At 64.0% G+C, this 57671-nt stretch carries 53 protein-coding genes and 2 pseudogenes (2 of these 55 cut by a window edge); 39 read left to right on the forward strand and 16 right to left on the reverse strand.

The window, feature by feature from the left end:
• Positions 1–869, reverse strand: partial view of an AMP-binding protein gene (locus CHB96_RS14005; protein WP_089247151.1) — the 5' portion only. 622 nt of this gene lie to the left of the window's left edge; the window shows 869 of its 1491 coding nt (coding positions 1–869); its start codon is at positions 867–869; its stop codon lies off the left edge, out of view.
• Between the two features lie 147 nt (positions 870–1016).
• On the opposite strand from CHB96_RS14005, the gene CHB96_RS14010 reads away from it, so the two are divergent.
• The 8 genes from CHB96_RS14010 (at position 1017) to CHB96_RS14045 (ending at position 10797) form a co-directional block, all read left to right on the forward strand.
• Complete coding sequence (locus tag CHB96_RS14010) at positions 1017–2219, forward strand: cytochrome P450 (RefSeq protein WP_089247153.1); 1203 nt, start codon at positions 1017–1019, stop codon at positions 2217–2219.
• Positions 2212–3609: an aldehyde dehydrogenase family protein gene (locus CHB96_RS14015; protein WP_089247155.1), complete on the forward strand. Its 1398-nt coding sequence runs from the start codon at positions 2212–2214 to the stop codon at positions 3607–3609. Before CHB96_RS14010 ends, CHB96_RS14015 begins: the two co-directional genes overlap by 8 nt.
• Positions 3606–4385, forward strand: a complete 780-nt coding sequence (locus CHB96_RS14020) for an SDR family oxidoreductase (RefSeq protein WP_089247157.1) — start codon at positions 3606–3608, stop codon at positions 4383–4385. The genes CHB96_RS14015 and CHB96_RS14020 overlap by 4 nt, the downstream gene beginning before the upstream one ends.
• Positions 4382–5842 (forward strand): pyruvate, phosphate dikinase, encoded by a 1461-nt coding sequence (locus CHB96_RS14025; protein ID WP_089247159.1) that lies wholly within the window; start codon positions 4382–4384, stop codon positions 5840–5842. The genes CHB96_RS14020 and CHB96_RS14025 overlap by 4 nt, the downstream gene beginning before the upstream one ends.
• A gap of 4 nt (positions 5843–5846) precedes the next feature.
• Positions 5847–6539 (forward strand): TetR/AcrR family transcriptional regulator, encoded by a 693-nt coding sequence (locus CHB96_RS14030; protein WP_089247161.1) that lies wholly within the window; start codon positions 5847–5849, stop codon positions 6537–6539.
• The gene (locus tag CHB96_RS14035; protein WP_089247162.1) at positions 6536–7549 is read left to right on the forward strand and encodes a ferredoxin--NADP reductase; all 1014 of its coding nucleotides are present in this window, start codon (positions 6536–6538) and stop codon (positions 7547–7549) included. The genes CHB96_RS14030 and CHB96_RS14035 overlap by 4 nt, the downstream gene beginning before the upstream one ends.
• 90 nt (positions 7550–7639) lie before the next feature.
• Positions 7640–9907, forward strand: a complete 2268-nt coding sequence (locus CHB96_RS14040) for an ATP-binding cassette domain-containing protein (RefSeq protein ID WP_089247164.1) — start codon at positions 7640–7642, stop codon at positions 9905–9907.
• A gap of 26 nt (positions 9908–9933) precedes the next feature.
• Complete coding sequence (locus CHB96_RS14045) at positions 9934–10797, forward strand: SCO6745 family protein (RefSeq protein ID WP_089247166.1); 864 nt, start codon at positions 9934–9936, stop codon at positions 10795–10797.
• 63 nt (positions 10798–10860) lie between these two features.
• Here CHB96_RS14045 and lhgD read toward each other — a convergent pair whose 3' ends face one another.
• Positions 10861–12054, reverse strand: coding sequence for an L-2-hydroxyglutarate dehydrogenase (gene lhgD, locus CHB96_RS14050; RefSeq protein ID WP_089247342.1), 1194 nt, complete (start codon positions 12052–12054; stop codon positions 10861–10863).
• Positions 12055–12203: 149 nt separating this feature from the next.
• On the opposite strand from lhgD, the gene CHB96_RS14055 reads away from it, so the two are divergent.
• The 3 genes from CHB96_RS14055 (at position 12204) to CHB96_RS14065 (ending at position 15939) form a co-directional block, all read left to right on the forward strand.
• Positions 12204–14597: an ATP-dependent Clp protease ATP-binding subunit gene (locus tag CHB96_RS14055; RefSeq protein ID WP_089247168.1), complete on the forward strand. Its 2394-nt coding sequence runs from the start codon at positions 12204–12206 to the stop codon at positions 14595–14597.
• Between the two features lie 56 nt (positions 14598–14653).
• A complete protein-coding gene (locus CHB96_RS14060; RefSeq protein ID WP_089247170.1) occupies positions 14654–14941 on the forward strand; it encodes an antibiotic biosynthesis monooxygenase family protein in 288 nt (95 codons plus the stop codon).
• Positions 14942–15081: 140 nt separating this feature from the next.
• A complete protein-coding gene (locus CHB96_RS14065) occupies positions 15082–15939 on the forward strand; it encodes an alpha/beta fold hydrolase (RefSeq protein ID WP_245865652.1) in 858 nt (285 codons plus the stop codon).
• Here CHB96_RS14065 and CHB96_RS14070 read toward each other — a convergent pair.
• A complete protein-coding gene (locus CHB96_RS14070; RefSeq protein WP_089247174.1) occupies positions 15908–17284 on the reverse strand; it encodes a cytochrome P450 in 1377 nt (458 codons plus the stop codon). The genes CHB96_RS14065 and CHB96_RS14070 overlap by 32 nt on opposite strands.
• Before the next feature lie 84 nt (positions 17285–17368).
• Between CHB96_RS14070 and CHB96_RS14075 the strand changes: the two genes are divergently transcribed.
• The 3 genes and pseudogenes from CHB96_RS14075 to CHB96_RS14080 all read left to right on the forward strand — a co-directional run bounded on the left by CHB96_RS14075 (position 17369) and on the right by CHB96_RS14080 (position 18381).
• Positions 17369–17986 carry a TetR/AcrR family transcriptional regulator gene (locus CHB96_RS14075; protein WP_176444293.1) on the forward strand — a complete coding sequence of 206 codons (618 nt, stop codon included), beginning with the start codon at positions 17369–17371 and terminating at the stop codon, positions 17984–17986.
• A pseudogene (locus CHB96_RS30295) lies at positions 17902–18111 on the forward strand (DUF2256 domain-containing protein); the annotation flags it as partial. The gene CHB96_RS14075 and the pseudogene CHB96_RS30295, both read left to right, overlap by 85 nt.
• Before the next feature lie 15 nt (positions 18112–18126).
• The gene (locus tag CHB96_RS14080) at positions 18127–18381 is read left to right on the forward strand and encodes a DUF3253 domain-containing protein (protein WP_245865686.1); all 255 of its coding nucleotides are present in this window, start codon (positions 18127–18129) and stop codon (positions 18379–18381) included.
• On the opposite strand, the gene CHB96_RS14085 is transcribed toward CHB96_RS14080, so the two are convergent.
• Positions 18376–18984: a TetR/AcrR family transcriptional regulator gene (locus tag CHB96_RS14085; protein WP_089247180.1), complete on the reverse strand. Its 609-nt coding sequence runs from the start codon at positions 18982–18984 to the stop codon at positions 18376–18378. The two genes, CHB96_RS14080 and CHB96_RS14085, sit on opposite strands and share 6 nt — an antisense overlap.
• A gap of 127 nt (positions 18985–19111) precedes the next feature.
• Between CHB96_RS14085 and CHB96_RS14090 the strand changes: the two genes are divergently transcribed.
• Entirely contained in the window at positions 19112–21322 is a 2211-nt protein-coding gene (locus tag CHB96_RS14090) for an MMPL family transporter (RefSeq protein ID WP_089247182.1), read from the forward strand.
• A gap of 57 nt (positions 21323–21379) precedes the next feature.
• Here CHB96_RS14090 and CHB96_RS14095 read toward each other — a convergent pair whose 3' ends face one another.
• Positions 21380–22873: an acyl-CoA synthetase gene (locus CHB96_RS14095; RefSeq protein WP_089247184.1), complete on the reverse strand. Its 1494-nt coding sequence runs from the start codon at positions 22871–22873 to the stop codon at positions 21380–21382.
• A gap of 120 nt (positions 22874–22993) precedes the next feature.
• Between CHB96_RS14095 and CHB96_RS14100 the strand changes: the two genes are divergently transcribed.
• From CHB96_RS14100 to CHB96_RS14125, 6 genes are all read left to right on the forward strand, one after another.
• On the forward strand, positions 22994–23782 hold the full coding sequence (locus CHB96_RS14100) for a helix-turn-helix transcriptional regulator (RefSeq protein ID WP_089247186.1): 789 nt from the start codon (positions 22994–22996) through the stop codon (positions 23780–23782).
• 86 nt (positions 23783–23868) lie between these two features.
• Positions 23869–25038 (forward strand): LLM class flavin-dependent oxidoreductase, encoded by a 1170-nt coding sequence (locus CHB96_RS14105; protein ID WP_089247344.1) that lies wholly within the window; start codon positions 23869–23871, stop codon positions 25036–25038.
• A 1-nt stretch (position 25039) separates the two neighbouring features.
• Entirely contained in the window at positions 25040–25456 is a 417-nt protein-coding gene (locus CHB96_RS14110) for an SRPBCC family protein (protein WP_089247188.1), read from the forward strand.
• Complete coding sequence (locus CHB96_RS14115) at positions 25453–25785, forward strand: hypothetical protein (protein WP_089247190.1); 333 nt, start codon at positions 25453–25455, stop codon at positions 25783–25785. Before CHB96_RS14110 ends, CHB96_RS14115 begins: the two co-directional genes overlap by 4 nt.
• A 109-nt stretch (positions 25786–25894) precedes the next feature.
• On the forward strand, positions 25895–27058 hold the full coding sequence (locus tag CHB96_RS14120) for a thiolase family protein (RefSeq protein WP_089247192.1): 1164 nt from the start codon (positions 25895–25897) through the stop codon (positions 27056–27058).
• An 11-nt stretch (positions 27059–27069) separates the two neighbouring features.
• Complete coding sequence (locus CHB96_RS14125) at positions 27070–27900, forward strand: SDR family oxidoreductase (RefSeq protein WP_089247194.1); 831 nt, start codon at positions 27070–27072, stop codon at positions 27898–27900.
• A 2-nt stretch (positions 27901–27902) separates the two neighbouring features.
• On the opposite strand, the gene CHB96_RS14130 is transcribed toward CHB96_RS14125, so the two are convergent.
• Positions 27903–28769: a TetR-type transcription factor C-terminal domain-containing protein gene (locus tag CHB96_RS14130; protein WP_089247196.1), complete on the reverse strand. Its 867-nt coding sequence runs from the start codon at positions 28767–28769 to the stop codon at positions 27903–27905.
• A 68-nt stretch (positions 28770–28837) separates the two neighbouring features.
• On the opposite strand from CHB96_RS14130, the gene CHB96_RS14135 reads away from it, so the two are divergent.
• Together CHB96_RS14135 and CHB96_RS14140 are read left to right on the forward strand one after the other, a co-directional pair.
• Positions 28838–29599 (forward strand): 3-hydroxyacyl-CoA dehydrogenase, encoded by a 762-nt coding sequence (locus CHB96_RS14135; RefSeq protein ID WP_089247198.1) that lies wholly within the window; start codon positions 28838–28840, stop codon positions 29597–29599.
• On the forward strand, positions 29596–30354 hold the full coding sequence (locus CHB96_RS14140; protein WP_089247200.1) for an enoyl-CoA hydratase/isomerase family protein: 759 nt from the start codon (positions 29596–29598) through the stop codon (positions 30352–30354). The genes CHB96_RS14135 and CHB96_RS14140 overlap by 4 nt, the downstream gene beginning before the upstream one ends.
• Here CHB96_RS14140 and CHB96_RS14145 read toward each other — a convergent pair.
• Positions 30351–31604: a glycoside hydrolase family 183 protein gene (locus tag CHB96_RS14145; protein WP_245865654.1), complete on the reverse strand. Its 1254-nt coding sequence runs from the start codon at positions 31602–31604 to the stop codon at positions 30351–30353. The two genes, CHB96_RS14140 and CHB96_RS14145, sit on opposite strands and share 4 nt — an antisense overlap.
• Positions 31605–31756: 152 nt before the next feature.
• Between CHB96_RS14145 and CHB96_RS14150 the strand changes: the two genes are divergently transcribed.
• Together CHB96_RS14150 and CHB96_RS14155 are read left to right on the forward strand one after the other, a co-directional pair.
• A complete protein-coding gene (locus CHB96_RS14150; RefSeq protein ID WP_245865657.1) occupies positions 31757–32599 on the forward strand; it encodes an ABC transporter substrate-binding protein in 843 nt (280 codons plus the stop codon).
• Positions 32600–32664: 65 nt separating this feature from the next.
• The gene (locus tag CHB96_RS14155) at positions 32665–33996 is read left to right on the forward strand and encodes a diacylglycerol/lipid kinase family protein (protein ID WP_089247204.1); all 1332 of its coding nucleotides are present in this window, start codon (positions 32665–32667) and stop codon (positions 33994–33996) included.
• Here the strand turns inward: CHB96_RS14155 and CHB96_RS14160 are convergent.
• The 8 genes and pseudogenes from CHB96_RS14160 to CHB96_RS14195 all read right to left on the reverse strand — a co-directional run bounded on the left by CHB96_RS14160 (position 33971) and on the right by CHB96_RS14195 (position 43986).
• A complete protein-coding gene (locus CHB96_RS14160; protein WP_089247206.1) occupies positions 33971–35659 on the reverse strand; it encodes a SulP family inorganic anion transporter in 1689 nt (562 codons plus the stop codon). The genes CHB96_RS14155 and CHB96_RS14160 overlap by 26 nt on opposite strands.
• Positions 35660–35675: 16 nt before the next feature.
• Positions 35676–38428, reverse strand: a pseudogene (locus CHB96_RS14165) (cation-translocating P-type ATPase).
• 6 nt (positions 38429–38434) lie between these two features.
• Positions 38435–39253, reverse strand: a complete 819-nt coding sequence (gene ppk2, locus CHB96_RS14170; RefSeq protein ID WP_089247208.1) for a polyphosphate kinase 2 — start codon at positions 39251–39253, stop codon at positions 38435–38437.
• Entirely contained in the window at positions 39177–40619 is a 1443-nt protein-coding gene (locus tag CHB96_RS14175; protein ID WP_245865660.1) for a hypothetical protein, read from the reverse strand. The genes ppk2 and CHB96_RS14175 overlap by 77 nt, the downstream gene beginning before the upstream one ends.
• Positions 40620–40775: 156 nt before the next feature.
• The gene (locus CHB96_RS14180) at positions 40776–40985 is read right to left on the reverse strand and encodes a three-helix bundle dimerization domain-containing protein (protein WP_089247210.1); all 210 of its coding nucleotides are present in this window, start codon (positions 40983–40985) and stop codon (positions 40776–40778) included.
• A 57-nt stretch (positions 40986–41042) separates the two neighbouring features.
• Entirely contained in the window at positions 41043–42125 is a 1083-nt protein-coding gene (locus CHB96_RS14185; RefSeq protein WP_089247212.1) for a galactokinase, read from the reverse strand.
• On the reverse strand, positions 42122–43207 hold the full coding sequence (gene galT / locus CHB96_RS14190; protein ID WP_089247214.1) for a galactose-1-phosphate uridylyltransferase: 1086 nt from the start codon (positions 43205–43207) through the stop codon (positions 42122–42124). Before galT ends, CHB96_RS14185 begins: the two co-directional genes overlap by 4 nt.
• Entirely contained in the window at positions 43204–43986 is a 783-nt protein-coding gene (locus CHB96_RS14195; RefSeq protein WP_089247216.1) for a DeoR/GlpR family DNA-binding transcription regulator, read from the reverse strand. The genes galT and CHB96_RS14195 overlap by 4 nt, the downstream gene beginning before the upstream one ends.
• Positions 43987–44142: 156 nt before the next feature.
• On the opposite strand from CHB96_RS14195, the gene CHB96_RS14200 reads away from it, so the two are divergent.
• Together CHB96_RS14200 and CHB96_RS14205 are read left to right on the forward strand one after the other, a co-directional pair.
• On the forward strand, positions 44143–45849 hold the full coding sequence (locus CHB96_RS14200) for a sodium:solute symporter family protein (protein ID WP_245865663.1): 1707 nt from the start codon (positions 44143–44145) through the stop codon (positions 45847–45849).
• Positions 45850–45861: 12 nt separating this feature from the next.
• Positions 45862–46146, forward strand: coding sequence for a hypothetical protein (locus CHB96_RS14205; RefSeq protein WP_089247218.1), 285 nt, complete (start codon positions 45862–45864; stop codon positions 46144–46146).
• Between the two features lie 62 nt (positions 46147–46208).
• Here the strand turns inward: CHB96_RS14205 and CHB96_RS14210 are convergent, their stop codons facing one another.
• Entirely contained in the window at positions 46209–46778 is a 570-nt protein-coding gene (locus tag CHB96_RS14210; protein ID WP_089247220.1) for a DUF4352 domain-containing protein, read from the reverse strand.
• A 195-nt stretch (positions 46779–46973) separates the two neighbouring features.
• On the opposite strand from CHB96_RS14210, the gene CHB96_RS14215 reads away from it, so the two are divergent.
• The 12 genes from CHB96_RS14215 to CHB96_RS14270 form a co-directional block, all read left to right on the forward strand.
• Complete coding sequence (locus CHB96_RS14215) at positions 46974–48140, forward strand: sensor histidine kinase (RefSeq protein WP_245865664.1); 1167 nt, start codon at positions 46974–46976, stop codon at positions 48138–48140.
• 36 nt (positions 48141–48176) lie between these two features.
• Positions 48177–48830 (forward strand): response regulator, encoded by a 654-nt coding sequence (locus CHB96_RS14220; protein ID WP_089247222.1) that lies wholly within the window; start codon positions 48177–48179, stop codon positions 48828–48830.
• A gap of 55 nt (positions 48831–48885) precedes the next feature.
• Positions 48886–49500, forward strand: coding sequence for a hypothetical protein (locus tag CHB96_RS14225; protein WP_089247224.1), 615 nt, complete (start codon positions 48886–48888; stop codon positions 49498–49500).
• Positions 49501–49580: 80 nt separating this feature from the next.
• Positions 49581–49835 (forward strand): BatC protein, encoded by a 255-nt coding sequence (locus CHB96_RS14230; protein ID WP_089247226.1) that lies wholly within the window; start codon positions 49581–49583, stop codon positions 49833–49835.
• A complete protein-coding gene (locus tag CHB96_RS14235) occupies positions 49832–51091 on the forward strand; it encodes a cupin domain-containing protein (protein ID WP_089247228.1) in 1260 nt (419 codons plus the stop codon). Before CHB96_RS14230 ends, CHB96_RS14235 begins: the two co-directional genes overlap by 4 nt.
• A complete protein-coding gene (locus CHB96_RS14240; protein WP_089247230.1) occupies positions 51088–51975 on the forward strand; it encodes a ferredoxin family protein in 888 nt (295 codons plus the stop codon). The genes CHB96_RS14235 and CHB96_RS14240 overlap by 4 nt, the downstream gene beginning before the upstream one ends.
• Positions 51976–52034: 59 nt before the next feature.
• A complete protein-coding gene (locus CHB96_RS14245) occupies positions 52035–53096 on the forward strand; it encodes a YbfB/YjiJ family MFS transporter (RefSeq protein WP_371829013.1) in 1062 nt (353 codons plus the stop codon).
• Positions 53097–53263: 167 nt separating this feature from the next.
• On the forward strand, positions 53264–54229 hold the full coding sequence (locus CHB96_RS14250; protein WP_089247234.1) for a tripartite tricarboxylate transporter substrate binding protein: 966 nt from the start codon (positions 53264–53266) through the stop codon (positions 54227–54229).
• A complete protein-coding gene (locus tag CHB96_RS14255) occupies positions 54226–54735 on the forward strand; it encodes a tripartite tricarboxylate transporter TctB family protein (RefSeq protein ID WP_089247236.1) in 510 nt (169 codons plus the stop codon). The genes CHB96_RS14250 and CHB96_RS14255 overlap by 4 nt, the downstream gene beginning before the upstream one ends.
• Positions 54732–56237: a tripartite tricarboxylate transporter permease gene (locus tag CHB96_RS14260; protein WP_089247238.1), complete on the forward strand. Its 1506-nt coding sequence runs from the start codon at positions 54732–54734 to the stop codon at positions 56235–56237. The genes CHB96_RS14255 and CHB96_RS14260 overlap by 4 nt, the downstream gene beginning before the upstream one ends.
• Positions 56230–57141 (forward strand): sugar kinase, encoded by a 912-nt coding sequence (locus CHB96_RS14265; RefSeq protein WP_089247240.1) that lies wholly within the window; start codon positions 56230–56232, stop codon positions 57139–57141. Before CHB96_RS14260 ends, CHB96_RS14265 begins: the two co-directional genes overlap by 8 nt.
• Before the next feature lie 32 nt (positions 57142–57173).
• Positions 57174–57671, forward strand: partial view of an IclR family transcriptional regulator gene (locus tag CHB96_RS14270; protein ID WP_089247242.1) — the 5' portion only. It continues 246 nt past the right edge of the window; only the first 498 of its 744 coding nucleotides appear in the window; the start codon lies at positions 57174–57176; its stop codon lies off the right edge, out of view.

A 57671-nucleotide genomic window follows, 5' to 3' on the forward strand; every position in this document is an offset into this window, starting at 1 on the left:
CGATCGATCTCGTTCTTGATGTCGATCGAACACGGCGCACCGGAGGTGAAGGCAACTCTGTGCGTCGCTATTCGCCTGCGGTTCGGGACGTTCAGCAACCTGACCAGCATCGTCGGCACCCACTGCGAATGAGTCACCCCGTACTTCTCGATAGCAGCCAGCGCGGCGTCGGCATCGAATTTCTCCATGCAGACGATGGTTCCGCCGGCCGCCAGCGTGATGAGCTGGAAGGTGAACGGCGCGGCGTGATAGTTCGGCGCGGGCGAGAGCAGCACGGTGTCCGCGTCGATCTCGAGCTTGTCGACGAGACCGGCGTGACGCGGCGGTGCAGCCTCCGGATGCACTCCGAGCAATCCCTGCCGAAAAGCCTTGGGGCGTCCGGTGGTTCCGCCGCTGAACAGCACTCGGGCACCGAGAAGTTCGCCGTCGACAGGCGTGGTCGGCCTGTCTCGGAGGGACGCGTCGAGGTGCTCGAAACCAGGGACGTCGTCGACGGACATCAACAAAGCTCGATGCCCGGCAGAACCGACAGCGCCCGCCACCGTCGAAGCCAACAGCGCACTGGTCACGACCACCGCGGGCTTCGACTCCGCGATGAGCGCAGCCAGCTCCGAAGTCTGCAGATGCCAGTTCACCGGCGTCACGTAGAGCCCGGTGCGCATGCCTGCGGCGACGACAACGGGCCACTCGATGTTGTTCTCCATCGCGATCACGACGGTATCGCCGCTGCTCACGCCGTGTTCGCGCCACCGGTGGGCAAGTTGATTCGAACGACGGTCCAGCTCGGCGTATGTCAAAGATTTGCCCGACGCCGCCATCATGTAGGCCACTGCATCCGGCCTGTCTCGGGCAATGCTCGGTGGGTACACCAGGAACCTCGTTTGCGAATAGAAGGTCACTAACGCTTGCAAGCTAAGCGCACGTCACATTTTTACACAAGATGTGGTTCACACCACTGTCCATGTATGGTTTAGTGAAACATGAGTCGCAAACCAGATTCTGCACGGGAGGACACGATGACGATCACCGAGGACGTCGACCTGATGGACCTTCGTCCGTTCGCGGACGGGTCCGACCACCGGGTCTTCTCGCACCTACGCGACGCCGACCCGTTGCACTGGAATGCCGAACCGAACGGTCCCGGATTCTGGTCGGTCACACGCTACGAGGACGTCAAAACCGTCGCATCGTCGTTCGAGGACTTCTCGGTGGTCGAGGGAACTCAGATCGCCAGCAGGCGCGCGGAAGGTGAAGGTGCGCGCAGCATCCACCACGTCGATCCGCCCGAGCACGGGCCGCTACGCGGCATCGTCACCCCACACGTACGCCCGGTGAAGATCAAGTCACTCGAGAAGGACATCGCAGCAGTCATCGATTCGCTGCTCGACGACGCCATCGACGCCGGCACCATCGACCTGGTCGCCTCGATCACCTCACAACTGCCGCTGGTGATGATCGGACGCCTGCTCGGCGCACCCCTGGAGGACTGCCCGAACCTGCTGAAGTGGACCAATCAGATGGCCAGCGAGGATCCCGACTACTCCGAGGGCCCCGAGACAGCAGTCAAGGCACGCGACGAGGTGTTCGGCTACTTCCGCGGACTCGAAGAACTACGCCGTCACTGCCCGGCCGACGACCTCATCTCGGTGCTGACAGCAGCCGAACTGGACGGAAAGCCCTTGGCTCGTGGCTATCTCGACGCCTATTACCTGATTCTGATGGTGGCGGGCAACGAGACCACCCGAAATCTGTTGTCGGGCGGTGTTCAACTGCTCCACGAGAATCCACAGTGGTGGCAGTTCATGCGCGACAATCCCGCCAAGATCCGCGTCGTCGTCGAAGAGATGGTGAGGATGACGTCGCCGGTTCTGTCGATGCGACGCACCGCGACGCGTGACATCGAGATGCATGGCAAGACAATTCGCCGGGGCGACAAGGTCGTCATGTGGTTCTGCTCGGCCAACCGCGACGAGCGTGTCTTCGAGAACCCCCAGGAGTTCCGCGGCGACCGCTTCCCCAACGAGCACGTCGGATTCGGTTGGGGTGCACACGCGTGCCTCGGTGCGAATCTCGCACGCCTGGAAGCGAAGCTGTTCTTCACTCGCATCGTCGAACGTGGGCTGCGCATGGATGTCACCGGCGACGTGAACCGACTGCAGAGCAACTTCTTTCGCGGAATCAAGACACTCCCGGTGGAAGTGACCCGGATCGATGGGTGAGCACGCGGTGTCGTTGATCGACGGCACACCCTACGTAACCGAGACTCTCGTCGACGTCGTCGACCCGTTCACCGGTCAATCGATCGGCTCGACGCACGAGTCCGGTTCGGATGCAGTTCATTCCGCCGTTCGGTCGGCAACCGAAGCGTTCCAGGACTGGTCTCGAACTTCGGTCGACGATCGGGCTGCGGTTCTCGAACGAGCAGCGGACCTGCTCGACGAACGAGGGTCTTTCATCGCGTCGACGGTCACCCGTGAGATGGGTATGCCCACCCGGCTTTCCCAGGTGACGCAGTCCCAGCTCCCGGCATCGGTACTACGTGCAGCCGCTGCCACTGCACGAGCCTTCCCGTGGATCGAGGACATCGACGGCGCACAGCTGCGACGACGCGCCAGTGGTGTGGTCGGAGCGATCACACCGTGGAACATGCCTGTCCATCAGATCGTCGCGAAGGTGTCCGCGGCGTTGGGCGCGGGCTGCACCGTCGTGCTGAAGCCCTCGGAGGCCACACCTTTCGACGCGGTGGCCATCGCGCAGATCTTTCTCGACGCCGGTCTCCCTCGCGGCGCGTTCAACGTCGTCCAGGGAACGGGCGCTGTCACCGGATCCGCGTTGGCGAGTCACCCAGGCATCGCCCATGTGTCGTTCACCGGGAGCGTCGGTGCGGGACGCACAGTTGCCGCCCTGGCTGCCGGCTCACTGGCGCGCACGACGTTGGAACTCGGAGGGAAGTCACCCGCAGTGATTCTGCCCGACGCGGACCTCGACGTCGCCGTCGCAGGTGCCCTCGGTAGCGCATTGGTCAACTCGGGCCAGGCATGTAATGCGCCCACACGCATGGTGATCCCTTCTCACATGGCCGGCGAGATCGAAAGACGTATCGCCGAAGCGACTTTCGTTCTGGGAGATCCCAGCGATCCTGCGACGACGCACGGACCGCTGGCATCCAAGCGCCAGCTCGATCGCGTCGTCGACTATGCACAATCCGCACTCGCCGACGGCGGTCGTCTCGTCGTCGGAACCGGGAAACCCGAGGGCGGATGCTTCATGGCTCCCACCGTCATAGCCGATCTGCCACCGACTGCGCGCGCTGTTCGAGAGGAGATCTTCGGTCCGGTTGTCGTACTGCAGACGTATGGTGACGTCGACGAGGCAGTGAGGATCGCGAACGACAGTGATTTCGGATTGTCCGCAGAGGTGTGGGGCGACCCGTCCGAGGCCAAGTCCGTGGCATCGAAACTTCATGTGGGACAGGTGAAAGTGAACGGCGTGAGAACACGGGAGCGACCTGCGGTACCCTTCGGCGGGATCAAGCAGTCCGGCTATGGGCGTGAACTCGGAGCACTCGGATTCAGCGAGTTCACCGACGTGACGGCGGTGATGGCATGACCCTCGTCGTGACAGGAGCCGCGTCGGGCATCGGTTTGGCTCTCGTTCGCAGGGCATTGGGCGCAGGCATCGAGGTCTGGGCGGTGGACCGCAATGCGTGCCCCGAACCCGCGGCGAAGACGGTGCTGTGCGATCTGTCGGATCCGGACGAGATTGCGACTCTGGAGCTTCCGCGGCACATCGACATGCTCGCATGCGTGGCCGGCGTGCCGGGAACCGCTCCACCAGAACTGGTACTGGCGGTCAACACGCTCGGCATGCGGCTCCTCACCGGACGGTGTCTCGGTGCCATGGCTTCGGGCGCGCGCATCGTCAACGTTGCCTCGGTGGCTGCTCACCGCAATACCGTCGCGCTACCCGATATTGCGACTCTGCTCTCCGTCACGGACAAGCCGAATCTGGACACATGGCTGGCCGAGCACCCGCTCGACGGACCTGCCGCCTACGACACGTCCAAACGTGCTGTGCTGGAATGGACGTCATCGCTCGCCGCACATCTGATCCCGCGGGGCATCGGAGTCGTTTCCGTCAGCCCAGGACCGACCGAGACTCCGATTCTGACCGACTTCACGGAGAGCATGGGTGCCGAGTCGATCGACCGGTCAGCCGCAGCCGTCGGTCGTCATGGCACAGCCGACGAAATCGCGGCCGTCGTTCACTTCTTCCTCTCCCCCGCAGCATCGTGGACCAACGGAATCGACATCCCCGTCGAAGGCGGGTTGCTCGCCACTCGATCAGCACTGCTGTCCGATGCATTGAAAGGACTCGATTCATGAGCTTGCCGACGATCGTCGATCTGAACGGAACCGAGCCTGGCAGCCGCGAGCTGCTCGGCGGAAAAGCATACAGCGTCAACAAGATGCGAGCCCTGGGCCTCCCGGTACCGCCTGCATTCGCGCTGACGACTCCGTTGTGCGCGCAGTATCACGACAACGGCGGGTCGCTGTCCGAGGACCTGTGGGCCGAGGTGCTGGGGCATCTGGCCAGGCTCGAAGACGAAACCGGCCGCAAGTTCGGCGTCGGACCGTTTCCTCTGCTGGTGTCCGTGCGGTCCGGTGCCGCGCAGAGTATGCCCGGAATGATGGACACCGTCCTCAACCTCGGTCTCACCGAGTCTCTGCGCGACGAGCTTGCCGCGGCGACGGGCGACGAGGCGTGGGCGCAGAACACGTGGACCCGATTCTGCGAGAGCTACACATCGATCGTCGGTCCCGTACCCGCGGATCCCTACGAGCAGCTGCGCGGCGCGATCGGCGCAGTGTTCGACTCGTGGAACAACGAACGCGTCGCTGCGTACCGAAACCGTCACGGGCTCGGCGCGGGAACGGGAACCGCTGTCACCGTGCAGGCCATGGTGTTCGGCAATCGCGACGAGCGCTCCGGCACAGGCGTTCTGTTCAGCCGGAACCCGAGCTCGGGTGAGAACGCCCTGTTCGGAGAGTGGCTTGCGCAGGCACAGGGTGAGGACGTCGTCTCCGGCGAGCGGACGCCGTCGCCCCTCACGCACTTGGAGGCGACGTTGCCGCAGCACTACGCCGAGCTCGCACGCATCGCGTCGGTCCTGGAGAAGGATCACCGCGACCTCGTCGACATCGAGTTCACCATCGAAAGCGACACGCTGTACGTCCTGCAGTGCCGCAAGGGCAAGCGCTCGGCTGCCGCGGCAGTCCAGGTGGCCGTCGACCTCGTCCACGCAGGAATGATCACGAACATCGAAGCGCTGGAACGTGTCTCGGCCGAGCAGATCCGGTCACTGGAGGACAACGACGAGATCACAGTGGGTGCTCCCGTCGTCGCACAGGGTAACGGCGCCAGCCCAGGGACTGCGTCAGGCATCGCCGTCACCGATACGGACGAGGCCCAGAATCTTGCGGCCGAGGGTGTCTCGGTGGTGCTGGTTCGACCGTCGACCGCGCCGGACGATGTCCCCGCAATGTTCGAATCCGTTGCGGTGGTGACCGAAGTGGGTGGTTCGACGTCCCACGCAGCGCTGGTCTGCCGAGAGATCGGCCTACCGTGCGTCGTCGGATGCGGGCCGGGGACGGTCGATGCTCTGCGGGGCCGGACCATCACCGTCGACGGCGCGTCGGGGAAGATCTACGAGGGGAACGTGCTCGAAGCAGGCACGCAGAATCACGCGTCGCTCGCGGAGTTGTTGACGTGGCTGCCGGATCCGATCCCCGCCGACCACCACCTGGCGTCGGTGACACACCGACCTCTCGAAAGCGCCTGAGACCATGACCGAGAATGCGGCAACCACCGGAATCGATGCCGAGTTCACCCGCGCCGGCCTGGTCGAGAACATCGTCTCGTCGCCGAAGCGCGCGAACCGTCGCGGCGAGCAGACCAGGGACAAGATCATCGCGGCCGCGACCGAGTGCTTCACCGAATACGGCTACACGAGGACACGGATCTCGGACATCACGCATCGCGCCGATACCGCTCAGGGCAATTTCTATCGCCACTTCGCAGGTCTCGACGACGTGTTCCTCGCTGCGCTGAGGCCCGCCCTCGCAGATCTGTCCAATTCGCGTGGTCGCCCGGACCGCGCTCACGGTGAGCTCGACTCACTCATCGAGGTGAACACCACCTACCTGCAGACCTATTCGCGACACCGGCACATGCTGCGGCTGCTCCGCGAAGCTGCTGCAGCAAGTGCGAACGAGGGATTTCAGCAACTGTGGCTGAACCTCCGATCGGACTACGTAGCGCGCACCCGTCGGTGGCTCGAGCGTCTCGCCGAGGCAGGCGTCATCGAGGGGCGAAACTTCGAACTGCTCGCCGAGACGCTCGGCTGCATGACCGAACAATTGGCGTACGTGCACATCGGACTGCCGTCGAGCACCCCGAAGCGTGAACGTATCGACGAACTCGGCAAGGTCCTGGGTGAGGTCTGGTACCAGACCCTGCCGTTCAAGGCGGCGACATGACACTCGTCGAATCTCGCACTCTGGGAGTCGAACTCGAAATCCGCGACGTCGTCCAAGAGACTCCCGACGCAGTCTCGATCGTGTTCGACGGGCATGTCGACTACACACCGGGACAATTCCTGACCTTGAGAGTTCCGAGCGAGCAGACAGAGTTCGTCGCTCGGTGCTACTCGCTGGCGAGCTCACCGGCTACCGACTCGGCGCTGAAGGTCACCGTCAAGAGAACGCGCGACGGCTATGCGTCGAACTGGTTGTGTGACAACGCCGAACCGGGCCTGCGTCTGCGAATCCTTCCGCCAAGCGGGACGTTCACTGCTGTGTCGTTCGAGCATGACCTCTCACTGTTCGCCGGCGGAAGCGGAATCACGCCGATCATCTCGATTCTGAAGTCGGCTCTCGCCACCTCGACCGTGAATGTCGCGCTGTTCTACGCCAACCGTGACCGCGTGTCGGTCATCTTCGACGACGAACTCGCCGAGCTCGAGGACCGATATCCCGGTCGCATACGCGTCGTACATTGGCTCGAGTCCGAACGCGGGATTCCTGGCGCCGACGATCTGCGTGCATTCGCCGGGCCCGTGACGGACAGCCACGCCTACATCTGCGGACCGGGTCCGTTCATGGCTGCGGTGGAATCCACTCTCCACGGTCTGGGTGTCGAGCATGTCCATGTCGAACGGTTCGTCTCGCTGTCGGGTGATCCGTTCACGCTGTCTCTGGACACCGAGCCGTCGGCGGCTTCTTCGACGGTATCCGTGGAGTTGGACGGGGAACAGCATTCCCTCGAGTGGCCGTCGAAGTCCACGCTCATCGACGTCCTTTTGGCCGCGGGAATCGATGCGCCGTATTCGTGCCGCGAAGGTGAATGCGGATCGTGTGCGTGCACGTTGCGATCGGGAACGGTCGATCCCGGGAACATCACCGCCCTCGCCCCGGAGGACGTGGACGACGGCTACATCCTCGCGTGCCAGGCAAAACCGACGAGCCCTCACCTGGATGTGGAGTTCTGAGCAGGCACTCTGCACTTTCGTACACCGTACGGTAGGATGCTCTGGCGTCCGCTTGGATGCGTCCTGCCGTCCGAGAGGTGACTGCCCCAGATGACCACGGCCGAAGTACTGGACACGATCGTCGTTCGAGGCGCTCGTGAGAACAATCTTCACGACGTCGATCTCGACCTGCCCAAGCGTCAGCTCATCGTGTTCGCCGGAGTCTCGGGCTCCGGCAAGTCCTCGCTCGTGTTCGACACGATCGCGGCCGAGGCGCAGCGCCAGATCAACTCGACGTTCACCGCCTTCGCTCAAACGTTCCTGCCGTCGTACGGCCGCCCCGACGCAGATCTGATCGCCAACCTGTCCGCGGTGATCATCGTCGACCAGAAGCGGTTGTTCGGCGGCCCTCGATCGACCGTCGGCACCATCACCGACATCGGCGACTGGCTGCGCATGCTGTGGTCGCGTGGAGTGACCCCGTCCATCGGATACGCCAACGCCTTCTCGTTCAACGATCCGGCCGGCATGTGCCTCGAATGCGAGGGGCTCGGCGAGGCCAAGATCATCGACATGGAACAGCTGGTCGACGAGTCGAAGTCGTTGCGCGAGGGCCCCTTCAAGCATCCGGACTTCGAGCCGGGCAAGTGGCCGTACCGTGTCTTCGCGGATTCCGGTTTCTTCGATCTCGACGTGCCCGTCGAGCAGTACTCCGCACGCGAGCGACACCTGTTCTTCGACGCCAAACCCGGCGAGGTGACGGTGACGAATCCCGACGCCGTCATGAAGAGCTACGAGGGCATCATCTCCCGCTTCCGGCGCAGTTACCTGTCGAAGGATGCCGACGCGCTGAAGGGCAAGGCGAAGGCCGCGTTCGATCGCATCGTGACCAGGGGAACATGCGAATCCTGCAGCGGGACAAGGTACAACGACACGATCCGCGGTGCGACCCTCGAGGGACTCTCGCTGCCCGACGCCTTCGCCATGCAGGTCTCCGACCTCGCCGAGCGTATCGACGGCTGGAAGCTCAAGGGGCTGGACAGTTTTCGGGCGGAGATCGTTCTGCAGCTACGACGGCTGGTGGACCTCGGACTCGGCTACCTGAGTCTCGACCGTGCGACGTCGTCGCTGTCCGGTGGTGAATCGCAGCGCATCAAGATGGTTCGCCACCTCGGGTCGACTCTGAACGACATGCTGTACGTGTTCGACGAGCCGACGACGGGTCTGCACCCACGCGACGTGCACCGTCTGAACGACATGCTGCTTGCGTTGCGCGACAAGGGAAATACCGTCCTGGTCGTCGAACACGATCCCGAGGTCATGGCCATCGCCGATCGCATCGTCGAAATCGGCCCTGGCGCAGGTAAAGCCGGAGGCACCGTTGTATTCGAGGGAACGTACGACGAGCTGCTGTCGGCCGACACCAGGACAGGTACGGCCCTCAGGCGCGACGGTGCCGAACCGCGCAGCCCGCGTATTCCGACAGAATTTCTGCAGATCGTAGGCGCGAACACGCACAACCTTCGCAACGTGAGCGCCGACATTCCGCTCGGTGTCCTGACGGCAGTGACCGGCGTTGCGGGGTCGGGTAAGTCCAGTCTGATCCACGGTCATCTGCGGTCGGTCGCGCCCGACGCCGTCATCATCGACCAAGCGCCCATTCGTGGTTCGCGCCGCTCCTCCCCCGCGACGTACACCGGACTGCTCGACCCGATCCGGGCCTACTTCGCGAAGAAGACGGGACAACCCGCCTCGCTGTTCTCTCCGAACTCCGACGGTGCGTGCCCGGACTGCCAGGGCAGCGGCATCATCTTCACCGACCTCGGGTTCACCGATCCCGTCACGAGCATGTGCGAAACGTGTCAGGGCAGGCGTTTTCGATCCGGCGCCATCAGGCACACGGTCGACGGCATCAGCATCGCCGACATCTTCGAGATGTCCGTCGAGGATGCTCAGGACTTCTTCGAGGTCAAGAAGATTCGCGACATCCTGCACCGGTGCTCCGACGTCGGACTCGGGTATTTGTCTCTCGGACAGAACCTTTCGTCGCTGTCCGGCGGCGAACGCCAGCGGTTGAAGCTTGCAACCGAGTTGGTCGGGTCGTCGCCCATTCTCGTTCTGGACGAACCGACGACCGGTCTGCATCCTTCCGATGTGTCCAAGTTGATCGACCTGCTGTCCGGGATGGTCGACGAGGGTCGCAGTGTGATCGTCATCGAGCACAACCTCGACGTCGTCGCTGCAGCGGACTGGGTCATCGACCTCGGCCCGGACGGCGGACACAACGGAGGCGAGGTCGTCTTCACCGGCACGGTGGAGGACCTGGTGAAATCCGATACCCACACGGGCGTCTATTTGGCGAAGAGTCTGGGCCGTTAGCTTACTTACGGGTAAGTTCGAGCAGCATGAGTCCTACTGCGATCGCACGCGCCGCCTACACGACGTTCGAACCGTTCCACATCACCGCCTATTTCAATCCGCAACTGAAGGCAGCGGGAGACGACCTGGGGCTCGACGGCCACGCGTGGTACGTCGGCGCCCGGGCCGCACCTCTGGGCGAGACCGCTGCGAGCGTCGTCGCGGCGACGTTCTACAACTTCAACCCAGCGCTCATCGAACGCGTCTGGCCGTTGGCCGTCGATGCGGGGTTGGAGAAGATCTCGGAGCGACGCTGGACCATGCTCGACTCGGTCCTCGGCGACGCGCTCGGACCGTTGGCGACGGATCCCGCACTGGTGGAGGTCGCTGAAAGGTTGCGAGACATCGGCGACAGCGCAGTGTTCGCGGGCCGTCCTCTGGCTTCGGCCTGGCAGTCGGTGGCGGCCCCCGATTCGCCTCAGCTCGCACTCTGGCACGCGATCGCCGTCATCAGAGAGTGGCGCGGAGACGGCCACATCGCGGCATTGGTCGACGCGCAACTGGATCCGACGGAAGCCGTCGTCTTCCACGAAGCGCAGCATCCCGACCCGAAGGCTCGACGGGTGCTCGGCAAGCGCATCACTCAGCTGACCCGGCAGTGGTCGGACGAAGAATGGGACGCTGCGGCCGATCGACTCGCCGGACGTGGGTTGGTGACGCGGGCCGAGAAGGGCGAAGCGCTGACCGAGGCAGGCGTGGATCTCGACACGCACATCGAGGCCAGGACCGATGCACTCGCGTCGTCCATCTGGGATGGCGTGTCCAACGCCGAGGAGTTGGTCATCAGCGTCCGGCCCTACGTCAAGGCAGTCATCGACGCGGGAATTCTGCCGGGAACGAAGAGGAAGTGACGGGACAGATGTCCCAGTTGCCCTGAATCCACAAGGTTGTCTGATGGTGCGGGCGCCGTTCACCTAGCGTCGGTACGCCTCCTGGACGATGTGCTCAGCGATGGCGAGCGACGACGTCGCGCCTGGTGACGGCGCGTTGCGCACGTGCACGATGCGCGCACTGCCGGCGATGACGAAATCGTCCTCGAGGCTGCCGTCGCGGTTCATCGCCTGCGCACGGATGCCGCGAGGGCCGCGTCGAACATCCTCGATCGAAATGTCGGGGACGTACTGTCGCGCCTGTTCCACGAAAACCTTTGTGCTGAGCGCAGTTTTCGTCTCTCGCACCGCCGCCGGGATGTTTCGCGCGGCGAATCGCCAGAAACCAGGGAATCCGATGGCGTCGACAGTGTCCTTGAACGATGGGGTTCCGCGGTCGTAGGATTCACGGCCGAGGGAAAGAAAAGCGTTGGGCCCCAACGTCACCTCGCCGCTGATCGTCTTGCTGACGTGGACGCCGAGGAACGGATACTTCGGGTCGGGCACGGGGTAGATCAAACCGTTCACCAAGCGCGACTTCTCGGGTGACAGCAGAAAGTAGTCGCCGAAGAACGGAACGATCTTCGGGTACGCGGACTCGCCTGACTTCTCGGCGAGCCTATCCGACTGCAAGCCAGCGCACGCGATGACTCTGTCGAATTCGTCAGTGTCACTGCCGGTTCGGACGATGACGCTTCTCGGCCGCTCGGTCACACCGGTGACTGCCGTGCCCAGTCGGATGACACCGCCATCGTCGGTGATGTCGTCGGCGAGTGCACGTGTCATGGCCGGATAGTCGACGATGGCGGTCTCCGGAGAATAGAGCGCTCTCGACCCGCGGGCGTGAGGCTCGATCTCGCGGATCTCGTCGGCGCCGATGATCCTGACGCCGGGAACGCCGTTGGCGGTTGCTCGCTGATGAATACTGTCGAGGCGCCGCGCCTCGTCGTCGCTGTGCGCGACGACGATCTTCCCGCACTTCTCGAACGCGACCCCCTTCTCGGCGACGAACTTCTCCAGCAGCCCGACGCCGCGTCGGCACAGAGTCGCCTTCAGACTGCCGGGTTCGTAGTACAAGCCGGCGTGCACGACGCCGCTGTTGTGGCCGGTCTGGTGAGCGCCGACGGACGACTCCTTCTCGAACACCGTGACCTCGACGTCACGGAACCTCATCAGTTCGCGGGCTACCGCCAGCCCGATGATTCCGCCCCCGACCACTGCGACTCTGCTTCTCGCCACGACCCCGCCTCCCGTTGATCGCGTCATTTTCACACGGACGGCCCCACCTCGTGGGGCCCGGGGAAAAAGTTTCTGTCGGCGGGAATTGATACGGTGTCGAGCACGTTAGTTGAGTCTAGAACGCTCAAGCTTCACGTAGGAGGAAACGAATGCCGGCATACCTGGGACCCGAAGGCCCTCGTCGCATCGATATCAGCCGTCTGATGAGCAGGTCCACCCAGTCGCTCATCGCCGACGCAGCCACGTTCGCTGCCACGCGCGGAGACGCTGAACTGGATGCGTTGCACGTATTGCACGTAATGGCGCAGAACGATCCCACCAGCAGCCTCATGCAACGTGCAGGTGCCCAGACCACTGCCGTCGTCGATGCGGTGGAACTGCGGCTCCCGCAAGGAGGCGGCTCCGTGAGCGCGACTGCGTTGAGCAGCACCCTCAAGACCGCGATCCTCGAGGCGCATCACATCGCGCAGACACTCGGATCCACATACATCGACCCCGAACACCTGTTCCTGGCGTTTGCCGCCGATCAGGAGCACATCGCCGGCCGCCTGCTCGCGGACGAGGGCATCACCCCAGAGGGTCTGCAAACAGCGCTGAAGGGCGAATCGGTCGTGACCTCCGAGACCCCGACGCTGGACAAGTACGGCGTCGATCTAACCCAGCGCGCCCGCGAGGGTGGTGTCGACCCTGTCATCGGTCGCGCCGACGAGATCCAGCAGACCATCGAGATACTGTCGCGTCGCACCAAGAACAACCCGGTGCTGGTCGGTGAGGCTGGTGTCGGCAAGACGGCCGTGGTCGAAGGTCTCGCGCAGCGGATCGTCGATGGTGACGTGCCCGATCGACTGCAGGGCAAGCGCATCGTGCAGCTGGATCTGTCGTCGATGATCGCCGGGACTCGCTACCGCGGTGACTTCGAAGAGCGGCTGACCAAGGTGATCGACGAGATCTCCGAGCACAAGGACGAGTTGATCGTCTTCATCGACGAGGTCCACACCATCGCCGGCGCAGGCGGCGGTGCCGAGGGCGCAATGGATGCGGGAAACATCCTCAAGCCCAAGCTCGCTCGCGGGGAGCTGCACATCGTCGGCGCTACCACTCTCGACGAGTACCGCACCAACATCGAGAAGGACCCCGCTCTCGAGCGTCGGTTCCAGCCTGTCACGGTGCCCGAACCGAGCGTCGACGACGCCAAGGCGATTCTCACCGGGCTGCGTAGTCGGTACGAAGAGCACCACGGCGTTCGCTACACCGACGAGGCGATCGCGGCTGCCGTCGAGCTGTCCGATCGCTACATCGGTGATCGGTTCCTCCCCGACAAGGCGATCGACCTGATCGACCAAGCGGGTGCACGTAAGCAATTGGCTCGACCGGCCGTAGATGCTGCCGCCGTCGAAAAGCAGCTCGCTGCATTGGAAGTCGAGAAGGAACAGGCTGTCACGCAGGAAAACTACGAGCGCGCGTCGCAGATTCGCGACGAGGCATCGAGTCTGCAGGCCCGACTGAACGGGACATCCGACGAGGAAGCACCAGAGGTGTCCGCGGAGGACATCGCCGATGTGGTTTCACGTGCAACCGGTATTCCCGCCAGCCAGATGACGCAGGAGGAGAAGGAACGACTGCGTCGCCTCGAGGCGGAATTGCACGAACGCGTCGTCGGGCAGGACGAGGCCGTGAAGGCCATCTCCCGCGCGGTGCGGCGCAGTCGAACCGGCATGAGCGATCCCGACCGACCCGTCGGCAGCTTCCTGTTCCTCGGACCGACCGGTGTCGGCAAGACCGAACTCGCAAAGGCGTTGGCGGCCTCACTGTTCGGGGACGAGAAGAAGATGCTGCGGCTCGACATGAGCGAGTTCGGTGAACGACACACCGTCAGCCGGCTCGTCGGTGCACCTCCCGGGTACGTCGGATACGGCGAGGCGGGTCAGCTGACCGAACAGGTTCGACGCAACCCGTATTCGGTCGTCTTGCTCGACGAGATCGAGAAGGCACATCCCGACGTGTTCGACACGCTGCTGCAGGTGCTCGACGACGGCAGGCTGACCGACGGCCAGGGCCGCACGGTCAACTTCCGGAACACGGTGGTGATCATGACCAGCAACCTGGGCTCGGACATCATCTCCAGCAAGTCCGGCGGAACAGGATTCAATACCGGTGCCTTGGACGAGAAGCCGCTCCGCGCACGGGTACTGGGCAGGTTGCGCGAGGCCATGCGTCCGGAGTTCCTCAACCGCATCGACGAGATCGTGGTCTTCCGCAAGCTCGACACCGAGCAGCTGCATCGGATCACCTCAGCGATGTTGCAGGACAGCCGGGAGCGCTTGTCGGCCAAGGGCATCGACATCACGTTCAGTGATTCTGCTGTCGACTGGTTGGCACAGAACGGTCACCAGCCCGAGTTCGGGGCACGGCCGTTGCGTCGCTCGATCCAGCGCGCACTCGACGATCGCATCGCCGACCTGCTGCTCGACGACATCCTCGTCGAGGGAGGCACAGTGTCCGTCGACGTCGCAGACGACGAGCTGGCGTTGAACGTCGCCTAGTACGAAGCAAAGCCGCCCTGTATTGCTGCAGGGCGGCTTTGTCGCATACTGAGGCAATGATCCTGGAACATGCGCTGCTGCACGTAATACCCGCGCAGACCGATGAATTCGAAGCGATCTTCGCACAGGCGAAGTCGATCATCTCGTCGATGCCTGGGTTCCGGAGCGTCCGACTGTCGCGTGGAATCGAACAGCCGAGCGTCTATCTACTCCTGGTCGAATGGGACACACTCGAGGACCACACCGAAAGATTCCGAGGGTCGGCGGAGTACCAGCAGTGGAAGGCGCTGCTACATCACTTCTACGCCCCGTTTCCGGTCGTAGAACATTTCGAACCCGTGTGATGACTGAACACCGGGCAACTCCGTTTGCCGACGGATTATTCGTTTGCGCACCAGGACCGGTGAGCAAACGAATAACCCGTCGGCAAACGCAGCTCACGCTATCTTCGACTACGCCCCCCTCAGCGTCGAAGGAGACCACCGTGGCAGATACGTCGTCGTACATCTCGAAGCAGGACCAGCTGGAGATCAGCACCCACACCTGGCCCGCGCCGAATGCACGGGGTGTCGTCCAGATCGCGCACGGTCTCGCCGAGCACGGCAGTCGGTACGCGCGGTTCGCGTCGGCGCTGAACGACGCGGGGTTCCACGTCGTCGCGTCCGATCACCGTGGACACGGGTCGACGATCACCGACTCACCGGGAGACCTCGGCGAGATCGGTTTCCCAGCTTTGTGGGCCGATATCGAACAGCTCGGCGAGGCCCTGTTAAACGACTACCCGGACCTCCCCCTGTTCCTGTTCGCACATTCGATGGGATCGTTTGCGGCGCAGCATGTTCTGGTGGAACGTTCGGACCTGTACGCAGGTGTGGTGCTGTCGGGATCGTCGGCCCTCGATGTCCTCGCCGCAGGCATGGCCGACGCCCCGGCCGGTGATTTGAGCGTCTTCAACAGCGCGTTCGAGCACCGTACCGGCTACGAGTGGCTCTCCCGCGACGAGGCCGAGGTGGACGCTTATGTCGCCGATGCCTTGTGCGGTTTCGACCTGCCCGCAGCAACCGTGCCGGCGTTGTTCACGGAGGCCGAGAAGCTCGCGGACCCGCACAAGTTGGAGGAGATTCGCTCCGACCTGCCGCTGCTGATCGCGTCGGGATCCGATGATCCTCTCGCCGGCGGGGGCCAGCTCGTCGAACAGCTCGGTTCGCGGTACCGCGAGGCAGGACTCAGCGACGTCACCGTGAAGATCTACGACGGTGCGCGGCACGAGATCCTCAACGAGACCAACCGAGACGAGGTCACCGCGGACATCATCGGTTGGCTCGCCGATCGCTTGATCTGAGCCGGAGGTTCACTGGCTGCCCGTCCTCCGGGAAGGGCAGCGACGTGAAATTCAGCGGCGCAACATAATTCGACGCCACGGTCCAGTCGAACTTGCGCAACAGATGATGCATGATGGTCTTGATCTCGGCTCCCGCGAAGAACATGCCGATGCACTTGTGCACACCTCCCCCGAACGGTTCCCACGCATAGCGGTGCACCTTGTCCTCGCGGCGTTCTGCGGAGAACCGCTCGGGGTCGAACGTCTCGGGATCGGGCCAGTATTGCGACATGTGGTGAGTGAAGTGTGGAGCGACCGACGCATACGTCCCCGCGGGAACGTATTTGCCCTGTACCTCGGTATCTTTCACTGCTCGACGCGCCACGACGGGCGTCGGCGATACCAACCTCAGGCACTCCTTCATCACCAGGTCGACGCAGACCAGCTCGTCCAGTTGCGTCAGTGTCGGTGCGTCGGTATCGAGCGTCAGTACTTCGGACCGGCAACGCTCACGCCACTCCGGATGCTGCCCGAGGTACTGCATCATCGTCGACAGCGTGATCGTCGACGTGTCATGGGCAGCCATGAGCAGAAAGATCATATGGTCGATCACTTCGTCGTCGGTGAAGCGATGACCGTCCTCGGATTCGATGTGGCACAACACCGAGAACATGTCGTCGGTTTCGGACGCTCTCCTGGCAGGCAGGTAGCGGCGGAAGAACGTGTCGAGCACTGCCCGTCCGTCGAGTCCGCGCTTCCACCTCGTCCCGGGGACGCGGTATCGGACGATCGACGTCGCAGCCTGCACACACGCGACGAAACTGGCGTTGACGACATCGATTTCGGCGTCGGAGCTTCCTTCCGCACCGCCCATGAAGATGTTCGTCGCGACGTCGAGAGTGAGTGACTTGAGCGCGGGATAGACGCGAAAATCCGACGACGTATCCCACTCGTCCAGACCTGTTGCAACCACGGGATTCAGCGCATCGACAGACCGCGCGATGCGGTCGCGGGTGAACGCTTGCTGCATGATCCGACGGTGACGTAGGTGCTCGGCGTCGTCCAACAGCATGAGACCGCCGTGGAAGAACGGCCCGATCAGCAACGACCATCCGTCACCGTTCGCGAAAGCCTTGTCCTTGTTCTGCAACACCTCCTGGCACGCGTCGGGACCGAGCACCGTGATCCACCGCTGACCGGCCACCGTCATCCACGACACGTCGCCGTACTTCTCCCACCGGCGACGGAACAAATCCAGCGGATCACGCATGTACTCGAGCGAATGCCCGACGAGCGGCAGTCCTCCGTCGCCGTACACGCCATCGAGATGCGAATTCGCAGGTGGAGCGGCCAGTACCCGTGCCATCGGAACCCTCCTCAAATCTGACAGGGCATCATGTCAGATAACTGTAGTCTGCGTCACACCGAAGGTTTCTGTCAATATCTAGACATGACCCCCACCACCCGTCGATACGCAGGTATGAGCGCCGACGACCGTGCAGCCGATCGGAGATCGCGGTTGCTCGAAGCAGCGCTGGAGGTGTTCGCCTCAGCGGGGGCAAGTGGTGCGACGATGACGTCGATCTGCGCACGAGCCAATCTCACCGAGCGGTACTTCTACGAAAGCTTCAGCAGCAGAGACGAATTGCTGCGGCACATCGTCGACTCCGTGTCCGACGACATCAGGAATGCTGCCCTCGAGGCACTGCGTTCACCCGCCGATACCGTCGAAAGCCGGGTTCGCGCAGCGATCACCGCCTTCGTCACGGTGCTCACGGACGACCCCCGAAAAGGTCGCGTCGCGATGATCGAATCCCTGGCGGTCGACTCGCTGCGGCGACACCGTCGAGAATCGCTGCGTCAATTCGCGCGACTCGTGGCAGATCAGGCACACGAACTGTACGGCGACGACGCATGGCCCGAGCCTCAGGCCGAGATCAACGGCCTGCTGTTCACCGGAGGCCTCGCCGAGCTGGTCGTCGCATGGCTGAACGACGAGCTCGATGTGACTCCCCGGCAGATCATCGAGTCCGCAACCCACCAGTTCATCTCGACGGCACATCGCTGACGCCAGCTACTGTGGACGAAGTGGCCCATGCACCCGACAAGACCTGCGCTTCCTGCGGCCGACGCATCGAGTGGCGCAAGAAGTGGGAGCGGAACTGGGATGACATCAGATACTGCAGCGACGCGTGCAGGCGCCGCAAGGTGAGTGCGTCGGATCGCGCTTTGGAGAACAAAATTCGCGAGCTGCTCGACGCCCGATCACGCGATGCGACCATCTGCCCGTCGGACGTCGCGCGGGCGATGTCCGACGACAACTGGCGCGAACTGATGGAGCCCGTACGTAAAGCGGCCCGCCGCATGGTCGACGCGGGCGAAGTCGAGATCACTCAGAAGGGTTCGGTGGTCGATCCGTCGACTGCCAAGGGTCCCATCAGGATTCGCTGGACACGCTCATAGCCGAGGGAACGGCGGCGGATTCGACACCAACTGCTGCGTCACCGTTTTCAAATCCTCGACGGCCCGGGCAGCTGCAGCATCGCTGTCGCCTATGTCGCTCAATGTCCCTTTCTCGCCGACCAGTTCGAGCACCATCGACGCCATTCGGGCCGCTGCCCTGCAATAGAGATCGTCCGGCGATCTCCCGAGCCGTTCGGCAATCGCCTCTCCGAGGAGCCGACGCTCGGCGACGTACTGCTCCAGGAGACGCGTCTGCAACGACGGAGTCGTCAGCATCACCTTCTCGATCTGCGCAATACGATCGGTGCCGGCACGCGGCGCGACGAGCAATGCCCGAACAGCGTGCCCCAAGGCCAGGTCCAGCGGCTCGTCCGCAGGACGTGCGCGCAACTCTTCGGCCATCTGCCCGTTGAACTCCAGCGGGCCGATGACGAGAAGGTCTTTGCTCGGGTAGTAGCGGTACAACGTGGTGGTGCCGACCTCTGCCTTCGCAGCGATGTCTTCCATGGTCGTCTTCTCGTAACCGCGGTCGAGAAACAACGAGAACGCCGCGTCGAGAATCAGCTCACGCGTCTGAGCAGCATGCACCTCACGTAACCCCATGCCAGCAATGTAGCAGCCGCCTCCTTAACGGTAGTGACTACCGTCACGGATCCGAAACTGGTAGTAACTACCAAGTAGGTTTACTCTTCACTATCAGGTCATACTTCCGCGACGAAAGGCTTCACCGATGGCATGGCAACTGTTCAGGCTGGGGCGCTGGTCCTTCCTGCATCGCAAGCTCGTCGCAGGGGTGTGGGTACTTCTGCTGATCCTCGGAGTTCTGGGTGCAGCAACACTCGACAGCAAGACCAGCGACTCGTTCGAACTCCAGGGCATCGAGTCCACCGAGGCGTTCACGCTGATCTCCGATCGCAGCGGTGAGTCCGCCGACGGAGCAACGGCCCGCATCGTGTTCGAGGCACCCGAAGGTGGGACCCTCACCGATCCGCAGAATCAGGCAGCAGTCGCCGAGGCTCTCACCGCGGCCCGAACCGAGCACGTCACATCGGTCTCCGACCCGTTCACCACCGGCACCGTGTCCGAGAACGGCCGCGCCGCCTATGCCACGGTCTCCTACGACACCCCCGCCATCGATCTCACCGACGCCGACCGAAATGCCCTCGACGACGCCAAGGCCTCCGGCCAGGACGCAGGCTTGACCGTCGCCGTGGGTGGTGACGCCGTCACCGCGGTCGGCGAAGTCCCGATCGGTGAGTTGATCGGCATCGGCGTCGCAGTCGTCGTCCTTGCTATCACGTTCGGATCCCTCGTCGCCGCCGGAATGCCCCTGCTCACCGCACTCATCGGTGTGGGCATCGGAATCCTCGGCATCACCGTCACAGGCGCATTCTTCGAATTGAGCTCCACCACTTCGGCTCTCGGCACGATGCTCGGGTTGGCCGTCGGCATCGACTACGCGTTGTTCATCATGTCTCGCTACCAAAGCGAAGCGCGGCAGGGCCATTCGCTCGAAGAAGCCGCGGGCAAAGCCGTCGGCACCGCGGGTTCCGCGGTCATCTTCGCCGGCCTCACCGTCATCATCGCGCTCGCGGGACTGTCGGTGTGCGGCATCGGATTTCTCACGCAGATGGGCATCGGCGGTGCCTTCATGGTGCTCATCGCCGTTCTCGTTGCCCTGACGCTTCTGCCCGCGATTCTCGGGTTCGCCGGCAAGAAAGTGCTCGGCGGAAAGATCAAGGGCCTGAAAACGATCGACCCTGAACACCCGCAGACGCGGACCAACGGCCGTCGCTGGGTCGAGGGCGTCAGCAAGTTCAAGTGGCCCGCGCTCGTCTCAGGCCTCCTCGTCGCCGCCGTGGTCTCGCTTCCCATCGCGTCGATGGAACTGGCCCTGCCCGACGACGGCGTCGCGCCCACCGGCAGCGACAACCGCGTCGCCTTCGACACCATCGCCGAGAACTTCGGGCCGGGAGCCAACGGGCCGCTCGTTGTCGTCGTCGACACACTGAACGCGGCGGACCCCGTTTCGGCAGTGAACACTGCCGTCGAACGCCTGCAGGGCATCGGCACCGACATCTCGGCCATCGTGCCGCCGGCGGCAGAGGTACTCGAACCTCAGCTCGCCGCAGTCGGATTCACCACTGTTCAGATCATTCCCGACAGCGCACCGTCGGACGCCGCAACCAAGGAACTGGTCGCGACGATTCGCGACACGATGTCGGATCTGCCCGCCGACACCGGCGCACGGGCACTCGTCACCGGCCAGACTGCCGTAGGCGTCGACATCGCGGACGAACTCACCAGCGTGTTCCCGCTGTACCTCGCCGTTGTCGTCGGACTTGCGTTCATACTGCTGATGCTGGTGTTCCGCTCGATCCTGGTACCACTCAAAGCAGCACTCGGATTCCTTCTGTCGGTGGGCATTTCGCTTGGCGCGACGGTCGCGGTGTTCCAGTGGGGTTGGCTCGCGAACCTCATCGGCGTCGACACCCAGACGCCTGTCGTGTTCATCCTGCCGCTACTGCTGACCGGCATCCTCTTCGGGCTGGCGATGGACTACGAGGTCTTCCTCGTCAGCCGAATGCGCGAATCCTACGTTCACGGTATGTCCGCGAAACAGGCCGTCATCGACGGATTCCAGCACAGTGCTCGCGTGGTCGTCGCCGCCGCGATCATCATGCTCGGCGTCTTCGCCGGCTTCGCGCTCACTGATCAGGCGATCATCAAATCCATCGGATTCGCCCTTGCCATAGGCATTCTCGCCGATGCCTTCCTCGTCCGCATGATGATCGTCCCAGCAGTGATGGTCATCGTCGGCGACAAGATGTGGTGGTTGCCCAAGTGGCTCGACCGCATCCTGCCCAACCTCGACATCGAAGGCGAGGGCTTGGCCGACAAGCTCACACCGCCACGGGAAAAAGCCGTCGCCAACGCCTGACCTCATGTGCACGAAAATACATAGAGGGCTATGTATTTTCGTGCACGTGGCGAAGCCCTAGCCGCGGAGCGCACGCTTCAGCAACTTCCCGCTCTGGTTGCGCGGGAGCTCGTCGACGAACGTGACGGTCTTTGGCACCTTGAACGGCGCGATCAGACCTTTGACGTGGTCGATCAGTACCTGTTCGGTCACGTCGGAAGTTCCGTCCTTCAGAACCACGACAGCGGTGACGGCTTCGATCCACTTGTCGTCGGGCGTTCCGATGACGGCGACCTCTGCGACTGCCGGATGGGTGTAGACGGCGTCCTCGACCTCGCGCGACGCGACCAGGATGCCGCCGGTGTTGATGACGTCCTTGATCCGATCGACGACGGTGATGAACCCTTCGGCATCGCGAGTGACGAGGTCACCGGAATGAAACCAGCCGTCCTGGAACGCATCTGCCGTCGCCTCGGGCTTGTCCCAGTACCCGTCGCACAGTTGAGGTGAGCGGTAGAGCACCTCCCCTGGTTCGCCGTCGGGAACGTCGTGGCCGTTCGCGTCGACGACACGAGTCTCGACGAAGAACACCGCGCGGCCGCACGACGCGGGACGCTCCTCGTGCTCCTCCGGCTGCAATACCGTTGCCAGCGGGCCGATTTCGGATTGTCCGAAGCAGTTGTAGAAACCGAGATCCGGGTATCGCTCACGCAGTCGATTCAACACCGTGACCGGCATGATCGACGCCCCGTACTGCGCCTTGGTCAGCGACGACAGGTCACGGGTCTCGAGATCGGGATGGTTCGCGAGCGGCACCCATACCGTCGGTGCGAGAAACAGCGATCCGATCTTGTCCTCCTCGACGCGCCGCAGGATTTCCGGGACGTCGGGGCGTTTCATCAGATGCACTGTCGCACCGACGGACAGGTACGGCAGCGTGAACACATGCATGCCCGCGGAGTGGTACAACGGCATCGCGACCAGCGGGTTGTCGTCCTTCGTGAAACCGAGCGCGATGACCGACGACACATACTCTGCCACCAATGCACCGTGAGACATCATGGCGCCCTTGGGTTTCGACGTCGTACCCGACGTGTACAGCAACTGCGCGAGATCCCCCGACGCGGCCGCCGGCTCCAATTCTTCGGAGCTCTCGTCGCCACCCAGCAGATCGGGCAACGACAACACATGCTCGATCGGCAGTGACCCGCGGACGGAGTCGAGCGTCTCGGACAGATCCGGGTCGACCAGCACCGCACGCGAACCCGATTGCTCCACCAGATATTTCAGCTCGTCGCCGACCAATGCGTAGTTCACCGGCACGTGCACGAGCCCGGCTCGCGCGCACGCCAGGAAGCCGACGACATACGCGTCGGAGTTCACGCCGTAGGCGGCGATGCGGTCGCCCTTCGCCAATCCGAGTCCGAGAAGCCGGCGCGCGGCGCGGGTCACGGCGTCGTCGAGCTCGCGGTACGTGTGGCTGCGGCCGTCGAACGTGATCGCGGTTCGGGTCGGGAATCGTGCGGCAGATCGGCGCAGAACGCCGTCGACAGTGTTGGCTCGGGTGCTCATGAGCGGAGACTATCGTGTGGCTTCGCCACCCGTGCGTGAGTAGTTGGTCCAGGTTGTAACTTTGCGCGCACAGGTGGCGAAGCCGCCCGAACGAACGTCCGCATTGGCTACCATCGCGAGATGCGCTCATCGGTGCCCGAGGCCACCCCGTCGTGGCAGGACACGCTCTCCCCCGAGCATCTGCGTCGGATACTCGGGGTACTCGACGTGTGCCGCACATCCTCGGGCGGCACACGATTCAAAGAGAATCTGGTCGACGCGATCGCCACGATCTTCGACGTCCGGGACGTCACCTTCTTCTTCGGTGCCACCTACCCGACGGTGTTCGCCGACCCGGCTCCGCTGCTGACCGGGGCTGCCGAGCCGCTGCTGCACGAGTACCAGGAACGCTGGCGCGACAAGGACGTCTTCGCACTTCCGCAGGCCAGACGCACACTGACGGACGACGGTTTCGCGACGCTCGACGACCTCGCCCGTCTGCCTGTCCCGCAGAAGTCGTACGTCGAGGACTACCTGGCGCCGCACGGGATGGGGACCGCGTCGGCGATGCATCTGCGTTTCGCCGACGGCGAGGCACTGGTCGGGATGTTCGACCGTGAGCGGTACTGGAATGTCGGCGACCTGACGGCGATGCGCCTGCTCGCGGGCCATCTCCGTGCGAGCAGCAGGTCCGTCGTCATCGGCGAGGACATCACGATCGATCCACTCTCCGGTCTCACACCGCGTCAGATCGAGGTCGCCGAACTGATCAGCGACGGCCTGACCAACGCGCAGATCGCCGCCGAACTCACGCTCACCGAGATGACCGTCAAGAAATACGTGAGCAGGATCTTCGAGACCACCGGACTACGCAACCGCGCTGCACTCACTGCCTCGATGCTGCGTCGAAACGGGCTCGTCACCCACTGAGTTGTCCACTTTCGAGGACTGTCGAGGGATGTGGCGTGGGTCATACAGTCGCCGAGACCAATCCACTCGTCACACTTGGAGACCCGATGACGCGTCTGAAGTTCGGAACGTTTCTCGCCCCGATTCACACCCCAGGACAGAACCCGACGCTGCTGCTCCAGCGCGACCTCGAACTCGTCGAATACATCGAGAAGCTGGGCTTCGACGAGGCATGGTTCGGCGAACATCACTCGGCAGGCGCCGAGATCTACGCCTCTCCCGAGATCATGATCGCCGCGGCAGGTGAGCGCACCAGCCGCATCAAGCTGGGCACCGGTGTCACGTCGGTCAGCTACCACAACCCGCTGTGGGCGGCCGAGCGCATGGTCATGCTCGATCACCTGACTCAGGGCCGTGTGCTGTTCGGCCTCGGCCCCGGATCGCTTCCCACCGACGCCGCGATGCTCGGTCTGTCGCAGATCGACACGCGCGAACTGCTGGCCGAGAACGCCGACATCATCATGCGACTGCTGCGCGGCGAGACCGTCACCGCGAAGACCCGCACACACGAGCTGTTCGACGCGAAAATCCAGATGGCTCCGTACTCCGACCCACTGTTCGACGTCGTCGTCGCCGCAATCGCGTCGCCGACGGGCGCTCGCCTCGCCGGTAAGCACGGCATCGGACTGCTGTCCATCGCCGCAACTCTCACGGCCGACGGTTTCAGTGCGCTGCAACATCATTGGGGCATGCTCGAAGAATTCGCCGCGCAGGCGGGTCGATCCGACGAGGTCGACCGTTCGACGTGGCGTCTCGTCGGCCCGTTCCACATCGCCGAGACCGTCGAGCAGGCGTACAAGGACGTCGAGCACGGCATCGAGTACTGGTTCAACTACCTTCAGCACGTCGCCGCGTTCCCCCAGATGGACGTCCGCGGAACCAACAAGAAGGAAATGATCGACTTCATCAACACGTCGGGCATCGGTGTCATCGGCACCGCGGAGCAGGCACGCGCGCAGGTCCAGCGACTCGTCGACCAATCCGGCGGCTTCGGCACCCTGCTGGTTCAGGGCCACGACTGGGCCAACCCGCAGGCCACCAAGCGTTCCTACGAACTGTTCGCACAGGACGTCATGCCGTACTTCCAAGGACAAGCACAACCGATGCTCGACGCGGCGGCCCACGCTCAGTCGGTCCGTGAAGGCCAGGCCGACGAGCATCGCAAGGCCGTCGACCACATGACGCAGAAGTACAACGCCGAACTGGGAAGGGTCTGACATGGCGACGGTGTCGGTACGACAGGAGTTTCCGAACAGCCCATCCGCTCTGTGGTCGATCGTCGGCGATCCGGCGAGCGCCGCGTCGTGGATTCCGTCGCTGGGTTCGGCCACGATGGAAGGCGACGTCCGCCACGGCGTCTTCACCGACGGCAACCCGGTACGTGAACGAATCGTCGCGCACGACGACGAGAGCCGCACGTACACCTACGAATACATCGATGGACCGTTGCCGCTGGCGAAGTACGTTTCGACGATCAAGGTCGACGCCGCAGCATCCGGTTCCGTCGTCTCGTGGGATGCGGAGTTCACCGCGGCGGGCGACGACCCGGCAGCGCTCGAGAAGGATCTCGAAGCCGGCATCGGGGACATCTACCGTGCTGCGCTCGACGAGGCCGGGCGGTTGGCGCAGTCGTGAGCGACAGTCTGTCTTCGCTGTTCGTCAAGGTCACCGTCATGCATTCGACCAGTAATTGGTCCGAGACGCATCGCGATCTCGTCGACGTCCTGGGTCCGGCCATCTTCTCCGATGGCCGGGCCTGGGCCGCGTTCGGCGGGGTCAGCCTGTCCGACGAGTCGGGACCGGCGTGGTCGCTTCTCGCGAAGACGACCGATCTGGACGCGGTGGCCCGCGTTGCGGGGTCGCTGGGTTGGGAAGTCGGCACGCAGCAGCCCGGTGGGCATGAAACCCGGCTTCGACTCGTGTCACCTGCCGGGCTGACGGTGATTGCCTACGCTCCAGCCTAGCGTTCAGGAATTCTGAACAGCGTTTTCCCAGAAGCACCGTTGACTAGCAGCGTATCCATCTGGCAATGTCAGCATTAACCGAACGATCGTACGAACAAGGGAGCGCTGGGTGGGTACTGCAGTCATCGTCGACGTCATCCGAACGCCGTCGGGCAAGGGCAAGCCCGGAGGTGCACTGTCCGGCATCCATCCGGCGACCCTGCTCGCCGACCTGTTGCGCACGCTGGTCACCAAGCACGATCTCGATCCCGCCCTGATCGACGACGTCATCACCGGCTGCGTCACCCAGGCGGGCGAGCAGGCCGTCAACATCGGACGCACGGCCGTGTTGGCTGCGGGATTCCCCGAGTCGGTCCCGGCGACGACGATCGACCGTCAGTGCGGATCGAGCCAGCAGGCGGCAGCCTTTGCCGCACAAGGCGTCTCCGCGGGCGTCTACGACATCGTCATCGCATGTGGTGTCGAGTCGATGAGCCGCGCACCGATGTTCTCGAACGTGGGCGACAAGGATCCGTCCGTCGGCCCTCTGTCGACGCGCTACCCCGAGGGACTCGTGTCCCAGGGCATCGGAGCGGAATTGATCGCTGCGCGATGGAAATTCGACCGTGACCAACTGGACGACTACGCCGCTCGATCGCACCGCCTGGCCGCCGAAGCCTCGGATCGACTGCAGCAGGACCAGATCGTCCCGGTAGGAGACGCGGTTCTCGACGAAACCGTTCGCGCCTCGACCACCGCCGAGTCGTTATCCACGCTGAAGCCCGTCTTCCAGAATGCAGCTCTGGCAGAACGTTTCCCGGAGATCGACTGGTCCATCACGGCGGGCAACTCGTCACCGTTGACCGACGGCGCGTCGGCTGCTCTGATCATGAGCGAAGAGAAGGCGGCCGCGCTGGGGCTGACACCCCGTGCACGATTCCACAGCTTCGCCGTCGCAGGCAGCGATCCGCTTCTGATGCTGACCGGGCCGATTCCGGCTACCGAGAAGATCCTCGCGCGCAGCGGACTGACCCTCGACGACATCGACACCTACGAGGTCAACGAGGCCTTCGCGTCGGTGCCCCTGATGTGGCAGAGCCACTTCGACGCCGACCCAGCCCGCCTGAACCCGGCCGGCGGCGCCATCGCGCTCGGCCATCCTCTCGGTGCATCCGGCGGCAGGCTTCTCGCATCGATGCTCACGTATCTCGAAGCCACCGGCGGCAGGTACGGATTGCAGACCATGTGCGAAGGCGGCGGCATGGCCAACGCCACCATCATCGAACGAATCTAGAAGGAACAACCATGAGCGACAAGCGTTTCGACGGTCTGACGGCCGTCATGTCCGGCGGTAGCCGCGGTATCGGCCTCGCGATCGCGACGGAGCTCGCACGCGGTGGCGCCAACCTCGTCCTGTTGGCGAAGACCGACAACCCGGACCCGCGGCTACCCGGCACCATTCACACCGCGGTCGACGAGATCGAGCAGGCAGGCGGGAGAGCCGTCGGTGTCGTCGGCGACGTCCGCAACGACGACGACGTACAGCGCGCGGCACGCACGGCTGCCGAGGAGTTCGGTGGCATCGACATCTGCATCAACAACGCGAGCGTGTTGAATCTGGCCGGCACCGAGGATCTTCCGCTGAAGAGATTCGACCTCATCCAGCAGGTCAACGTCCGTGGCACGTTCGCGCTGACGCAGGCATGCCTGCCGTACCTGAAGAAGTCGTCGTCGGCGCACATTCTGACTCTGTCGCCGCCGCTGAACATGAGCGAGGAATGGCTCGGAAAGCACCCGGGCTACATGCTCGGAAAATACGGAATGACATTGCTGACCTTGAGTTTCGCGGCCGAGTTCCGTGAGTCCGACATCGCGGCCAACTGCCTGTGGCCCGAGACCACCATTGCCACGGCAGCGGTGAAGAACCTGCTCGGCGGCGAGGAAGGCACCGCGCACGCGCGTAGCCCGCAGATCATGGCCGACGCGGCCGCAGCGATCCTGTCGCACACGCCCGGTCGTCGCACCGGACAGACGATGATCGACGTCGACGTTCTGAACGAAGCCGGAGTGACGGACCTGAGCAGCTACGGCGGAACCGATCCACTCGACTACGACATCTTCGTCGACCCGCGCTGAAGTCAGGGTCGGTGTGCAACCAGGTCGAGGGCGAATCGCACGTATGCCGCGGCGATTTCCTCTGGCTGCTCGTCGCCCTGTGGGTTGTACCACTGGGCGACGGACACGCACATCGTCACGACGGCACGCGCGGCCTCGTGCGGGCGATTGGTTCCGAACAGGCCGAGGTCGACGCCGGACTGCACTTCGACGTCGACCATGCGCTGCAGCGCAACACGTTTCGCGGCGATCGCCGCGTGACTTCCGCCTTCGAGGCTGCGCATCTCGCTCGATCCGACGAAGCCCATGTCCTTGCGGTAGCTGTGGTAGAGCGTCAGGCTCTCGACGAGACGCGAGAACCGTTCGACGTGATCGTCCGGGTCGCACTCGTCACGGGCGGCAGTCGCGCGGCGAAGAAGGTCGGTCATCGTGAGGTCGAACAGCGCAACCAACATCGCCTGCTTGCTCGGGTAGTAGTGATAGAGCGCGGAGACACTCGACTCCGCTTGCTCGGCGATGTCGCGAATGGAGCAGCCGTGGTAACCCTTTCGGATGATGCAGGCGAGTGCCGCGCGCAGGACGACATCCATGGGAAGGTCGTCGAACTCGCGCCAGTGGCCCGGAGCAGTTCCGTCGTCACTGCCGCGTCGGGGTGCCACGCTCACCGAACCCGTCGCGAACAAGTCAGCGGGCGATACACCGAGCGCAGTGGCGATCTCGTGCAGCCGATCGACGCTCATCGTCGTGCGCCCCTTCTCGAGCGCGGTGATGGTCGCCGGACTCAGCTCGAGGCGTCGCGCAAGCTCGCGGAGCGACACACCCGTCGCCATGCGCACTTCGCGAACGCGCGCACCGATATGAACGCCTGGACTGTCAGCGACGGACGACATTTGTTCAGCGTAACGGAACGTGGTTGTTCGGCTCTACCGAACGACCAGGACTATCGAAAGAGGAGCACATGAAGATCGACAACACGGTCGCGCTGGTGACCGGCGGAGCCTCGGGACTGGGTCTCGCGACGACGCAGGCATTGGTGCGTGCAGGTGCGCACGTCGGCATCCTGGATCTGCCCAGTTCGCCCGGGCCTGCTGTGCAGGACGAACATCCCGGCGCCGTGACGTTCCTGCCCGGCGACGTCACGTCCACCGACGACGTGACGCGCGCGCTCGACGCGCTGGCCGAACGGGGCCCGCTGCGCATCGTCGTCAACTGCGCGGGCGTCGGACCTCCCGGAAAGGTTCTCGGCAAGAACGGACCATTGCCGATGGAGGACTTCGAACGCATCGTCAAGATCAACCTGTTCGGGACGTTCAACGTGATTCGCCTTGCCGCCGAACGCATCGCGGCAACCGACAGCGTCGACGGCGAACGAGGCGTCGTCGTCAATACCGCCTCGGTGGCGGCGTTCGACGGTCAGATCGGACAGCCCGCCTATGCCGCGTCGAAGGGTGGCATCGTCTCGATGGCGCTGCCCATCGCGCGCGAACTCGCTCGCCATCAGATCCGCGTCGCGACCATCGCACCGGGCATCTTCGATACGCCACTGCTGAAGACGCTGCCCGAGGATGCCCGGCAGTCCCTCGGTGCGCAGGTACCGCACCCGTCTCGTCTCGGTGACCCCGACGAGTTCGGCGCACTCGTGCAGCACATCGTCGAGAACGCGATGCTCAACGGCGAGGTCATCCGACTCGACGGTGCGATCCGGATGGCGCCACGATGACCGACGCCGTGCAGTACAGCGTTGCCGACGGCATCGCTCGCATCCACCTGAACCGGCCGAAGGCGTCGAACGCGCTGAATTCGGAGTTGGCCGACGGCTTCGAGCGCGCCGTGAACGATCTTGCAGCCGAGGAGAATGCGCGTGTTCTCGTCCTGTCGGGCGGGGGCAAGAACTTCTGCGCAGGCGGCGATGTGCGGCAGATGGCGGCCGCGTCGGACATGCCCGCGTTTCTCACCGACCTCGCCGGCACCATCCATCGCGCGCTGGTCGTGCTCGACGGAGTGCCGGTGCCCGTCGTTGCGGCAGTGCAGGGTTCGGCAGCAGGCGCCGGACTGGGTCTGGTCCTTGCCGCGGACTTCGTCGTGGCCGGTTCGTCGAGCACCTACACCGCGGCGTATTCGGCCGTCGGCCTCTCCCCGGACTGCGGTGTCTCGGCATTACTGCCCGGGGTCGTCGGACTGCGGCGTGCAGCGAAGATTCTGCTCGACGGGAAAGTCCTGACGGCCGACGAGGCCCTCGACTGGGGCCTCGTCTCGGAGGTCGTGCCCGACGACGACATCGTCTCGCGCGCAGACCAACTCGCGGGGCGGCTCGCGCGGGGAACATTCCCGGCCATCGGGCAGACGCGTCGGCTCATGCGGGCTGCGGGAACTCGGTCGTACGCCGACCACCTCGACGACGAGGCTGCGACCATTGCCAGGGTCAGCGAGTCTCACGACGCGGTCACCCGTATCGCGACATTCGCTGCGCGCTAACGCTTCAACGCATCGAGATTCGTTCGAAGCAACAGCACGTTGTAGTCGGACCAGCGAGAAGCGGTGAAGTACAAGTCTTTTCCGCTGGTCGTCGGGTGAATGTACGGCGCGTAGATCCCGCCCGAGGTGTTCCGTGCGTCGAGCACCGTCGTCGGCGCGCTCCACGGACCCTCGGGCTTCTCGGCCGTGCGAGCCACGATGGTTCGGTCGACTTCGTTGCCGTACAACATCACGTATCGCCCCAGGTAGTCGTTCCACGCCACCGACAGTTCGCTCACCGGTTCCTTGACGACCGAGACGGAGTCGGCGACTTCGCTCGACCACGGCTTGGCCGAGTCCTGCGTCGAGTATTCGTATTTCGACAGGTCGAGGATGTTCTCCGGCAGCACTCGGGATACGAACGCGGCGCCGAATCGTCCATTGGGCGTACCGAATTGGTAGATGTAGCCGTCCTCGCCTCGGGTCAAGGCGTTCATCTGGAACTTGCCGTTGCTCTCCTCGACCTGGTCGACACCTGGGATCGTCACGCCTGCATTGACGCGGATCGTCGCCGGTGCCGTCGCCCAGGTCTGCCCGTTGTCGTTCGAGACGGCGATGGCCGAGAAGTTGGTGACCCAGCGCCCGGGAGCGCCCCACTCTCGCACCGACATGTAGTTCATGTACTGCACACCGTCGATCGCGATGGCCGCCGTCGGAATCGTCGTGTCCTCGACCTTCGGAAGGCCGAGGCTCGGGATGACCTCGCTCGCGAAGCGCGGGGACGCGGCCTGCACGACCGCCCCGGAGTTGACGTCGCCCGGAATCGCGGGACCGACGGTGATGCCGTCGGCCAGATTGTCGTCGTTCGATCGCAGCAGCACATTGCTGCGCCACTGCTGACCGGTGACCGAGCAGTTGCCGAACGTGTCACCGAACGCCATGAGGGTCTGGCCTGCGCCGTTGTCCCAGCTGATGCCGAGGTCCGTTCCCGAGATGCCGAGGGCGTCGTACGTGTTGTTTGCGCTCTCCGGCCCGGTGATCCACGAGATCGACTGTGTGTTGCCGGTGTCGATGCGCGGTAGCGGCCCCTGCGGTCCGCGTGGGTCCCGCCCGTCACCGCTTCCCGACGACCCGAACAACGGTGACGATCCGGGCCCGCCGAGGCCGCCACACGGATCGGCGGAGGCGACGGGTGACGCAAGCACCGCGAGCCCACCGGCCATGAGGGTGAGTGCCGCGCCGAGCGCGATCTGTCGACGTCCTGTGCGCATACGTGTCCCCATCGGTCGTGTTACTCGTGTGACTGATGTGGTGAGTGTTACTGAAATCGACTGTTTGTGCAACAAATCGACCGCGCCAAACGTCGTTGCAGCCGAATGACATTGATGTGATTCGAGCCGATGTACAACGATACGATGGGTCGATGCAGCCGTCGAAAATCATGATCGTTCTCGTTGCTTCGGTGGCGTTCGTCGCTGGTTGCAGTAGCTCGGATCCCGAACCGGCGGCTCCCGACGAACTGCCCCAGTCGATCGTGTCGCTCAGCCCCACTGCAACGGAGACGCTGTTCGCCGTCGGCGCGGGTGATCAGGTGGTTGCCGTGGACAGTCAGTCCGACTACCCCACCGACGCTCCGAAGACGGATCTGTCCGCCTACACCCCCAGCCTCGAAGCGATCATCGGATACGAACCCGACCTCGTCATCGCATCCGACGACATCGACGGCCTGGTCGCCGGCCTCGCCCAGGCGGACATCCCGACGCTGCTGCTGCCCGCCGCCACGAGCATCGACGACGCGTACTCCCAGATCGAGAAGATCGCCGACGCAACCGGTCACGACGAGCAGGGCGACATGGTGGTCGCGGACATGAAGAAACGCATCGACGACGCCGTCGCGAGTGTCCCCGCCGAGCCGCAGACCTATTTCCACGAACTCGACTCGACGCTGTACACGGTGACCAGCACGAGCTTCGTCGGACAGATATACGGATTGTTCGGCCTGACCTCCATCGCCGACGGCTCCCCCGGCGGTGACTACCCGCAGATGTCGGACGAGGGCATCCTTGCTGCCGACCCCGACATCGTTTTCCTCGCCGACGCCCAATGCTGCGGCGTCACACCGGAATCCGTCGCCGCGCGTCCGGGATGGAGTGCGATCACGGCCGTGCGCGACGGGAAGGTCTTCGCGATGGACGAGGATCTGTCGAGCCGCTGGGGTCCACGCGTCGCCGACCAGGTGGAGGCTGTGGCAGCGGTTCTTCGGTAGTCCAGTCATGAGCCCGACCACGGACATACGATGAAGTGTCGTCCTGCTGGGGAGGGGGTGCGCACATGCGGTCCACTGATGACGAGCCTGCTCGGCGCTGGTGGGCGCGCGGGGCATTCGCGAGTGCTGTCGGCGCCGGAGTGGTGCCGGTGTTCTTCGCGGGACTGTGGCGTACCACCGCGTTACTCGTCGTCGTACTCGTCGGCGTCGTGGTCATCGTGGCGTGTCTGTATTGGTTCTTGACCCGGCGTGGTGCGCTCCGGTGGATGGCCCTGGGTATCGCAGTTCTCGCGCCGATCGTCGTGGTCGCGTTGTTCGTTCGCGCCGACCTGTTGTGGGTCGTGCTGGCGTCGTACCTGCTGTCGGCGGCAGCTGTCGTCTGCGCCCGCGTCGCGCTGCGCTCACGACAGGACGAGACGGCCATGCCCGAATATCCTGCGCGACGACCCGAGCGCCCCTTCGTGATCATGAATCCGCACTCCGGTGGTGGCAAGGTCGCGAAGTACGACCTGAAACGCAAGGCGGAGGAACTGGGCGCCGAGGTGGTGCTGCTGGACGGACCTGCCATCGTCGACGTCACCGAGTTGGCCCAGCACGCCGTCGCACACGGGGCTGATCTGTTGGGCGTCGCAGGTGGCGACGGGACTCAAGCACTCGTCGCGGCGGTCGCGGCCGAGCACGACGTGCCGTTTCTCGTCATCAGTGCCGGAACCCGGAACCATTTCGCGATGGATCTCGGACTCGACCGCACCGATCCGACGCTGTCCCTGAACGCACTGCGCGACGGAGTCGAGCTACACGTCGACCTCGGAACGATCAACGGCCGACCGTTCGTCAACAACGCCTCGTTCGGTGTGTACGCCGAAATCGTGCGTGACCCCGCGTACCGGGACGACAAGGCCGCGACCGTACTCGCACAGCTCCCGGAACTTCTCTCGGGACATACCGGGCCTCGGCTGGTGGCTCACATCGACGACGTGGTCGTCTCCGAACCGCACGCAGTTCTGGTGAGCAACAACGCCTATGGCTCGAGCGACCTGGCCGGGCTCAACCGCCGCGATCGGCTGGACCGCGGCGAACTCGGAGCAGTCACCCTGTCGGTCGCCAACACTCGACAAGCGGTCGGACTGCTGCGCCGCAACCTCTCTCGCGGTGCGACACAGGCGACTGCGGCGGAGGTGATCGTCGACGCCGACACTCCGGAAATCCCCGTAGGTGTCGACGGCGAATCCCTGATGCTCCCGACTCCGGTCCGATGCACGATCCATCCGCGCGCGTTACGCGTGCAGGTTCCGCGAACCAGGCCCGGCGTTCGGCCGTCGGCTCCAGTGTTCGATTGGGTTCGGTTGTGGACCTTGGCTTTCCGCGACGTCAACTCCGAGCTCGAAAGGCGCTGACCGCGGACTCCACCGTCGGATAGAAGTGCGAGGAACCGAACCGGTCCCCCACGCCGAATCTGATCAACTTGTCCTTGATCGGGCCCTTCATCTCCGCGAACACCAACCGGATGCCATTGCCGTCGAGATACGTGTCGAGGTCGACCAATTCGTCGACTGCGGTGGTGTCGAGCCCCGTGATCGGCTCAGCTGCCACGATCACCCACAGGACCGGGTCCGGGGCCGCCGCGACCACAGAGCGAACGTATCCGTCGAAGATCTCGCCGTTGGCGAAGAAAAGAGGAGCGTCGAATCGCGCGATGACCAGGCCAGGTATTCGATGCCCGTCGGGATGTCGTTCGATGTCGTGGAACCCCGGGCGGTCCGAGGTCTCGACGAGTTCGGTGCGGTACGGCTGCCACGCCCGGGCTACCACCGCCACGAAGGACGATCCGATCGCGACGAGGATGCCCTGCAGCACACCCACCAGCGCGACACCGAGGAATGCTGCTGCGGCGAGCAAGAATTCGACGGTACTCATGCGCCACATCCGGACCAGGCCCTTCACGTCCACCAAGGCCATGGCGGCGACGATCACCACGGCTCCGAGCGTCGCGTCGGGTAGGTACGCGGTCACTCCCGGCGCGAGTAGGACGAAGGCGAGTACGGCGAGCGCCCCGACGACGCAGGCCAATTGTGTTCTGGCACCGCTCTGTTCGGCCACCGGCGTACGGGATCCACTGGCGGAGATAGGGAATCCGCCGAAAATTCCGCCGGCGATGTTCGCTACCCCGACCGCCTTCATCTCGGTACTGCCGTTCACGTTCTCGCCGTGCCGCGCGGCGAAGGTCCGAGACAGAACGCCGGTGTCCGCAAATGCAATCAGCGCGATACCGGCCGCAGGACCGACGAGAGAGCCCACGTCACCCCAGTCCACACCGCCGAACGACGGCAGCGGCAGACCAGCAGGCAATGCACCGACCATGCCGATGACGTCGGTGAGTCCTGCAGCGGCAGAGACGATCATGGCTCCGACCACCGCCACGAGAACGCCCGGGATTCGGGGCACCCACATGCGGAACCCGAGAATGACGACGAGCGACCCGATGCCCACCGCGGCCGCGACCGGATCGATGTCCCCCTGGAACACAGCCCGTCCGATCTCGCCGATTTCTCCGATGAGATTCGGCGCGTCGACGGAGAACCCGAGCAGCTTGGGCAGTTGGCCGACCACGACGATGAGCGCGATCGCGTTCAGATAACCGAGGCGAATCGGTTTCGACAGTAGTTCGGTGACGAAGCCCAAGCGCAGGAACCCGCCCACGAGCAGTATCAGACCGACCAGCACACCCAGGATGCCCGCCAGTGCGAGCGCGCTCTCCGGGTCGTCGGTCAGAGCCAGCGGCAGCACGGCCGCGGCGATGAGCGGCGCGAGCGACGAATCCGGCCCGAGAACGAGAATTTTCGACGGCCCGACCACTGCGTAGGCGAGCAGCGGAACGATCGTCGCATACAGCCCTGCGTAGGCGGGGAGCCCTGCCGCTTCCGCATATCCCATCCCGGCGGGGATGAGCAGCGCGGTGAGAACGAGTCCGGCAATGACGTCGGGACGTAGCCATTCTCGGCGGTACGCGCGGACCGTCGCGATTCCCGGCAACCGGGTGAGTCCAGCGGTCCAGGTCATGGGTTTGTAGACGCGGTCACTGCGCGCGCTGCGGGGCCACTGTGGCTATCGGCGCGGTCGGGGCACTCGGTACCGAGTGGAGTCGACGTCGTACCGCTTTGTCCGCCTCGACGACCACCGGCACGATCAGCGACCACCCGATGCAGGCGAGCCACTGCCCGCCGGTCAACGACGTGGTCATCAGCAGGTCCTGCAGGAAACCGGCCTCGACCGCGAAGACCGTGACGACGAGAGGAATCGACAAGATCTTCAGGGCCGTGAGAATCGGTGACGTCAGGCCGGATTCAGGATCGCGGCGCATGACCAGGCCCGCGAAGATCGAACCCAACGACAGCACGACGAAGGCCATCGTCATCGGAACGCTCGCCTCGGTCGTACTCATGTCCCCCGGCGCGAGAAGCATCGCCGCGAGCGTGACGGCGAACTGCAGGACCCCGTATACCGACCACTGCACGAAGGCCGTCCTGTTGGTGATCGGCATCGCCGGATCCCGCGGTGGCTTGTTCATCAGGCCGGGCGGAGGTGGATCGGACATGATGACGGCAACGGGGAACAACGTAATGAGAAGTGTTGGAACAGCACCATCAGTGGAGTCAGTGCGACCCCGTCGTTGATGTCGAAGATACTTGCGACGAGAAAGAGCAGCACCAACGAGAACAGCTTCGCCATCTGATAGCGAATATAGGACACGATCTTGTCGTAGATGTTGCGGCCCAGACGAATTGCGGTGATCAGAGTGCCGAAGTTGTCGTCGGTGAGGATCATCTTGCCCGCCTGCTTGGTCACCTCGCTGCCCGATCCCATGGCGACACCGATGTCGGCCTTCTTCAACGCGGCCGCGTCGTTGACGGCGTCACCGGTCATCGCCACGACATCGCCGTTCTTCTGCATGATGCCTGCCAGCCGGAGCTTGTCCTGCGGCGTCACCCGGCCGAAGACGTGCAGGTTCGGCAGGGCCTTGGTCAGTTCGTCGTCGTTCATGGCCTGGAGTTCGGGGCCGCCGATCGCACCGGGGCCCAGCCCGAGCTCGGCGCCGATCGCGGACGCCGTGATCGCATGGTCGCCGGTGATCATCCGCACCTCGATACCCGCGGCATGAGCGGTGTGGACGGCATCGATCGCTTCCGCGCGCAGCGGGTCGATGATTCCGACCATGCCCACGAACGTCAGATCCTGCACGAGCGACATCGGGTCGGCCTGTGCTGCGTCCTCCTGCCCGTCGAGACGGCGAGCGGCGAAGGCCAGCACCCGCAGGCCCTTCTCGGACAGTTCGCGGTTGGCAGCGTCCACCTCGGCGCGGACGTCGTCGAGCGGTACCTGTCGACGGTCCGCGACGAACGCCGTTGTGCATCGGTCCAACACGACGTCGGGACCGCCTTTGACGAGTTCGACGAACTGCACTCCCCCGTCGATGTGCAGATGGTGGAACGTGGCCATGAACTTGTACGCGGAATCGAACGGCACTTCGGCGACGCGCGGGTACGTTCGCCGTGTCAGAGGCGCGTCGACGCCGACCTTGGCGGCCAGCACGATCAGCGCCGCTTCGGTGGGATCGCCGACGACGTCCCCGCTGTCGGACACGGTGGCGTCGCTGTCCAGGCACAGCCCGTAGGCGAGCAGCGTGAAATCGGGGACGGTGTCGCCCGCGACCTGCGTGATCCTGCCCGTCTTGCTGTAGCCCTCACCGCCGACGGCGTACCAACGTCCATGGAAATACAGGGACCTCACGGTCATCTGGTTCATCGTCAGCGTGCCGGTCTTGTCGGAATTGATCGCGCTCGTGGCGCCGAGGGTCTCGACGTCCGTGAGATTCTTGACGACGGCTTTGGCGTCGGCGAGCTGTCTCGCTCCGTACGCCAGCATCGCTTGCACGAACGTCGGTAGGCCGGTCGGGATGGCGGATATTCCCATCGAGATTCCCAGTAGCAGAACCGTCGAGAGAGTCTGTCCGCGAACGACTCCCAGTACGACGATGATGGCGACGGCCGTCCACGCGATGATGCCGAGAATCTTGGTGAGCGAGTTCAGTTCTCGTTGGAGTGGGGACTTGCTCGGCTCGACTGCGGACAGCATCGACGCGATCTGCCCCATCTGCGTCCGCATTCCGGTCTCGGTGACGACCATCGTGGCAGTTCCCCTGGTCACGGACGTGTTCTGAAAGACCATGTTGCTGCGGTCGCCGAGCGGTACCTTGGCGTCGTCGAGCGTTCGTGGGTCCTTGGGTACCGGTGCGCTTTCGCCTGTCAGCGCGGCCTCCTGGGTCTCGAGGGTCGCGGAGGCCAGCAGCCTGCCGTCGGCGGGGACGATGTCGCCTGCCTCGAGATGAACGATGTCACCCGGAACGAGATCCGTAGCTGCGAACTGGACAAGGGTGCCGTCGCGTGTGACCCGCACCTGCGGCGTCTGCATCTTCGCGAGGGCGTCGACGCTGGCGCGTGCCTTCAGTTCCTGTTGTGTTCCCAGCACGACGTTGAGCACGACGAGTCCGGCGACGATGATCGCCGTCGGCACCTCGCCGATGACGATGCTGACCACTGCCACCGCGATCAGCATCAGATTCATCAGGTCCTGAAGCTGACGGAGCGCAAGAACCCAGATCGACGGCGCAGGCTCCGACGCTATCTCGTTGGGGCCGTGCTTCTTTCGCCGCTCGTCTGCCTCACCTGTGGACAGGCCGGAATCCGGGTCGCCGGCCATCGCGGCGATCACGGCCGGGGCGCTCTGCGCGTGCCAGTCCGTCTGCGTCGTCGACACTTCAGTGGACACCATCACCGTTCACCCCTTCCGGCTCGACCCTCGATACGGCGTCGGAATCCAATGCAGCGGCTGCCTCGGCTCCTTGTATCCGTGACGTTTCTCCCGCTTTGGGAGGGTGATGTCGGGGTGCTCCAACGGCTCGTACGGCACCTGGTCCAGAATGTGGGCGATGATGTTCAGCCGACCACATTTCTTGTCGTCGTTGCTGACGACATACCAAGGCGCCCAGCCGGTATCGGTGAAGTGGAACATGTCGTCGCGGGCACGGGAGTAGTCGTACCAATGCGTGTAGGACTCGAGATCGAGATCCGACAGCTTCCACAGTTTGCGCGGGTCGTCGATGCGACTCTGCAGGCGGAGCGTCTGCTGTTCCTGACTCACCTCGAGCCAGTACTTCAACAGGATGACACCGGAGTCGACGATCGCACGTTCGACCTCGGGAACGAGCTGAACGAACTGGTCGGCCTCCTCCTCGGTGCAGAAACCCATGACCCGTTCGACTCCGGCGCGGTTGTACCAACTGCGGTCGAAGATGACCACTTCGCCTGCGGCCGGGAGATGCGGAATGTAGCGCTGGAGGTACATCTGAGACTTCTCGCGCTCGGTCGGTGCGGGCAACGCAACGACCCGGAACACACGGGGACTGACCCGCTCGGTGATCGCCTTGATCACGCCGCCTTTGCCCGCGGTATCACGACCCTCGAACACGATGCAGATCTTCGCCCCCGACGACTTGACCCACTCCTGCAGCGCGACGAGTTCACCGTGAAGCGGCCGAATGAGGTGTCGGTACTCCTTGTTCTTCATCGGCTTGTCGTGCTCGGCCTTCTTCGCCATCCTCTCCCCCTTGCTTTTCGACCGATCGTTGCCTTTCGACCGATCGTTGCCTTTCGACCGATCGTTGCCGGCTTACTGATCGGATGAGCACTTCCAGTCCTACGAGCGCCGCCACCGCACCGAGAACTATCCACAACACGACAAGTCCTGTTGGGTAACGCCAGAACACCAACATCACCGCAGCGATACCGATTATCGTGCAGCGCAGCGGAATACGTATCGGGTAGGCCCAGTGTGCGACCTTGTTCGGCCTACTCACGTGGTTCAACGCTCGCCCGTACGCGCGGCGTACTGCCAGCGCGGACGGCGAACCGCCGATGAGATAGGCGCCGATCGCGATCACGAGACCGAGGACTGCGACAGCGCGCAGACTCGTGCGCAGCGGAATCAGAACGGTGTCGAGGATCGTGGCCGACGCGTCGGGCGACAGGACGTCGGCAGGGACGTTGTCGAGATAGAGCGCACGCCCCACGAGAAGTCCGATGGCCAGCACGAGCATTCCGACCGCAACGGCCAGCCCGGCGAGGGACAGCGTGCGCAGCCTCCGCCCCGAGGGCGCGACGGCGACAGCCGCAGCGGCACAGGCAATTCCGAGCCACGGAAGAATCGTCGACGCCTTGTCGAGTGCCGAGACGGCGCGCTGGGCCTTCACCAATTCCGGCGATTGGAACAGAACGAACTGTGTGTCCACCGACGGGATGTTCTCGGCGAACGCGAATCCTCGATCGATCAGCGCTGCCTTGACGTTGTCGATGACGGTACCGAGGGAGATGCTGACCGTTCCGCTGTCGTCGACCGCGACCGAGCTGAGACCGTAGTTGCCCGTCATCACCGCGACGAGTGCGGTGTGGGCGGCCCTGTGCGCCTGAATCCAGAGGTCTTCGAACTGCTGTGACTGCACCAACGTCGCGACCGTCTCTCGAATGAAGTCCTCGGCCTGGCTGGTGATCACGGGTGCAAGCCCGACGACGGTCTGATCCAGACGCGGCGCAGTGGTGGCGTCGGTGAGCGCGGTCAACGCGTCCGTCGTGAGGCCCTCGATGTCCAGACGGGCGAAGATCTCGTCCGTGACCTGGTTCGTTATTTCCCCTTGGACGACCGGGTCCTCGCCGAGGGGAGCAACGGTACTCACGTAGCGGTCGGTATCGAGGATCTGACTTCTCGTGAAGCGGGCGGTGACGGACAGCAGTGCGAGAACGGCAACCAGTACGAGCAGGATGGCCACCGCGGTCCACCGCAGCCGATTCCGCGGTGCGCCTGCCTTGTCGATCGGCGGGATCCGCAGCGTTGCCACTTCCTCGCGCAGCCTGAGCAATTCGGCGCGTTCGGTCTCGTCGAGCGAATCGGTACTCGCTACGTCGGCCATCGCGTGTCAGATCGATTCGACCATCGACGTCCGTAGCAGAACATCACCGTCCCCCTTGGCGGTAGCAGCCCGAATTGAACTGGTGCATGCAGTGTCCTCCCCGAGAATCCTGCTGTCAGCGAATTGCCACGTTCACGTGCCCTCCCGCGCGCGAAATCACCCGGTGGGTGAGGCGGATTTCTCGAGGTCGAGCCGGGACGCCTTCTCCACCAGCAGAGGAACGAAATCACGAATGCGGCAATCGTCGAAACGTTTGTAGACGAGTCGCACCGTGTGTTCGACGGCGCCCACCGACGCCAACGGGTAGCGGGCAGTCAATCTCTCGATGATCTGCTCGATCTGGAGACTCTCGTCGTCGCCAGCCACAGCGATTATCGTCTGCCAGCACATGCGGCACCGTCAATCACCCGTTGCGGGTGAGTGTCAGCTGAGTACCGCCGCACCCGCTCCGGCGCGGGCGGTGAAGATGGTCGGCACCGGATAGCCCGCGTTCGCGATGTCCTCCTCGATCGCGCGCGTGACCGAAGCCAAGGCCGCGGTCCGAACGAGAGCGATGACGCAGCCGCCGAACCCACCGCCGGTCATCCGGGCCCCGAGTGCACCGTGTCGCACGGCCGAGTCCGCGATGAGATCGATGTGCGGCGTGGTGATCTCGAAATCGTCACGCATCGACGCATGCGAGAGCGTCATCAGATCGCCGACGCGTCGGAAGCCACCGGCGGTCAGTGCAACGCCGCAGTCGAGGACTCGTTCGTTCTCGGTGAGGATGTGCCGAACCCGGCGTCGGTCTGTGTCATCCGATATCCGATCCAGAACGTCGAGCCCTTGTACTTCACGCAGGGAATCGACGCCGAGGATTGCCGCGGCCCGCGTGCAGGATTCCCGACGCGACGCGTACTCCCCCGTCGAGTGCTGATGTGCGGCATTGGAATTGACGACCAACAGCGCCAGACCGGAGGAGGCGAGGTCGAAGTCGACGGGCGTGACCTCGGATGTCTCGAAGTCGATGAGGAGCGCGCGGTCGGCTTCACCGTTCAACGAGGCGAGTTGGTCCATCAGTCCCGTCGGTGCACCGACGAAGTCGTTCTCGGCCCGCTGCGCGATACGCGCGGCGTCGAGAGTGCCCATGTCCTGGTCCGTTGCTGCGTTGATCGCCAGCAGTACCGCACATTCGAGCGCCGCGGACGACGACAGACCTGCTCCGATCGGTACGTCGCTGCTGATCGACATCGTCCCGCCGACGACGCGGAGGCCGGCCTGCTTCGATGCCCACACGACGCCTGCCGGATACGCGGCCCAGCCGTCGACGTCACCGGGCTTCACATCGATCCGGAAGCTCGATGTGCCTGTCTCGTGGTCACTTTCGAGGGTGATGCGGTCGGATTCATCTGGCTCGAACCGCACCGTCGTGCGCTGCTCGAGCGCGATCGGCATCGCGAACCCGAGGTTGTAGTCGGTGTGTTCACCGATCAGATTGATACGACCCGGCGCCTGGGCGACGATCACGACGCCAACTCCTTCAATCGATCCGCCATCTGCTCGGGTGTGACGTCGGTGATGAACGCATCCATCGCAGACTCCGAGCCGGCCAGGAACTTGAGCTTGTTCGCCGAGCGCCGCACCGACATCAGCTCGATGTGGAAGTACCCGTCCTGCTGTCCACGATCCGGCCGGTACTGATGCAACGCCGAAATATACGGCAGCGGTGTGGGATACATGCGATCGAAGCGCCCGAGCACGTCGAGGTAGATGTCGGTGAGCCCGTCGAGTTCCGGTTCGGACAGGTCGGTCAGGTTGTGCACGTGCCGGTTCGGGTAGATGTGCACCTCCACCGGCCACCGTGCGGCGAACGGCACGAACGCCGTGAAGTGCTCGTTCGACGCGATCACCCTGGCTTCGTCTTTCCTCTCACGGGCCAGTATGTCCGCGAACAGGTTTGCGCCACCGTTGTTCTCGGCGAAAATGCGAGCCTGGCGAAGCATCGACGTCGTCCGAGGCGTCAGATACGGGTAGCCGTAGATCTGGCCGTGCGGATGCGACAGCGTCACACCGATCGCTTCTCCCCTGTTCTCGAAGCAGAAGACCTGCTCGACACCCGGCAGATCCAGCAACGTCTCGGTACGCTGGCGCCAGACATCGACGACGAGCCGGGCGTGATCGTGGCTCAGTTCGAAGAACGATGTCGTGTGATTGCTGGAGAAACAGATGACCTCACATCGCCCGACACCGGGCCCCCGATCCTCTTCTGAATCAAGGGGTTCCGCGCCGGGTCCCGCATGCGACAGGCTCGGGAAACGATTCTCGAACACGACGACGTCGTAGTCCGCAGCCGGGACCTCGCTCGAATCACCGTGCGGCGACGGGCACAGAGGGCACTGATCGGCGGGCGGCTTGTACGTACGATCCTGACGTAGCGCGGCGATCGCGATCCAGTCTCCGGTCTGACGGTCACGGCGCACTTCGGACTGGGCTGCCTCCGGCCTCGCGGCCAGCGGCCTGACGTCGGGGACAGGACGAACGTCGTTGCCGGGCAACGAGAAGAAGAGGATCTCCCGCCCGTCGGCCAGACCTGCCCGTGTCATGGTCATATCTTCTCCGTCTCGGCTACGACGATGTGGTCGACATGCTCGGCGAGTGCCGTCCGGTCTTCCGGGGAGAGCCCGTCGTCGACTATCAGCGTGTCGACATCGGCCATCCGCCCGAATACGTTGGTCCCGACTTCACGATGTTTGGTGTTGTCCGCGAGCACCAGGAGTCGCTTACCAGTGGCGATGAGACGCCGATTCGTCTCTGCCTCGGCGATATTCGGAGTGGTCAGGCCCGATTCGATGTCGAACCCGTGCACGCCGAGGAATACCGCATCGACGCGGAACGAGTCGAGGGCAGCGTTGGCGACCGGTCCGACCAGAGCATCGGACGGCGTCCGCGACCCACCCGTCAGATAGACGACGGGATCGGGTTCCGACGGATGGCCGGTCAGCTCCTGGAAGATCGAGATCGAATTGGTGACGACGGTGATCGAACTGCGTCCGCGCAGCAGTTTCGCGAGTTCGAGCGTCGTGGTCCCGGCGCTGACCGCGATGGTCATGCCGTCCTCGACCGCACCGAGCGCGGCACGTCCGATGGCGACCTTCTCCGCATGCTGACGCGCAGCCTTCGCCGTCGACGGTGGCTCGACGCCACGGTTGTCGCGAGCGATCGCGCCGCCGTGCACCTTGCGCAGCACGGCACGCTCGTCGAGAACGTCGAGATCGCGTCGGATGGTCATCTCGGAGACGTCAAGACTTTCGGCGAGTTCGACCACCTTGACCGCACCGTCGGCACGAAGCGCCGTCATGATCCGCTCATGCCGCTCTGCTGCGAGCATCCGCACCTACCTCTGGGATCTGGGGTTGATCGAACATTACCAAACATATTCACACGGATTCTCGGCATTGGATGTACGTAATTGTTTGAACCTGTTACTTTGTGTTCACATCGCTCACGACCGTGAGCCAGCTCACTCGATCAGGGAGGTTGACGCGTGACGTCGAACCTTGCGGCAGAAGGCGCGCTGTCGTTCAACACGAACGCGCTGGACTACGTGCTCATCGCCGTATATTTCGTATTCGTCCTCGGAATCGGATACGTCGCCCGCCGACAACTGTCGACGAGCCTCGACTTCTTCCTCTCCGGCCGTCGGCTACCCGCATGGGTCACCGGCATCGCATTCGTGTCCGCGAATCTCGGAGCCGTGGAGATCATGGGCATGTCCGCCAACGGCGCTCAGCTCGGTCTTGCCACGATGCATTACTACTGGATCGGAGCGATCCCGGCGATGCTGTTCCTCGGCATCGTCATGATGCCGTTCTACTACGGCTCGAAGGTACGCAGCGTTCCCGAGTTCATGCGTAAGCGGTTCGATTCGAAAGCGCACCTCGTCAACGCCATCAGCTTCGCCGTCGCGCAGATCCTCATCGCGGGCGTCAACCTGTTCCTGCTCGCGACCGTCGTGAAAGTCCTTCTGGGATGGACGTTGTGGGTGTCGTTGATCGTCGCCGCGGCCATCGTACTGACGTACACCGTGCTCGGTGGGCTGTCGGCAGCCATCTACAACGAGGTGCTGCAGTTCTTCGTCATCCTCGCTGCGCTCGTTCCTCTGACCGTGATCGGCCTCATCAAGATCGGTGGTTGGTCCGGCCTGAAAGAGAAGGTCGTTCCGACGGTCACCGACGGAACGGTGACAGCGTCGACGGGAGAACAGCTTTCGTCGTGGCCCGGCCAGGCGCTGAGCGGTTTCGACTCACCGATCCTGTCCATCGTCGGCATCGTGTTCGGCCTCGGATTCGTGCTGTCGTTCGGATACTGGACCACCAACTTCGTCGAGGTGCAGCGCGCCATGGCGTCGGACTCGATGTCTGCTGCCCGACGCGCCCCGATCATCGGCGCGATCCCGAAGATGTTGGTGCCCTTCGTCGTCGTGGTTCCCGGCATGATCGCCGCCGCCGCGATCGGCGACATGATCAACCTCAAGGAGACCGGCACCGGCGACATCACCTACAACGACGCCATGCTGCTCATGATGCGTGACATCCTGCCGAACGGCCTTCTCGGCGTTGCGGTTGCCGGTCTGATGGCAGCGTTCATGGCAGGTATGGCGGCAAACATCTCGGCGTTCAACACCGTTTTCTCGTACGACCTGTGGCAGCAGTACATCGTCAAGGACCGCGAAGACGGCTACTACATCACCGTCGGACGCGTCGCCACCGTCGTCGCAACGATTCTCGCGATCTTCACCGCGTTGATCGCGTCGGGATATTCGAACTTGATGGACTACCTGCAGACGCTGTTCGGGTTCTTCAACGCGCCGCTCTTCGCGACGTTCATCCTCGGTATGTTCTGGAAGAAGATGACGCCCGCCGCCGGGTGGATCGGTCTGGTGTCGGGCACATCCGCGGCGGTGTTCGTGTTCATTCTCTCCGAGGTAGGCGTCATCAACCTGCCCGGGCAGGGCATGCCGTTCGTGGCAGCTTCCGCTGCATTCGTCGTCGACATCGTCGTGTCCATCGCGGTCAGCATGGTCACGAAGCCGAAGCCGGCGAAGGAACTTGTCGGCTTCGTGTACTCGGAGACTCCTCGGGAGATGTTCACCGATCCCGAGGACGCGACGAATCCGTGGTTCAAGCGTCCGGTGCCGTTGGCGAGTTTCGCACTCGGCCTCGTCGTCGTACTCAACATCGTCTTCCACTGATAGGGCACTGACATGACCACTCCAGACAAGACTCCCGGCCTCGTCGCCCGACTGTTCGACATCCGCTCGGTCATCGGCGCGCTGCTCGGCATCTACGGCATTCTGCTGACCCTGGCCGGGCTGTTCCCGTCGGTGTTCGGGAACGAAACGCACTCGTCGCCGTCGAACAATGTCGTCGACATGAGCGTCGGAACCAGCGCGAACCTGTGGGTCGGGCTCATCATGCTGGCCATCGCCCTGACGTTCGGTGGCTGGGCCATCGCGCGGCCGGCCGTGGTGGGAGACGCGAAAGAGTAGGCGACTCCGTCGCATGTGCACGGAAATACATACCCCTCTATGTATTTCCGTGCACATGCTGTTTACAGCTTTACCGTCGCACCTCCCGAGAAGAGGGAATCGTGCAGTTCGATTTCCGCAGGAACCGTCCCGGCGGGGACGTCGAACACGATGGTCGCCTCGATCGAGTTGCCCGGGTTGATCTGCTCGAACGCGATTCCCTGATCCAGCACGATCGTCGCCATGTCGTCGACGGAGAACTGGCGTCCTTGCCCGTCGAGCAGCTTCTGCGCCGACGTCGCAAAGCTCTGCGCCTGATCGCCGATGTTGCGGACCGACATCGTCACGAGGACGTACTCACCTTGCGCGGTCTCGGTCAAGAAGTCCTGCCCGACGCTGGGAACGCCCGGTTGCGCACCGGTGACGACGAACTCGAACTTGCCGTCTCGAACCGGAGTACCGAGCCCCGCAGCGGATTCACTCTCGGTGGCCGCGGTGCTGCCGGTGTCGCTGGCCGGGGTGCTGCTGCCACCACCACTGTTGACTGCGGCAACCACGATGACGAGCAGAATCAACGCCAGAATTCCCGTCAGGAACTTGTGGCGGAAGAACCAATTGCGCTTCTCGGTGAGGACGGGCTGAGGTGTTGTCATGAGGAAATCCCTTCGTTCGTTTCCGATGGGACAACAACACCGCAGCGAGCACGTCCGGCACTTCGGCAAATCGGACGAACCGCCTCATCCTTTCGGTCGGTCGACGGACCGGTCGGCGGATGCCGGACTGTCGGTGACGAACCGTATGGTTTCCGTCCATGAGTACGAACCACGCCGCCCAGGTGGCGTCGCCGCGTGTGGACCACGGCTGCGGTCACTCTGAGTGTGTTCTGCTCCTTGATGACGCTCGGGCTCGCCTCGACGTCGGACAACGCCCCGGTGTGGAACTACGGATTCGGTCTGTTGCTGAATCTGATTGCCGGCTTTGCGTTGATCTGGCGTCACGAGAAGCCCTTTCTCGTGCTCGGTCTCGCGGTGGCCGGGCCCCTGTTTCTCGAGACCGACGCGACGGCCGCGCTCATCGCGCTGTTCGCCGTCGCTCGTTTCGCGACCGGCCGCGTCCTCGGTGTCTCGACTGCCCTCGTCTTCGCCGCGTGCGGAGTGTCCCTGACGTACGACGCATTCCGACGACGCGATTATTCGGTGCTGACGATGGGCGTCAAGGTGGCCAAGGACGGCCCGATCCCCGACTGGAACGTCCCGCTGTGGATCGCGTGGCTCGTCGCGGCATTTCTCGTCGCGGCCGTCACCGGCTTAGCCATCCTGCGCCGCACCCAGTCCGACCTCGACGCGGCCGTACACACCCGCGACCGGTACGCCAAGCAGTCCGACGCGTTGCGCGAAGAGGCGATTCTCGTCGCCGAGCGCACCCGAATCGCTCGCGACATGCACGACACATTGGCTGCCAGCCTCAGCCGAATCTCGTTGTTCGCGGGCGGTTTACAGGTCAACAGTACCGAGGGGCCCGAGAAGGTCGCCAACAGTGCGTCGCTGATTCGGCAAACCGCGCACGACGCGCTCGACGACCTCAAGCGCATCATCGGCGTGCTGCGCGGAACCGGCGACTACGCCGGAGGACGACGCAGCATCGAGGGGGTGTCGGATCTCGTGCACAGCGCGCGCGAGGCGGGGACTCACGTCACCTATCTGCTCGACATGTCGCCGGGTGAGCTGGGCGCGTCGACGAGCCAGGTCGCGTTTCGCGTCGTGCAGGAAGCGCTGACCAACGCACAGAAGCATGCGCAGGGGGCACCGATCCACGTCGGCCTACACGGCAACAGCGATGTCGGCCTCCGGATCGTGGTGCGCAATCACCTCACCGGCGCACCGGCGTTCGCGTACGGTTCCGGCACAGGCCTGACGGGACTCAGCGAGCAGGTCCGTCAGATCGGCGGCACCTTCGACGCCCAAGTAGTTCCCGGCGAATACCTCGTGCAGGCGTGGCTCCCCTGGCATACGTGAATCGATGTCGGTGCGGCGTCGTAAGCTTCGCTCACCATGACAACACCGGGCATCATCACCGTTCTGGTCGTCGACGACGACCGTTTCGTCCGACGCGGTGTCGCTGATATCTTCGCCGCCACCACCGACATCCGCGTCGTCGCCGATGTCGACGACGGCGACCAGGTGCTGCAGGCCGTCAGCAGATTCCGTCCCCACGTGGTGTTGATGGATCTGAAGATGAAGCGTGTCGGTGGGCTCGAGGCCACCACCGAACTGATGAAGACACCGCATCCGCCTCGCGTGATCGCGATGACGGCTCTCGACGTCGACGACCTGGTCGTTCGAGCAGTCACTGCAGGCGCGCACAGCTTCGTCAGCAAGGACGAGGCGCCCGAGACGTTTCATCTGTCGGTGCGCGCGGTCGCGGCAGGTAACACGTTGTTCAGCGAGGACGCGCTGCGCCGGATCGTCGCGTCGCAGAATCCGCCGGCACGGCCAGTGTCCCCGGCGTTGAACTCACTGACCGACCGCGAGCGAGAAGTGCTGCGCATCATGGCATCCGGCGCGACCACGGCCACCATCTCGAAGGAAATGTTCCTCAGCGAGACGACCGTCAAGACCCATATCTCGGGGATCTTCACCAAGCTGGGCGTCAACAATCGAGTCGAGGCCGCGCTCAGCGCTTTTCGCGCCGGTTGGGTGACGTAGGCGACTTCGTCGCATGTGCACGAGAATACATAGCGGGTTATGTATTTTCGTGCACATGCGCGAAGCGCCCGTCTGGTACGTCTCCTACGGATCCAACCTGCTCGCCGAGCGGTTCGCGACGTACCTGACCGGGTCACCCGCGACCGGCGAATTCGGGTTTCACCCGCCTGCCCCGTCGCCGACGCCACCCGCCCAGGACCGGTGGATGTGGATCGATCACGCCCTCTACTTCGCCGGGGTCTCCCAGAGGTGGACGGGGTCGGGCGCGTTCGTCTCCACCCAATCCGGGAGCGATCCGTCCGTCGCGCACGGATATCTGATCGAGCACGGCCAACTCGCGCACCTGCTGGCCGTCGAGAACGTCGTCGACGACATCGTTGCCCCCGATCCGACCTCGATCGACGTCGGTGGATACGCGCACCTCGACATCGACCGACGCGGCGAGGCTTTCCGCGGCAAGTACGACGCCGTCCTCCGGCTCCCGGACATCGACGGCATTCCGGCCGTGACCGTCACGAGCTCGATCGTGCGCGAGCACGGCACCCCCTCCGCGCGGTACGTGGCGACCATCCGGAGAGGCCTCGAGTCGTCCCCGCTCGAGCTGGACGTCGACGCATACCTGTCGCGAGCGATCCGGACAAATGCCGCGGGCTCGGACCAGCGGGTTTGAAAGGTCGACGGACTGTCAATCCTCGACCCGAGCGCGGCAGCCCCGCTGCTCGACACAACACGTCGACCGAAAGGCATTCGATGAGCATCAACGACGACGACATCACCACCAGCGGTTCGGGCGGCGAAGGACCTGCCGACGGCGGTTCCAACCCCAACGGACACGACGGCGGAGCCGACGGCACCGCGGGACCGGGTGAAGGCCCAGCCGACGGCGGCTCGAACCCCAACGGACACGACGGCGGAGCCGACGGCACCGCAGGACCGGGCGAAGGCCCAGCCGACGGCGGTTCCAACCCCAGTGGCCACGACGGCGGTGCGGACGGCACGGCTTGAGCCAGACAGCTGACGACCAGCGCGGATCGGGAAACCGGTCCGCGCTCGGTCGTCTGATCTCCGTCGACGAACGCACCTTCGCCGACGACTACTGGGGGCGCAAGCCGCTCCTGTCGCGTGCGTCCGAACTACAGGAATCGTTCGACGACCTGATGACTCCCGCCGCGGTCGACGAGCTGATTTCGCACCGCGGAGTACGCACGCCGTTCGCTCGGATGGCGAAGGACGGCTCGCTTCTCGACAAGTCTCAATTCACCGCGTCGGGCGGCTTCGGCGCCGAGATGACGGACCAGCTGGACTCCGCCGCGATCCTGTCCGCCTTCGCGGACGGGCACACACTCGTACTTCAGGGCCTCCATCGTCTGTGGCCACCGCTGATCGACTTCGTACGAGATCTGGTCGACGACATCGGGCATCCCAGCCAGGTCAACTCGTACATCACGCCTGCGTCGTCGAAGGGGTTCTCACCTCACTACGACGTGCACGACGTGTTCGTACTGCAGATCAGCGGCGAGAAGCGCTGGATTCTGCACCCGCCCGTGCACACACATCCGCTGTCGAATCAACCGTGGTCCGACCGCAAGAATGCGGTCGAGGAACGCGCGATCGAAGCCCCACACCTCGACACCGTGCTCCAGCCCGGCGACGCCCTCTACCTCCCACGCGGATGGATACACTCCGCGGAAGCATTGGGCGACACGACGATTCACCTCACCATCGGAGTCTCGTCGTTCACTCGCTACGACGTCGCGCACAATCTCCTCGGAGTGCTGCAGGAGGATGCCGAACTTCGCGAGCCGTTGCCCGCCGGCATAGACCTGACCGACGCGGACGCGGTGCTCCCCTACGTCGACCGCGTAGTCGACGACGTCGCGAACCTGCTGCAGCAGTTGAAGAACGACGAGCCTGCCCGACGACGCATCGCCGAACGCCTCGGCCGGCGTTTCGCCGATATCACCAGGCCCGAGCCCGTCGGCCCACTACGCACGGTGTCGTTCATGAACGCGCTCGACGAAGACAGCGCGGTGGTATGGCGACAGGGCCTGACCGCGTCGATCTCCAGGAGCGAGAACAAGATTCACCTCGGATTGCGTGACAAGACGGTATCCCTCCCCGACGAATGCGCCGACGCGATCGCGCAGCTGCAGTCCGGAAAGCCCTGTCGCGTAAGCGAGCTCGTCGGACTCGATTCGAACAGCGCCATCGTGGTCGCCCGACGCCTCCTCCGGGAAGGCGTGTTGGTACCGGCACCATGACGTGCAGTGACGCCGCCCGCACACGCGGCGACGCACTGCACGGCACCGGGTCCGCCGGGCAGCGATGGTTTCTGCTGGAAATCGATGGCGCGTGGGGTCATTCGGCTTTCCTGAACTCGTCGAAAGTCCTCGACCCGAACCTCGGCCTCCGCATCGCGCGGCACGTCGAGGCTTCAGGCATGCGCACGTTGGCAATTCGCCGCCCCGGCCGTCGGCGCGGTGAAGGCCGATGGCGATGGGCCGTCGTCGACTCTCGCATCGGATCCGAAAGCATCAGATGGGGTGAGGTCGAGCACCCCGAGGAAATCCTGACGCTCGATATCGACGGTGATGTCGGGACGGCGTCGACCGAACCGATCGTCGCCGTCTGCACTCATGGTCGCCACGACCAGTGCTGCGCGGTACGTGGGCGTCGCGTGCTCCCCTCGCTTCTGGAACGCCACGAGAGCATCACCTGGGAGTGCTCGCATCTCGGCGGCGATCGATTTGCCGGAACGATGATCGTGTTCCCAGAGGGCCTCTACTACGGAAACGTCGACGACGCGGATGCCGAGAGGATCGTCGACCTGCACAGCGAAGGACGCGTGAACCCGCGATTCCTCCGCGGGCGCAGTTCACTGACCGCCGCCACGCAAGTTGCTCAACACCATGCGCGAGAAGCGCTGCAGGACAATCGGATAGACACTCTGCATCCCTTGTCCGAAGTGCAGAACGGGAGCAGGTGGACGGTGACACTCGATCACGACGGGCACAGTGTCGAAGTCGGGCTCGAGCAGGGCCTGTCCGATCCCATCACGTCGACGTGTTCTGCCACGCGGGCCGGACCAGTTCGGACATTCGAGTTGATCTCCGTTTCAGAGCTACGAGTACCGTCAGCCGAGTGAACGAGCTCGAGCACGGCCGACGGATCTCTCTCGCTGCAGCGGCCGGTCTCGCCGCCGCGATGGGCGTCGGGAGGTTCGTCTTCACGCCGATCCTGCCGATCATGGTGGATTCGGCGGGCGTGAGTCCCAGCAGCGGCGCCGTCATCGCCACCGCGAACTATGCGGGCTACCTGCTGGGCGCAATCCTGCTGTCCGTTCGCCCGAGCCTCAACACGACCAACGCCTTCCGGATGTGGGCCGGAGTGCTGATCGTCAGCGAAGTAGCCATGGCCGCCGTCGACAACACCGCCATGTTCTCGTTTCTCCGATTCCTCGCAGGGCTTGCCAGTGCTGCAGTGTTTCTGGGCTGTGCCAGTACCGTTGCACAACACGCCAAGTCATCCCCCGGCATCACGTTCGGGGGAGTCGGCGCAGGTATCGCCGCGTCGGGCGTATTGACTCTCGTTGCTGCACCCCATCTTTCGTGGCAAGGCTTGTGGCTCTGCTCGGCACTGTTGACCGCCGTGGTGATCATCCCCGCGCTGACGCTGCGAATCCACGCCGAGTCTCGTTCGCACAGCGGCGAAAACACGTTGTCCCATCGCGATCGAACGATCTGGCGAGTCCTTCTGGTCACGTACTTACTCGAAGGCCTCGGGTACATCATCGTCGGAACGTTTCTCGTCGCCGCGGTCGGTGGCCATGGAAACTCGTCGGTGGGACCCGCGGTGTGGATAGTCGTCGGACTTGCCGCCGTCCCCGCAACCGTGTTGTGGCACGCCGTTGCCCGTCGTATCACGACGAGACGAGCACTGGTGGCTGCGTTTTCGTTGCAGACGGTCTCGGCGCTACTCCCTGCGCTGACGTCGAACTCTGCGGTTGCCGTCGTCTCCGCCGTGCTGTTCGGCGGCACTTTCATGGGCATCACGATGTTGACACTCAGTACCGCAGCGCAACTGCCCATAGGCCGGACCGCAGCGACGCTGACGACTGTCTACGGAGTCGGGCAAGTTCTCGGGCCTCTCGTCGTCGCCCCGGCGCTCGGAAATTCCTACGCGGTCGCTTTCGTCGTCGCGACGGTCGTACTCGCCCTCGGCACGGTCGGTGCAATCGTCGCGGGCCGACTGCACGCCACACCCTGACGCAAGGATTCAGCGCGGCCATAAAGCTGGATCTGCATCACAGTAAAGAATTCCTATGCTCCGGGTCACACGTGCGTTACTGTATGTGCACAGAGAGCAACGGTGTTGCACACAGCGCAACACATTCACTCGGAGGCAATTCTTTGAGCACTTCAACCAGACGTCCGATGCGCCTACTCATCGGCAGCGGGGCTGCAGCAGCGATCGTTGTCGGAACACTGACCGGCTGCGCCGATCGTTCCGGCGGAGGTTCCTCGGACGAGGACTTCCCCAGCGGGAACATCACCCTGCTCACACCGACCGCAGCCGGCGGAGCAACCGACCTCACCGCCCGCACGCTGGGCAAGCAGATGGAAGCCGATCTCGGCGTCAGCGTCATCGTCGAGAACCGACCCGGCGGTGCCGGATCCATTGGGATGCAGTACCTCGCCGACCAGGACCCGAACGGATACACCATCGGAGTTCTCCCGGTCGAGGTCAGCCTGCTCGGGCACCAGGGATACTCGATCGATCCCGCCGCATACGACTTCCTCGGGCAAGTCAATTCTCAGCCGGGCACCATTGCCGTGCCGGCGAACAGCCCGTTCCAGACGCTCGACGACCTGCTCGCCGCGGCGAAGGCCGAGCCGGGCGGTGTCACCGTCTCCAACGCAGGCCCCGGGTCCATTTGGGAAGCAGGTGCGCTCGAACTCGGACGGGTGGCCGGCGTCGAGTTCACCGGCGTTCCATTCGACGGCGGTGCTCCCGCAGTGACCGCTGCGGTCGGATCGCAGGTCGACGCGGTAGTCGCCGGCATCGGCGAAACCGCACCAGCACATGCCGACGGACGTCTTCGCGTCCTGGCCGTCTTCACCGACGAGCCTGCACCTGCGCTTCCCGGAGTTCCGACAGCCACCGAGCTGGGTCAGGACGTCGTGATCGGCAGCTGGGCGGTGATCGCAGCTCCCGCAGGCCTCCCCGACGCAGTGGCCACGCGGCTGGAAGAGTCGATCGACATTGCCGCCGCCACAGACGAATACATCGATCTGATCGAATCGGGCGGAAACCTCCCGCTCTATCGGTCGGCCGACGAGGCCACCGCGTTCGTGGGAACCGAGTCCGATCGATTCGGAGAGTTGGCGGCGCAGGAATGACCACTCAGGACATTCCCCTGAGCGCCGTCGGCACACCCGACCACGCCCAGGTCGACGACCGGCGCCCCAATCACAAGATGTACGAGGCCGCACTCGGTCTCGTCGTCGTTACCCTCGGCGCAGCTGTCTACTTCATGGCCGACGGAATCGACGTGGCCCGTGAAGGGCAGTCCTTCGGACCACGCTGGTGGCCCACAGCTCTCGCCATCTCGATGGTCGTCATCGGACTGATACTGATCGTCCAAGCCATTCTCAGCCGAATCACCTCCGACGAACCTCCCATCACGAAGTCGGGCGGATTTGCTCTGACAGCATCACTGGCGCTGATCGGCGCTTATGGATTCGCTTGGCAGTACTTCGATTTCAGAGCAGTCACCGTGGTTCTACTCGCTGGACTCGTCACCATCGCCGGCGGCCGAGGACTCAAGGCACTTGTCCTGTTCCCGGTCGCCACCACACTGATCCTGTGGGCGATATTCGGCCTGTTGCTTCAGGTTCCGCTGTGAACGCGGTGACCGAGGGCCTGAGCGCCCTCCTGGATCCGAGCATCGGTGTATGTCTGCTCGTCGGAGTTCTACTCGGCACGCTCGTCGGTGCGGTTCCTGGAATCACGGCGGCGATGGCAGTCGCGTTGGCCGCCGGTTTCACCCTGACGCTGGAGCCCCTCCAGGGCTTGGCGATTCTTCTGTCCATCTATGTCGCAGCGCAATTCGGTGATCGGGTCCCGTCGATCCTCATCAACACACCCGGCACGCCGGCCTCGATCGCGACGACGTTCGACGGATTCCCGATGGCCAAACAGGGCCGCGCCGGCATCGCGCTGACGAGTTCGGCGTTGGTCTCGGCAGTCGGATCCGTCGTCGGAATCTGTATCCTGATCTTCGCCGCCCAACCCATCGCAAGCGTCGCGCTGCAGTTCGGACCCGCCGAAATGTTCGCACTCGTCGTATTCGGAATGACGATGATGATCGGCGTCTCCGGTGGCCGCGTCGTCAAAGGATTGTTCGCTGGAATTCTCGGATTGCTCCTCGGCACGATCGGCCGCGACCCCATCACCGGCGACGGGCGTTTCACATTCGGCCTGAACGAGCTGAGTTCCGGGATTCCGTTCATCGCAGCGATCGTCGGGTTGTTCGGCATCGCCGAAGTGTTCAACCAGATGATCAGCAAGCATCCGAATCTGATGCCAACGCCGATCACGCAGCTCGGAAAATGGTGGCCCAACAAGGCAGAACGTCGTGAGCTCGTCAAACCCGCACTCATCGGGTCCGGAGTCGGTGCTGTGGTCGGTGTCGTTCCCGCCGCGGGTGGCGACATCGCCGGCATCGTCTCGTGGGATCAGACGCGTCGGGCATCCAAGACCCCCGAGAAGTTCGGCAAGGGGTCCCTCGAAGGTCTGGCGGCTGCCGACACAGCGAGCACAGCGACCATGGGTGGCTCGCTCACCACAACCCTTGCCCTCGGAGTTCCCGGCGACGCGGTCATGGCAGTCATGATCGGTTCGATGGTCATCTGGGGCCTTCAGCCCGGCCCCGCTCTGTTCGTCGATTCACCGGATCTGGTCTACAGCCTCGCCGGAATCATGTTGCTCGCAACCTTCGTCGCCTTGGCGCTGGCCCTCGTCCGCATGCGTGGGGTCATCAAGCTCCTCGACCTTCCTCAGCAATATCTCTGGGCGGTCATCATCACCTTCTGCATGGTCGGCACATATGCCGTGCAGAACAGCGCGTTCGACGTCGGCTTGATGCTCGTCTTCGGACTCCTCGGATTGTTGCTGCGCCGCACCGGTTTCCCGGCCGGACCACTCGTCCTCGGTCTCATTCTCGGGCCGCTCGCGGAAAGCAATATCCGACGCGCATTCCTGATCGACGGCGCAGCCAGTATCTACACCAGCGCGATCGCAGTGGGGCTTCTCGTGCTCAGCGCACTCGCAGTGCTCGGCCCGTACATCCGCACAGGACTGAAGAAGGGCCTACGTCGTGGCACCAGGGAGCGGATCGATGCCTGAGATTCTGTGCATCGGCGAGACCATGACCCTCGTCGCACCTGTCGATGCGACCCCGCTGGCGACCGCAGACCTGTTCGGGCTGCACATGGGCGGAGCCGAATCGACTGTAGCTCTGTACCTGGTGGAACAAGGCCACAGCGTCGCCTGGGCGAGTTACGTGGGAGCCGACCCCCTGGGCGATCGCATCGTCGGCGAAATCGCCGCACACGGCGTCGACACGTCATATGTCCGAAAACTCGAGGACGCACCTACCGGTGTGTATTTCAAGGACCCCGACGACGGCGCCACGACGGTCCACTACTACCGGCGGAACTCCGCTGCGTCGCGAATGTCGCCCGACATGCTCGACGGACTGCCATTGCGCGAAGTGTCCATCGTGCACGTCTCGGGCATCAACGCAGGACTGTCGGAGACGTGTGCCGCGATGATGGAGTCGCTGTTCGACCTGTGCGCTGGTTCGCCGACATCGATTTCGTTCGACGTGAACTACCGGCCCGGGGTCTGGGGAGTCGAGCGCGCCGCCCCTGTGTTGCTCGATCTGGCGCGACGGGCGGACATCGTGTTCGTCGGCAGGGACGAGGCTGCCGACCTGTGGGGCACGACCGATGCCGACTCGATCGCGGCGTTGATCGATTCTTCTTCACGAGCACGCACGCTCGTGGTCAAGGACAGCGATGTCGGCGCCACGGAGTTCACCGAATCCGAAACGGTCTTCGTCCCTGCTCACGACGTCGAGGTCGTCGAGGTCGTCGGAGCCGGTGACGCCTTCGCTGCTGGATACTTGTCCGGGTTGTCGAACGGCAAGGATGCGCACGGACGCCTGTCGATGGGGCACGATCTCGCCGCACGAGCGTTGTCGAGTACCAACGACTTCGTCCCGGCAACGACGGGCCTCGATGCCTGACCTGAACCGCCCCACTGTCGAAGGAGCACGCAATGTCGCAGAGCGTGGAACGCGCTGTCGAGATTCTCGAGTTCGTGGCCGTACAGCCGCGCACTCAGAGTGAGGTCGCCGCCCACCTCGACGTACACCGATCCACCGCGCTTCGTGTGCTTCAAACCCTCACGGACTACGGATTGACCCGCAAACGGGCGGACGGTAAGTACAGCGTTGGATACCGGCTCGCCGGTCTCGCCAACGCGGCCCGTGAACAGTTCGATTTCGCCAATGTCGCCAGGCCGTACCTCGTCGGCTTGGGCGAACAGTGCTCGCACACCATTCATCTGGCAGCGCTCGAGGGCCGACGGATCATCTACGTCGACAAGATCGAGCAGCCGGGAATGATCAAACTGTTCTCGCAGATCGGCGCATCGGTGTGTTTGCACACCGCCGGGGTCAGCAAGGCGATCCTCGCGTTCCAGACACCGGACGTCGTCGATTCCGTCATGGCGGCAGCCGATTTCGAGAAACATACGTCGACGACCATCACCTCT

The sequence above is a fragment of the Rhodococcoides kyotonense genome, assembly GCF_900188125.1.
GTDB classification, from domain to species: domain Bacteria; phylum Actinomycetota; class Actinomycetes; order Mycobacteriales; family Mycobacteriaceae; genus Rhodococcoides; species Rhodococcoides kyotonense.

Coding starts and splice junctions, on each gene's coding strand:
- CHB96_RS14255 (WP_089247236.1), top strand. CDS start 54,226: ATGACCACTCAGGACATTCCCCTGAGCGCCGTCGGCACACCCGACCAC.
- CHB96_RS14085 (WP_089247180.1), bottom strand. CDS start 18,984: ATGGGGTTACGTGAGGTGCATGCTGCTCAGACGCGTGAGCTGATTCTC.
- CHB96_RS14160 (WP_089247206.1), bottom strand. CDS start 35,659: ATGACCTGGACCGCTGGACTCACCCGGTTGCCGGGAATCGCGACGGTC.
- CHB96_RS14265 (WP_089247240.1), top strand. CDS start 56,230: ATGCCTGAGATTCTGTGCATCGGCGAGACCATGACCCTCGTCGCACCT.
- ppk2 (WP_089247208.1), bottom strand. CDS start 39,253: ATGGCGAAGAAGGCCGAGCACGACAAGCCGATGAAGAACAAGGAGTAC.
- CHB96_RS14195 (WP_089247216.1), bottom strand. CDS start 43,986: ATGCTCGCAGCAGAGCGGCATGAGCGGATCATGACGGCGCTTCGTGCC.
- CHB96_RS14045 (WP_089247166.1), top strand. CDS start 9,934: ATGAGTCCTACTGCGATCGCACGCGCCGCCTACACGACGTTCGAACCG.
- CHB96_RS14135 (WP_089247198.1), top strand. CDS start 28,838: ATGAAGATCGACAACACGGTCGCGCTGGTGACCGGCGGAGCCTCGGGA.
- CHB96_RS14025 (WP_089247159.1), top strand. CDS start 4,382: ATGAGCTTGCCGACGATCGTCGATCTGAACGGAACCGAGCCTGGCAGC.
- CHB96_RS14145 (WP_245865654.1), bottom strand. CDS start 31,604: ATGCGCACAGGACGTCGACAGATCGCGCTCGGCGCGGCACTCACCCTC.
- CHB96_RS14030 (WP_089247161.1), top strand. CDS start 5,847: ATGACCGAGAATGCGGCAACCACCGGAATCGATGCCGAGTTCACCCGC.
- CHB96_RS14075 (WP_176444293.1), top strand. CDS start 17,369: ATGACCCCCACCACCCGTCGATACGCAGGTATGAGCGCCGACGACCGT.
- CHB96_RS14040 (WP_089247164.1), top strand. CDS start 7,640: ATGACCACGGCCGAAGTACTGGACACGATCGTCGTTCGAGGCGCTCGT.
- CHB96_RS14220 (WP_089247222.1), top strand. CDS start 48,177: ATGACAACACCGGGCATCATCACCGTTCTGGTCGTCGACGACGACCGT.
- CHB96_RS14205 (WP_089247218.1), top strand. CDS start 45,862: ATGACCACTCCAGACAAGACTCCCGGCCTCGTCGCCCGACTGTTCGAC.
- CHB96_RS14020 (WP_089247157.1), top strand. CDS start 3,606: ATGACCCTCGTCGTGACAGGAGCCGCGTCGGGCATCGGTTTGGCTCTC.
- CHB96_RS14095 (WP_089247184.1), bottom strand. CDS start 22,873: ATGAGCACCCGAGCCAACACTGTCGACGGCGTTCTGCGCCGATCTGCC.
- CHB96_RS14090 (WP_089247182.1), top strand. CDS start 19,112: ATGGCATGGCAACTGTTCAGGCTGGGGCGCTGGTCCTTCCTGCATCGC.
- CHB96_RS14225 (WP_089247224.1), top strand. CDS start 48,886: ATGCGCGAAGCGCCCGTCTGGTACGTCTCCTACGGATCCAACCTGCTC.
- CHB96_RS14150 (WP_245865657.1), top strand. CDS start 31,757: ATGCAGCCGTCGAAAATCATGATCGTTCTCGTTGCTTCGGTGGCGTTC.
- CHB96_RS14070 (WP_089247174.1), bottom strand. CDS start 17,284: ATGGCACGGGTACTGGCCGCTCCACCTGCGAATTCGCATCTCGATGGC.
- CHB96_RS14240 (WP_089247230.1), top strand. CDS start 51,088: ATGACGTGCAGTGACGCCGCCCGCACACGCGGCGACGCACTGCACGGC.
- CHB96_RS14155 (WP_089247204.1), top strand. CDS start 32,665: ATGCGGTCCACTGATGACGAGCCTGCTCGGCGCTGGTGGGCGCGCGGG.
- CHB96_RS14250 (WP_089247234.1), top strand. CDS start 53,264: ATGCGCCTACTCATCGGCAGCGGGGCTGCAGCAGCGATCGTTGTCGGA.
- CHB96_RS14175 (WP_245865660.1), bottom strand. CDS start 40,619: ATGGCCGACGTAGCGAGTACCGATTCGCTCGACGAGACCGAACGCGCC.
- CHB96_RS14035 (WP_089247162.1), top strand. CDS start 6,536: ATGACACTCGTCGAATCTCGCACTCTGGGAGTCGAACTCGAAATCCGC.
- galT (WP_089247214.1), bottom strand. CDS start 43,207: ATGACCATGACACGGGCAGGTCTGGCCGACGGGCGGGAGATCCTCTTC.
- CHB96_RS14105 (WP_089247344.1), top strand. CDS start 23,869: ATGACGCGTCTGAAGTTCGGAACGTTTCTCGCCCCGATTCACACCCCA.
- CHB96_RS14100 (WP_089247186.1), top strand. CDS start 22,994: ATGCGCTCATCGGTGCCCGAGGCCACCCCGTCGTGGCAGGACACGCTC.
- CHB96_RS14110 (WP_089247188.1), top strand. CDS start 25,040: ATGGCGACGGTGTCGGTACGACAGGAGTTTCCGAACAGCCCATCCGCT.
- CHB96_RS14125 (WP_089247194.1), top strand. CDS start 27,070: ATGAGCGACAAGCGTTTCGACGGTCTGACGGCCGTCATGTCCGGCGGT.
- CHB96_RS14245 (WP_371829013.1), top strand. CDS start 52,035: ATGGGCGTCGGGAGGTTCGTCTTCACGCCGATCCTGCCGATCATGGTG.
- CHB96_RS14010 (WP_089247153.1), top strand. CDS start 1,017: ATGACGATCACCGAGGACGTCGACCTGATGGACCTTCGTCCGTTCGCG.
- CHB96_RS14140 (WP_089247200.1), top strand. CDS start 29,596: ATGACCGACGCCGTGCAGTACAGCGTTGCCGACGGCATCGCTCGCATC.
- CHB96_RS14055 (WP_089247168.1), top strand. CDS start 12,204: ATGCCGGCATACCTGGGACCCGAAGGCCCTCGTCGCATCGATATCAGC.
- CHB96_RS14130 (WP_089247196.1), bottom strand. CDS start 28,769: ATGTCGTCCGTCGCTGACAGTCCAGGCGTTCATATCGGTGCGCGCGTT.
- CHB96_RS14210 (WP_089247220.1), bottom strand. CDS start 46,778: ATGACAACACCTCAGCCCGTCCTCACCGAGAAGCGCAATTGGTTCTTC.
- CHB96_RS14060 (WP_089247170.1), top strand. CDS start 14,654: ATGATCCTGGAACATGCGCTGCTGCACGTAATACCCGCGCAGACCGAT.
- CHB96_RS14015 (WP_089247155.1), top strand. CDS start 2,212: ATGGGTGAGCACGCGGTGTCGTTGATCGACGGCACACCCTACGTAACC.
- CHB96_RS14230 (WP_089247226.1), top strand. CDS start 49,581: ATGAGCATCAACGACGACGACATCACCACCAGCGGTTCGGGCGGCGAA.